Here is a 57,671-nt window from a genome sequence, read left to right on the forward strand (position 1 = left end):
ACGGTACAAGCGCACAGCGCGTTGACGTAGCTCGTCGGGGTATTTCTTCGGTGCTGCCACGGACGACTTCCTCCCCCACGGCCATCAGACCATGATCAAGAAGCTCCATGAAAGCGGGGGTGGCTCACTTCGCGAGTTGCTTGGAGATAGTGGTGCAGCACAGCCTTCGCATCGCCCAAGTCAGCCATGCCCGCCAGTCTTCCTTATGCGCCCAGCCATCATGCGAGGTGTCGCCTGCAAGATCAGCGCCCGCTGGGGCGGTCGGCATCCTGTCTGGCCGCGATCGTCCGCTGAGGTGTCGCACCATCAGCGACGTGAGCCCAGGATCGAGCGTGACCAGCGCGCCGAGCTGGTCGCCGTAGGTCACGCGACCGTTCGTGTAGGTTCCGCTTCAACGTCTGGGCCCGCCTACGGCGGGCACGTATGGATCGGGGGACGACCGAAGCAGGGCGACGACTGCTGCCTCGATGGGTTCGATGATTGGATCCTCGTGATCTGAGGTGTCCACTTCCACAACGGCGTCGAGTCCAGCTGGCGGCTCGAAGATCGACCGCTTCATCTCGCCTCGCTGGAACTGAGATTCGAGCTGCTTGTCGATAGCTGCGCCTTTGGCCGCTCTAGCGCGGAGGCGTCTGCGGATGACTGCCTCGTGGGCGACGACGTGAACAGCGAGCACTCGGGCGCCACCCGCGAGCAGCGCCTCGAGCAGCTCGTGGGACAACACCGAGGACTCCACGACGAAGCTTACGCGTGAGGTTGCGAGCAGCCGTGCTGCGTCGACCATCACGGCCTCAGCGCGGAGGCTCAGGGGACCACCGGCGATGTGGAAATCGGGATCGGGCTGAACGCCGCCGTCCTGAGTGGCGGAAGCGGACGACAGCCCGAGACCGGTCTTGATTTCGTCCCGGGTCAAAAGCGGCAGTCCGAGGCGGTGCGCCGTTGCAGAGGCAACCGTGGTCTTTCCGGCTCCAGGGGACCCGCATACGGCGACCACCACCGGCCTTTCTCTCCCGAACATCCGTCGATAGTGCCAAACGCCCAGCTGTGCTGTCGACGAGCCGTAACGTGAACGCCGGCTCGGGCGGTGCAACCAACATGTGGGCGGTTCGACAGCAACAGGCCCGGGCGAGGCCAGCGGCTGGGCGCAGACAGCTTCCCGAGGCTACGGAAGCCGAGGGGTCCCGCCGGACGAAGCGCCCAGAACGGGGTGCGATCAGGTGGTGGCCTGCTTCTTGGCACGCAGCGGGGCGAGGGCATCGCTCCAGGCGATGACCTGGTCGAGCATGGTGTTGAACGCCGGGAGGTTGTAGTCGCCTGGCTTGAAGTACCGGTGGTTCTCGAATTCGGTGGTGAACGGGAGGACGACCTGGGCGCGGACGTCGGCCATCATCAGCTCACCGGCCATCGCACGCAGGTGCTCGACGGCGCGGACCCCGCCGTGAGGGCCGTAGGAGATGAACCCCACGGCCTTGTTGTTCCACTCGGCGAACAAGTAGTCCAACGCGTTCTTCAGCACGCCGGTGGTGCTGTGGTTGTACTCCGGGGTGACGATGACGAACCCGTCGAAGGAGGACACCTTCTCGGCCCAGCGGCGGGTGTGCTCGTTCTGGTACTGCCCGAATGACGGAGGCATTTGCTCGTCGAGGTGCGGCAGCGGGAAGTCGCGCAGGTCGACAAGCTCGAACTCCGCGTCGTCACGCTTCGAGGCCAGATTGACTGCCCAGTGGGCCACCTGCTCGCCGTTCCGGTTCGGCCGGGTGCTTCCCAAGATCATCCCAATGCGGGTCATGGTCGCGGTCTCCTGAGGGCTGGGGATAGTTCGCGGAATAGATTGTACGCGTAGCGAACTGTACTCGGCGTGTACTCTAGCGGCATGTCCGCGTCCTCCCCAACCGACCCGGGTGGGAGCGCGCCGGTCGACCGCCTCGCCGCGCCGGCTGACCGCCTCGCCGCGCCGGCGGCCGGGGAGCCGTCGCGAAGCGGGGCCACGCAGGCTGGTTTCCACGTCTCGGCGGAGGCGGCGGACGACGCCTCGGCGCTGATCCAGCTCTCAGGGCTGGTGCAGGGAACGTTCGCGCGGGTAGCCGATCGCCATGATCTGACGGTGGTGCAAGGGCGGCTGCTGTGCGTTCTGGCCGAAAAGCCACGCGGCATGGCCGAACTCGCCCGCATCTTCGGGGTGGGAAAGGCGGGCCTGACCGGGCTGATAGACCGGGCGGCCCAACGTGGCCTGGTCGAGAGATCGCTGGTGCCGGGCGATCGCCGCGCGGTGCATGTGCTGCTCACCGAGGACGGACGCCGGTCGGCGGTGGCATTTCACAGCGACGTCACCAGCGAACTAAACAGTTTCTTGGCGCCGTTGACGGCAGAGGCGCGGACCGGTTTCGGCGAGACCGTCACCACCATCACGAACTCAACCGACCACACCGGCCGGAACGGCCCTCAGCGGGCGGGACGACCTCGGACGACACCCGATCCGACCGGCCCGCCGCAGGTCGTATCGAGGGGGTCAGGGATCTAAGTCCCTCAGCTCTACCGGAAAACGGGAGATCAAGGGCAGGTTTTCGGTTGATCGAGGGCTGCGTGTCCATGGTGGATCGTCCCGACCGGGCCGATGGGCGGCCTGCTGACACGCGTCCAGCTTGTCGTGCCTGTCAGGTCGCAGGCCGTTCCAACTGGGCGCGAACATGCGAGAACATGTCACCTGGCTTGTTGTTCTCCGGGAACCCCTGAAACATCACCATGCCGATGGTGTGCGGGTCGGCCCACCCGCACAGGTCCATGTAGACGCCTTCAAAGCCGCCTGCGGCGCGTTTCACCACGCCCTTGCCGCAACGGGCCTTTCCTCCCATCGGGCCTGCCGGAGTTTCCTTGATCCCGGTCAGACTGGGCCACCAGGAAAACAACTCGTCCAGTGCTTCGTCCGGCTCTGCCACCGGCCCGGCGACGCCACTGACCAGAGCGAGATGGGCGTTGTACGCCGTCGCGTACGCAACGCCGACGGTGCTTGTCGCTTGCCCCTGTAGAAGGGTCTCCAAGCCACCCGTGATCTGCTCGGCCTGCTCGTGCCGTATCCGGCTCGGCGCTTCAGGCCAATGGCCTAGCAGCCTGGCCGGCTTCTCGAGACGCACCATCATTGTGGGAGACGGCGATGGTGACGCGACGTTCGGCAATCCCGTGCAACCAGCCATCAGTAGCAGGCTGAGCGTGGCCGACGAGGCGCTTCGAACCGCACGCCCTCCGGTGTCCACTGCGCTTGTCTGACCAGACTTCACGTCCGTCCCCTTCACCGCGGCAGCGGATCGTAACCCGTGGCCGGTTTGGATGACGTACCGGTCGAGTCAGGGCTGCGCATGGTCAGGAATGCCTTTTGGGGGATCTTGCCGGTGCGGTGGATGAAACTTGCTGAACCATGATCCAGTACCGCCGTACGGGGCCGAGTTCGGTGTCCCGAACGTCTTCGAGTTCGCCACCGTGGTGCTCGATCGTCCTCGCCGAGGCGAGGTTGTCGACCTCGCAGGTGATCAGCACCCGATTCAGGCCGAGCGCCCGTGCCTCGCCGAGCATCCGGCCCAGCGCCCAGGTCGCCAAACCCCGCCGACGTGCGGACGGTCGGATGCCGTAGCCGATCTGGCCAGCGATCCGCAGCAGGTAGTCGTTGAGTTCGTGCCGCAGCGCGATCGCGCCGAGCACCTGGTCACCCTCGACGATCCAGCGGTACGTGCAATGCACCTGGCCGTCGTCCAGCGGCCCCGTCGGGTCCGCCGCGTCAGCCAGCCGGGTCACCCAGACCGCGAACCCGGCCGGCGAGCGGACCTCGTCGGAAGACCGCAGCCCGAAACCGTCCTCATGGCGGCCCGGTCCCCATTCGTCATGCGCCCTGAGCCAGGCGGCGTGCAGCCGGACGGTGGGCGCGATCAGTTCGGGCATCCGGCGACGATAGCGCTCTCGTCCCATGCCTGATCGACCCGCCGGGGCGCGCCGCAGGCGCACGGCAACTGCCCCTTCCTGTCGCCCAAGTCGGGCGGGTGATCGTCAGAGTGGAATGAGACCGGATCGGGCGGCGTACCAGCCGAGTTGCATTCGGCTGTTGGCTCCGGTCAGCTTCATCAGGCGACGGAGCCGGCGTTGCACCGTGCGTTCGCTGGTGCCGAGCCGCCCGGCGACGGCGGCTCGGCGCGGTTCGACGGCACCAAGCGACTGCAGGTGGTCTCGGCCGGGACCGGCACCTCCCAGGAGTACGCCGGGCTCGCCGTGCGGGGCAAGACCGCGCTGGTCATGCGTAGTGCCGCCATCTCGCCCGACCAGCAACTCGCCAACGCGGTCGCCGCGGGCGCGTCAGCGGTGATCGTCTACAACAACGCCGCCGAGCGTTGGGGCGTCGACCTCTGGACCCGCACACCCACCGCGATCCCGGCGATGACCCTCTCCGGCGAGCAGGGTGGGCGACTGCTCGACCTCCTGCGTCGTGACCGGGTCACGGTCGAGTTCAAGGGGGTGGCGGTCAGCCCGTACGCCTATGAACTGCTCCAGGTGGAGAAGGGCGGCCTGCCGGCGAACCAGCGGTACCAGGTCCGGCACAACGACCTGGCCACCCTGCGAACCTCCTACCACGCCTCGGCCAACGGCACCGAGGGCGGCCACTTCCGGTCCATCTGGGCACCGCGACAGGCCGTGGCGTATGGCACCTTCGACCGGCTGGTCATGCCGTTGACCCGGACCGAGTACGTCAGCGCCGGCCTGCGGACCGGACAGGTCACGCTGCTCGCACCGGTATGGCAGCTGGGCGGGTCTCAGCAGATCGAAACGGTCAAGGTGCTGAGCCCGGGGCAGCGGCTGTCCCCGCACTGGAACAAGTCCGTGGTCCGTACGGCGCTGTCAGCGGAATCGGTGGACGCGGCCTACCGCGACAACGACCTGGTGGTGGTCCAGTCTTCGGCGATGCTCGACACCGGAGCCGACCACAGGCAGCAGTCGCACCTCATCCAGACCGACAAGGTTCGCGCCTCGGTCTACCGCAACGGCGAGTACCTCGGATCCTCGAACTTCGCCGGGTTCGCCTTCCCGGCCCTGCCATTCGATCGACTACGACGTGGATGTCGACGTCAACAACCGGGCCAAGGCCGACTCCCGGTTCGACATCGACCTCACCGTCCGGCACCAGAACGGGCTGTCCGGGCCGGCAGTGCGGAACGCGAAGCTCTGGGTCTCCTACGACGACGGCGTGACCTGGAAGTCCGCCGACGTCGACCGGAAGCGGACGGGACAGTTCGAGTCCACCGTCCGGCACCCGAAGTTGGCCGCGACCAACGGGTTCGTGCCGCTGCGGGTGCAGGCCACCGACGCTGACGGCAACACCGTCGAGCAGACCGTGACCCGTGCCTACCAGCTCCGGTAACAGCTAGCGCTCACCCGAACGCTCCCATCCGGTTTGCCGGGTGGGAGCGTTCGGCGTACTGGCCCTGGGAGGCCCCCGACTGGGGGCTCCGCGACGGGTGTGGCCCGCATCGGCCCAGCGCACCTGCCCGCTGGGTCGATCTTCCGGCTTGGACGTCCCGACACTAGGATCGACATCCTTCTACCTCGTAGCCCAATCCGGAGGGAACTCCTCAATGACGGGTCTATTCGCCCGCGTCCTCACGTCGGCCTGCCTGGCACTCGCGACCGCCGGCGCCTCGGTGCTCGCGGTCGCGGGCACCACCGCTGTCGTGGCCACGCCGGCCCAGGCCGCCGGCCCCCGGCCCAACTTCCAGATGCCGGTTTCCTGCGGCGAGACCTGGAGAATGGCCACCTACTACGGCCACGACGACTACGACATCGACCTGACCTTCACCGGCGGGGCCAGCAACGGCCGGCCGATTCTCGCCTCGTACAGCGGCACCGTCACGTTCGCCGGCTGGGGGAACAGCGGCGGCTGGTATGTGATCATCGATCATGGCGGCGGTTGGCGGACCCTCTCCCTGCACATGATCGAGGCGCCGATGGTCGCTGCCGGGCAGTGGGTGTCGACCGGCCAGCAGATTGGCCGGGTCGGCAGCACCGGCAACTCCACCGGCCCGCACCTGCACTACGAGCAGGTGCGCGACGGCGTCAAGACCGAGTCGTACTTCAACGGGGTGCCCTCCGGCATCACCTCCGACGGCAGCCCGTCCACCGGCCCGCTGTACATCTCCGGCCCCACCTCGCCGGCCCGGAACTCGACCAGCCAGAACTGCGGGCAGGTCGTCTCCAACCGCCAGGTGTACGAGTCCGGCAGCCACAGCGGTTGGCAGATGCTGCCGGTCAACAGCATCACCGGCTCGGCCACCGCGTCGATGGTCATCAACGGCAACAAGCTGCTCTACACGGTCAACGGCGGCAGGGTGTACGAGGCGTCCAGCGACACCGGGTGGCGCAACCTCTGGACCGGCATCTCCGGCGTCAGCAACAACGCCCTGGCCGTGATCAGCGTCGACGGCGTGAAGTACGTCTACACCGTGGCCGGGGGAATGGTGCACGAGGCGTCCAGTGCCAATGGTTGGCAGAACCTGAACACCGGCATCGCCGGGGTCAGCGCCAACGCCCTGGCGGCGATCAACCTCAACGGCGTGAAGATCGTCTACACCGTGGTCGGCGGGATGGTGCACGAGGCGGCCAGCAACAGCGGCTGGCGGAACCTGAACACGGGTGTCTCCGGGATCAGCGCGAACGCCCTGACCGCGATCAGCGTCGACGGCGTGAAGTACGTCTACACCGTGGCCGGGGGAATGGTGCACGAGGCGTCCAGTGCCAATGGTTGGCGGAACCTCAACTCCGGCATCGCCGGGGTCAGCGCCGACGCCCTGGCGGCGATCAACTTCAACGGCGTGAAGATCGTTTACACCGTGGCCGGGGGTGTGGTGCACGAGGCGGCCAGCAACAACGGCTGGCGGAACCTCAGCTCCGGCGTCCGTGGCACGGCCGTCTCGGCGACGAGCAACAGTGGGGTCAAGATCCTCTACACCGTCTAACGGCCATCTCGGCACGCCCGGACACTCGACCCACGTGATCTTCCTCGGCTCCGTGTGGTCCGGGTGCCGCCACCGCAGGGCGGCACCCGGACCACACGGGTCAGCTACCGCAGATGCCGTACCCGTTGAGGCTCCAGGTGCCGGCGAAGCCGTCGGCGTCCTCGGTCGCCCGCACCCGCACGGTGGTGCCCGAGGTGATGTTGATGGCGTTGAGCAGCACCTGCCCGTTGCCGGCGTTGATGTCCGCCCCCGCGCTGTAGAGCGCCTTGCCGGCCGGGCAGGTCCTGAGGTGGGTGCGCTGCGGGTCGCTCGAACTCGTCCCCGTCACCACGATCCGCTCCAGCCCGGCCGGCGCGGTGGCGCAGACCGCGAACGACGTGACGCTCCAGCCGGTCGGCGAGGTGCCCTGCACCGCGACCGCCCGGACGGTCACCGACGTCAGGTCGGACGACGGCACCACCTGGTCGAGCACGACGTCACCCAGGCCGCTGTTGATCCGCCCGCCCATCCCGATGACCTTCTTCGTCCCGCAACTGGCCGTGACGAACTCCGTGCCGACCGCCCCGGTCGTCGCCACGACCTGATAGCCGGCCGGCGCGGTGGCGCACTGGGCGAGGGCCTGGAGCCCCCAGTCGGGGGTGAAGTTCGTCGGGCCCACCTCCCGCATCGTCACGAAGAAGCCGGTGCCGTTCGCCAGCGGCTCCAGCCGGTCCAGCCCGACCCGGCCGTCGGCCGTCGACCCGGCCGTGAGGAAGCCGCCGCCCCCGGTGACCACCTTGCCGGCCGGGCACGACGCGAGCGCCGACTTGTCCAGGCTGCTCTCGGCCGCCGACTGGGTGACCGTCTCCAGCCCTGCGGGGTCCGCCGAGGCCGGCACCGCCCCGCCGATCGCCCCCAGCACCGCCGCCGCCCCGACGACCGCCGTCAGCACGCCACGTCCCGTGATTGCTCGCATTGCCGATCTCCCTGTCCACCCCAGACGGCCGGTGCGCTGGCACCGGCCCGTCTCCGCCGGGCCTTCGCCGGCGGCTGGGGACAGCCTGGGCGGCCATGCTTGGCGTCCACTATCCGACGGCTTGCCGCCGGCCACCCCGCACGTGCCGTCCATAGACTTGGGCCGTCCGATCACGACTGGTGGGGAACGTCATGCGGTGGTCCGTCCTCGGTCCTGTCCAGGTCACCGCCGAGGGCCGGATTCTCGCCATCGACCGTCCCCAGCAACGCGCGGTGCTCGCGCTGCTGCTGCTCGACGCCGACCGGCTGGTCTCCACCGGGCAACTCGTGACGGCGCTCTGGGCGGACGACCCACCGGCCACCGCCCGGACCCAGGTGCAGGTCTGCGTCTCCCGGATCCGGGCGGCCCTGCGCGCCGAGGGCGCGGCCGACCTGCTGGTCACCCAGGGCGGCGGCTACCGGCTCACCGTACGCGGGACGGAGCTGGACCTGACCGAGTTCACCGCGACGGTCGAGCAGGCCCACGCCGAGGAGGCGGCCGGCCGGCCGGCGGAGGCGGCGCGGCTGCTGCGCGCCGGCCTGGCACTGTGGCGCGGCCCGGCGCTGGCCGGCGCGGCGGGTGCCTTCGTCGCCACCGCCGCCGCCGGCCTGGACGAGCAGCGGCTGGCCGCCCACGAGCGGCTCGCCGCCGTGGAACTCGGCCTCGGCCGGTGCACCGGGGTCGCGCACGCCCTGCGCCCCCTGGTCGCCGCCCACCCGCTGCGGGAGCCGCTGGTGGCCCGGTACCTGCTCGCCCTGGCCGGCTGCGGCCAGCAGGCCGCCGCGCTGCGGCTGTACGCCGAGACCCGGCGCCAACTCGTCGACGAGCTGGGCGTGGAGCCGGGTGCCGAGCTGGCCGAGGCGCACCTGCGGGTGCTGCGGGGCGAGGTGCCGGACCGGACCGTACCGTCGGGGCCCGGCCCGTCGCCCGCGCCCGACCGGCCCGCCGCCGGGCCGCCCCCGGCGCAGCTCCCCGGCGAGCCGGCCTGGTTCACCGGGCGGACGGCGGCGCTGCGCGAGCTGAACGACCTGCTGCCCGGCGATCCTGCCGGCGAGGACGGCACCCTGCGTCCCGGCGGCGGGGACGGCGGGGACGGCGGGGACGGCGCCGGCCGGGCGGTCGTGATCTCCGCGATCGCCGGCACCGCCGGAGTGGGCAAGACCACCCTCGCGATGCACTGGGCGCACCGGATCGCGCATCGCTACCCGGACGGGCAGCTCTACGTCAACCTGCGCGGGTTCGACCTCGACGGCCGGGCCGTCCCGCCGGCCGAGGCGCTGCGCGGCTTCCTGGCGGCGCTGCATGTGCCGCCCCAGCGGGTGCCCACCGACCTGCCCGGGCAGTCCGCGCTGTTCCGGAGCCTGCTCGCCGGACGGCGGGTGCTGGTGCTGCTCGACAACGCCCGCGACGACGAGCAGGTGCGACCCCTGCTGCCGGGATCACCGGGCAGCCTGGTCGTGGTGACCAGCCGCAACCGGCTCACCGGGTTGGTGGTCAGCGACGGGGCCCGTCCGGTGACCCTGGACCTGCTCGCGCCCGCGGAGTCGCGGGAGCTGCTGGGCCGTCGGCTCGGCCGCAGTCGCGCCGGCACCGAGCCGGTGGCGCTCAACGAGATCGTGCGGCGCTGCGCCGGCCTGCCGCTGGCGCTGGCCATCGTGGCCGCCCGGGCCGTCGGCCAGCCCGACGTGCCGCTGGCCGCCCTCGCCGCGGAACTGCGCGCCACCAACGCGGACCGGCTCACCGCGCTGGAGACCGGTGATCCCGCGACCGACGCCCGGGCGGTCTTCTCCTGGTCGTACCGGGCGCTGGACGCCGAGTCGGCCCGGCTGTTCCGGTTGCTCGGTCTGCACCCCGGCCCCGACGTCGCGCGGCCGGCGGTGGCCAGCCTGGCCGGCCTGCCCCCGTCCCGGGTCGGTCCGCTGCTGGTCGGGCTGGCCCGGGCGAACCTGCTCACCGAGCGTGCCCCCGGCCGGTACGCCATGCACGACCTGCTCCGCGCCTACGCCTCCGAGCTGTGTCACGAGGCCGACCCGGAGGCCGAGCGGGCCGCCGCCCGGAGCCGCCTCCTCGACCACTACCTGCACGCCACACACGCGGCCGACCACCTGCTCGACCCGTACCGGCTGGCCCGGCCGGCGACGCTGCCGGCACCGGAGCCGGGGGTGACGGTGGGCGACCGGCCTGACCATGCCTGGGCGACCGGCTGGTTCACCGCCGAACACCACGTCCTGCTGGCCGCCGTGGAACAGGCGGCGGGCACCGGGCTGGACCGGCACGCGTGGATGCTGGCCGCCGCCCTCACCACGTACCTCGACCGGCGCGGGCACTGGCCCGAGCTGACAGCCGCGCACCACACCGCCCTCGCGGCGGCCCGGCGCCGGGGCGACCTGCCCGGGCAGGCCCTGGCGCACCGGGGCCTGGCCATCGCCTGCACCTGGCTGGGCGACCACCGGGGGGCGCACCTGCACTACGGCCGTGACCTGGAGCTCTACCAGGAACTGGGCGACGACACCGGTCGGGCGCACACCCACCTCGGGGTGAGCTGGGTGCTGGCCCGGCAGGGCCGGCTCCGGGCGGCCCTCGACGAGACGCAGCGCGCGCTCGACCTCTACCGGGCCGCCAGCTACCGGGTCGGGCAGGCCAAGGCGCTCAACAACCTGGGCTGGATGCACGCCCGCCTCGGCGAACCGGGGCCGGCGCTGCGCTGCTGCCAGGCGGCCCTGCGGCTGCACGAGGAGACCGGCGACCGGCACGGTGCCGCCCTCACCTGGGACAGCCTCGGCTACGTCCACCACGGGCGCGGCGACCACGGGCAGGCCGCGGACTGCTACCGGCGGGCGCTCGCGCTGCACCGCGGGCTGGGCGACCGGTACGACGAGGCGGAGGTGCTGGACAACCTCGGCGACGCCGAGCGCGCGGCCGGCGACCTCGCCGCCGCTCGGCGGGCCTGGCGGGCGGCGTCGGCCATCTTCGACGAGCTGCGCCACCCCGACGCCGACCGGCCCCGGGCCAAGCTGGCCGCCACCGCCGGGCCGCCCCGACCGCAGTCGTACCGGCCCGCCCCACTCGTGGTCGGCCAGACCGCCCCCGGCCGCCCGGCGCCAGCCGAGCGGCACCCGTGACGTAGGGGTGCCTTCAGCCCTTCAGCGATCGGGTCATGTCGCGGTCGTCCGACCAGTAGAAGCACCGCCGGTGCGACCCATCGACGCGGCGGAGGCCGCCCCCCGGCAGGGGAGCGGCCTCCGCCGCGCTCACTCGACGCACCCGGACAGCCGGGTACGCGGATCGGACCTACGGCTTCCAGGAGCCAGCGGGCTCAAACTTGTGCCGGTACTCCATCGCGCCGTTCTGGTTGGCCACGTCGAAGGTGACGCTGCCGGTGCGCTTGCTGCCCTCCCGCAGGTTGACGCCGGAGTCGAGCAGGTCGCCGCAGCCGGCGAACGCGCCGGCGATCCCGTTCTCGGTGGTGCCGTCGTCGGCGACCCACTGGAAGTAGAACGGGTTGATCGACATGTTGCCCTTCTTCACCGTCGCGGTGACGTCCGCGATCAGGTAGAGCCCCTTGTCGGGGGCGGGCGAGTACGCCTTGCAGCCCTTGGCCGAGGTGCGGAACCGCAGCACCGTGATCTCCAGGGTGCCCTCGTCGTCGGTGATGACCAGGCTCTCGCCGGCCTTCAGGTTGAACGTCTCACCGTCCGCCGGGGTCGAGGACGAGGACGGGCGGTCGGTCGGCTGGCCGCCCGGTGCGGTGGTCCCCACCGGCCCGGGAAGCTGCCGCTCCGCCTCCTTCGCCGCCTCGTCGACGCCCTTGACGAGCGCCACCACGCCGCCGATGCAGCAGAGCAGGGCGAGCACCGCCGCGACGACCGCGATGATGATGATCGGCTTTTTGCTGCTCTTCTTCGGCTGGGCCGGGCCGAGCGGGTAGCCCGGGCCGCCCGGGGCGGCACCCGGCTGGTACGGCGGGTACGGCGATCCCGAGGTGGGCGGGTACGGCGTGCCGGACACCGGCGGGTATGCCGCGTCCGGGGCGGGCGGCGGCGGGTAGGCACCCGGCTGGTACGCCGTGTCCGGGGTGGCCGGTGGCGGATACCCACCCGGCTGGTATGCCGGATCCGGGGCGGGCGACGGCGTGAACCCGCCCTGCGGCGGCTGGTACGGGGACCCGGAGGCCGGCGGGTAGGGCGCACCGGAGACCGGCGGCGGGTACGGCGCACCGGACACCGGCGGCGGCGCGTACGGCGCACCGGACACGGGCGGCGGGGGCAGCGGCGCGGTCGGATCGGCTGGCCACTGTGGCACGGGTGCCGTCGGCGGTTCCTGGTTCGGCTGGTATGGGTCCTGCGGCCCGTAAGGGGGCTGGGGGTGGCTCACCGTACTCCTCGGCACCTGGTCACGATCGTGACGACCTGACGGTATCGCCCCCGGCAAGGCGCCGGGTGCACGTACCGTCTCAGCGGGGTAACAGGATAGCGGCGGTGCGGACCAGATCGGCGTCTACGGTGAACCGGCCGGTGATCGTCGCGGGTGGATCGGGCACCGGGGCCGCGTCCAGCCGGGCGGCGGCGATCCGGGCCGTGAACAGGCCGGAGTCCGGGTCCAGCTCGACCCGGGCGTCGTGGAAGTCGAGCCAGGTGCCGACGATCGGGTGCCAGACCTTGTAGACGGTCTCCTTGGCGCTGAACAGCACCGCCGGCCAGGAGACGCCGGCCGGCAGCCGGGCGCACTCGTCCCACTCCTCGGGCAGGCCGATCAGCCGGCGTACCCCGGCGTTGAGCTCTTTGTGCTGCTCGGCGTCCATGCCGACGGAGCGGACCTGGTCGGCGCGGGCCGCCGCCGCGGCGCAGTAGCCGTGGGTGTGTGTGATGGTGCCGACCACCCCGGCCGGCCAGACCGGGGACCGGTCCGGTGCCGACGGCAGGGCGACGGCCGGCATTCCGAGCTGGGCGAGCGCCCGCCTGGCGCAGACCCGCCCGGCGGTGAAGTCCCGCCGCCGGCTCTCCACCGCCCGCTCGCCGAGGCAGGCCCGCTCGGCGGGCAACAGCTCCCCGGCCCAGTCGTCGGGCCCGGCGACGGCCACCGCCACCTCGGGCGGCAGCAGGTCACGCATTCCCGCCTCCGGCCGCCGCGCCGCCCCCGGCCCGCCCGGCCAGCACCTGCTCGGTGGTCAGCTTTCGGATGCTCATCGGTGCCGAACGTACCGTAGGCGGGTGTCATCGGAGGGCCCCGGACGCGGCCCGACCGCTCCCCGCCGGTGGCCGCCCCCTGGGGGAGAGAGCGGCCACCGGCGGGTCGGTGCGAGGGACGGCCGGGAGGAGCGCCGGTCGAGGGCTCCGGCCGGGAGGGGCGCGGCGGTCAGGGGCGGCGCGGGCGGCGGGTCAGGGCGAAGCCGACCACGCCGGCCACGGCGGCCAGCACGCCGCCGGCCGTGGTCCAGATCCAGCGCGAGGACACCTCGGGCAGCCAGCCGGTGAGGAAGGACTCGTCGTCCTCCTCCTCGGCCGGTGCCGCCGCCGGCTCACCGGTCAGCACCGTGCCGGCCTTCGTGTTCGGCACCAGCGGCGCCTTCAGCTCCCCGTCGTCGGCCGGGGCGTCGCCGTCGCCCACGTCCGAGACCAGCAGGTCCACGTCGATCGGCAGGCCGAGGTCCGGCTCCGGCAGGTCCACCACCGAGAGCCGGACGTAGTACGTGCCGGGCAGAGGGTCGGCCGACCACGGCTCCGCCCAGGAGCGGACCTGACGCAGCGTGCAGCCGAGCGCGACGCTGGTCGCCGACGCCGTGGCGGTCGGGGCCTGTGCCCCCGCCGTGCACGCCTGCCGGCGGCGCAGGCCGTCGAAGACCTCGACGGTCCAGGTGGACGCGCCGGTGCGGCCCTTGGGGAAGCTGACCGTCCCGGTGATCTCGTGGATCTGCCCGGCGCGGGCCGGGAAGGACCAGTAGAGGTGGTCGCCGGTCGACGCGCCGACCCGGACCGGCTGCCCGGCGGCGATTCCGGTGGCGGTCAGGAACGAGGTGCCGGCCTTGGTGACCGTGGCGGCCCCGGGGGAGGGGGTGGGCGCGGCGAGTTCCTCCCGGGTCGCGGGGGGCGGCGGGCCGGCCAGCGCGGGCGCGGTCGTCAGGACCAGCGCGGCGGCGGTCGGCAGGGTCAGGGCGGCGGTGGCGGCCAGCGCCGCCCCGGACCGGATCAGCGGGGTACGCATCGTCAGTTCTCCCTCCAGGTCGCGACCCACCAGCGGGTGAGCAGGCCGGCGACGAGGCCGGTGAGCAGGCCGGCCAGGGTCAGCAGCATCAGCAGCACCCAGCCCCGGCCCAGGTCCGGCCCGCCCGGGGCGGGCGACGAGGCGACCACGTCCACGGTCAGCTCGATCGGCATGCCGGGGGTGGCCCTGGTGCCGGGACGGGGTGCGAGGGCGTTGCTGACCACCAGGCAGACGGTGGTCGGGGTGGCGCCCGAGTCGCCCGGCGCCGGGCTCGGCGTCTCCCCCTCGTCGGCGTCGTCCGAGTCGGCGGCGGCCGACCAGCGCAGGCCGGCGGAAACCACATCGGTACGGCCGCTGCCGGCGTCCACGCCGCGGACCAGTTCACGGCCGTCCGGCGCGGTGGCCCGCAGCAGCACCCCGTAGTCCGGGTTGACCGGGCGGTCCAGCGCGATGCTCACCGAGGCGCGCAGCTCCTGCCCGGGGCGCACCGGGACCCGGTACCAGCGGTGCTCGGAGAACTGCTCCCGGTCGGTGTAGACGCCGGGGGCGAGCAGCGGCGCGTCCGGGCACCGGGCGGAGCCGCCCACCACGGCCGGGGCCGCCGTGTACGTGTCCCGGGCGCGGTCGACCAGCTGCTTGATCCGGCCGGTCAGCTCGTCCGCGCTCTGCGCGGCCGTGTACGTCCCGCCGGTCGCGTTGGCGATGCAGAGTAGCTGCCGGCGCACCTTCTCGTCGGGGGCCAGGCCGAGGGTGTCCACCACCAGCTTGGTGCCCTGCGCGGCCAGCTCACGGGCCACCTCGCACGGGTCCGGCGGCGCGCAGGTGTCCTCGCCGTCGGTGATCAGCACGATCCGGCGGGCGGTGGCGCCGGTGCCCAGGTCCTGGGCGGCCGAGCGGAGCGCCAGCCCGACCGGGGTGAAGCCGGTGGGCCGGAGGGTGGCCACCGCCGCCTTGGCCTGGGTCCGGTCCACCTGACCGACCGGCACGATCTGCTGGGTGTCCTGGCAGCCGACCTTCTTGTCCTTGCCCTTGTAGGTGGCGCCGAGGACCCGGATGCCGAGCTGGGTCTCCTCCGGCAGCGCGTCCACGACCTCGTTGAACGCCTGCTGCGCCACGGAGATCCGGCTCCGCCCGTCGATGTCCCGGGCCCGCATCGAGCCGCTGACGTCGAGCACCAGCTCGACCCGGGGCGGCTCGGCGGGGGTCTCCTCGTCGGCCCAGGCGGGCGCTGGCCCGCCCAGCACGATCCCGGGACCTATCAGGACGGTCGCCGCCAGCAGTCCACCGAGGACGGATGTCGATCGTCTTCTGTTGATCACTAGGGCGAGTGTAGTGAGATCCACTCCGGATGGTCGGTCGCCCCCCGGCGGCTGCCCGCGCCCGGCCGACGGCCCGCGCGGCCAGCGCGGCGTCCTCTCCGGGTGCGGGGATCTCGCGAGGTTTTCGCCGGGTGACTGACGGTTAACTGCCAGGTGTAAACCACCAGGCCGGGGCGAGTCTCGTCAGAAATCTGACCCGAGTCCACCCGTTGTGCCGGTGGTGCCCGGTGGTTAAGCTCTACGTGCGCGCCCCAATCGCCCGCTTCCCCCGTGGCAGGCGATCGGGGCGCGCGTCTCCGTGTCCGGGCCCAGCGAGGCCTCGCGCCGGAGCCGTCGGCTATCCGATATCCGACGTCGCCTCCGGTTTCGCTCACCGGGCCACCTGCCTCGCCCCGCCATCACCGTCCGCGACAGCCGCAGCGGCCCTCACGCCGGCGGTCGACCACCGGGCGCGGTGCGCCGCCGCGAGGCCTTCGTCAGATCCAGCGGCCGTCGAGCCACATCCGGGCGGACCACTCGGCGTACGGCAGCAGCTTTCCCACGAAGATCGGATAGAAGTACGCGAAGCAGAGCGCGACCAGCAGCACGTACGCGCCGACCGCGATCCCGCCGATCAGCCGTCGGTCGGCCGCGTCGTCGCTCAGCACGGCGGGCTGGTCCCCGGCCGCCGACCGGGCCCCGGCGGGGGCCGGGGAGGCGATGGCGCCCAGCACGTAGACCACCGCCAGCACCAGGAACGGCAGGGCCGGCGCGGCGTAGAAGGAGAACATCGTCCGCCCGTCCAGGGCGAACCAGAACCAGGGCAGCAGGCCGGCCGCCGCACAGAGCAGGATCGCCCCGGCCCGCCAGTCCCGCCGGGCCGCGCCGATCCAGGCCGCCCCGAACAGGGCGGGCAGGAACGACCACCACAGCAACGGCGTGCCGAGCAGCAGGATCTCGGAGGCGCAGGTCGGCGCTCCGCAGCCGCCGTCACCGGACCAGTAGAAGGCCACCGGCCGGCCGAGCAGCAGCCACTGCCACGGCCAGGACTGGTACTTGTGTGGCTCGTCGAGCTGGGTGTGGAAGCCGTACGCGGCCTTGTGGTATTCCCACAGGTTGTTCAGCGCACCGAGGTACGGGGTGTCGCTGAGCTCTTTCACGTTCGGGTACCGGGCGGCGAGCCGGTAGTAGCCGTCGTCGGTCAGCAGCCAGCCCGACCAGGTGGCCACGTAGGTGACGACCATCAGCACCCCGGCCAGGGCAAGCCAGGGCACCTCGTCGAGCAGGGCGTCGCGCCAGGGCCGGCGCACCCCGGCGGACCGGCGGACGCCGACCTCCCAGAACAGGGCCAGCAGCGCGAAGGCCGGCAGGAAGTAGACCCCGCTCCACTTCACCGCGCAGGCGCAGCCGAGCAGCACCCCAGCCGCCAGCCGCCACCAGGGCCAGTTCCGCCAGCCGCCGGCCGGCCGGCCGGCCCGCCCCGGGGTGGTGGGGTCCAGCCCGGCCTCCAGCGCCCGGCTCCACCGCCGGCGCCGGGCGTCCCGGTCGAGGACCAGGGCGCCGAACGCGGCCAGCACGAACAGCAGCAGGAAGATGTCGAGCAGGGCGGTGCGGGAGAGCACCAGGTGGAAGCCGTCCAGGGCGAGCAGCAGGCCGGCGGCGCAGCCGAGGGTGGTGGAGCGGAACAGCCGGCGGCCGATGCGGACCAGCAGCAGCACCGACACGATGCCGGCGATCGCGGCGCCGAAGCGCCAGCCGAACTCCGGAGCGGTGGTCATCAGGTGCCCCGGCACGGAGATGTTGTGCTCGGCGTCGGAGTAGCCGAAGGCCCACTCGCCGAGCCCGATCAGCCACTTGCCCAGCGGCGGGTGCACCACGTACGACGGGCCGTTGTCCTTGTAGTTCCACTCGACGCCCTTGTCGACCAGCCCCCAGCCGTCGCGGGCGTAGTAGATCTCGTCGAAGATCTTGCCCTTCGGGCCGCTGAGGCCGACCAGGCGCAGGATCGCCGCGATCGCCACCACGACGGCGGTGGCCAGCCACGAGTTGACGTCCAGCCGGGCGTCGACGGTCGCCAGCCGCCGCCGCACGATCGCGGCGACGCCCCCACCGCCGCTGGTGGGGGGAGGTGCGGATTCCTCGGTCGCGGCGCCGGCCCCGGCGTGCTCCGATTCCGCCCGGCCCGCGCTCGCGCTCTGCGCTGTCGACGCACTCGTCACGAGGCGATCGTAGGCTGCGGAGGTGCCCGGTGGCGCCCGTCGTCCTCGATACCGGAACAACTGTCGATGAAGGAGTAGGTCTCGTGGGTGAAATGTCCGAAGTTGGCCGCCTGGTCCTCCTCGGCGCGCCGCTCGGCAACCCAGCCGACGCGTCCGCCCGGTTCCGCGAGGTGCTCGCCGCCGCCGACGTGGTCGCCGCCGAGGACACCCGGCGGCTCACCCGGCTGGCCCGGGACCTCGACATCACCGTGCCCGGCCGGATCGTCTCCTACTTCGAGGGCAACGAGGAGCGCCGCACCCCCGAGCTGGTCGAGGTGCTCCGCGAGGGGTACGTCGTCGCCCTGGTCACCGACGGCGGGATGCCCAGCGTCTCCGACCCCGGGTACCGGCTGGTCCGGGCCGCGCTCGACGCCGGTGTGCCGGTGACCGCCGCCCCCGGGCCGAGCGCCGTCACCACCGCGCTGGCCCTGTCCGGGCTGCCCAGCGACCGGTTCTGCTTCGAGGGCTTCCTGCCCCGCACGCCCGGCGCCCGGCGCTCCCGGCTGCGCGCCCTGGCCGCCGAGGAGCGGACCCTGGTGATCTTCGAGGCCCCGCACCGGATCGCCGGCGCGCTCGCCGACCTGGCCGCCGCGTTCGGCGCCGACCGGCCGGCGGCGCTCTGCCGCGAGCTGACCAAGACGTACGAGGAGGTGGTCCGCCGGCCGCTCGGCGAACTGGCCACCTGGGCCGCCGACAGCGGGCCGCGCGGCGAGATCACCCTGGTGGTGGCCGGTGCCGAGCCGGCCGCCGCCGAGCGACCGGACGACGCGACGCTGCGCGCCGCCGTGGCCGAACGGGAGGCCGCCGGCCTGTCCCGGCGAGACGCGATCAGCGAGGTCGCCACCGGGTACGGCCTGCGCCGCCGCGACGTCTACGCGGTCGTGCACGCCTGAGGTGTCCTGACGGTCGCCCCCCCGCCGCCCCGGCCGGCGGGGCGTCACCAGGCGTCGACAAGGAAGCCGGCCGTGATCACGAGCGGGCCGGCCACGGCGGCGGCCACCGCCCAGCGGCGGGCCCGCCGGTCGGCGAACAGGGTGGCACCGGTGCACCGGGCGATCGCCCCGCCGCACGCCAACACCAGCAGCAGCCCGAGCAGCCAGCTCAGGTGGCGGCCGACCCCGGTGTCGGCGTACGCCGCGTCGGACGCCGGACCGGTCATCGCGGCCGGCAGGACGGAGCCGGTGGCGCTGCGCTCGGTGGGCACCCCGCTGATCCGCACCCCGAACGTGACGAACCGGCCGTCGTCGGCGGTGAAGATCCCCCGGCAGCGCTGGGTCAGCCCGCCTCCGGTGCACTCGCCGATCACCACGGTGCCGGCGACGCGGTGCCCGACGGCCAGCCAGAACGGGCCCGCGCTCACCCAGGCGAAGAAGGCGGCGAGCAGGCTCAGCGCCAGCAGCGCGGAGAGCCCCTGCCAGGGCTCCGGCGGCCGGGCGGGGCGGTCGGCCCGCCGCCGTCGGGCCCGGGCACCGGCCGCCCGGTCGCCGTCGCCGCGCCGCCACCGGCCGTGTCCCTCCCCCAGCGGCGTGCCGTCCCAGTGCACCTCCTCGATCGGCGCCCAGAACAGCCCGTCGTCGGACCCCGACGGGTCGCCGACGGCGGTTCCCGGGCGGGGCCGGCCGCCCGGCTGCCGGACCGGGACCCGGCGCGGCACGGCGCCGACCGGTGCCCCGGTGGTCGGCTCCACCTCCACCGGCCGGCCGGGGCCGCCGGTGGCCTGCCCGGGCACGACGCCCGAACCGGCCGTCCCGGACGCGGCGGTCGACCCGGCCAGCAGCGCGCCCGGCCCGGGCGGCGGGTCGTCGTCGCGGGCCGACCCGGCGGGCGGCTCCTCGTGCTCTGGGGCGGCTCGTCTGGCGGTCACGGGCTTCATTGGACACCGGTCGGGGTGGGTGTCCAGGCAGCTCAGCCCGCGTGTCGACGACAAATCGGGCAACGGTCGCCCCCCCGGCGCCGTCCGGTCGCCGAGGCCCCCTCGACCTGCCCTCGTACGCGCCGGGCCGGGCCGGGCCGACGCGGCGTCGGCCGCCCGGGTGGCCCGTTGGTTCGCGGGGCACCCGACGAGGTCACTAGGCTTGCTGGTCATGAGTCACGTTCTCGCGGCGGTAGCCTGGCCCTACGCCAACGGCCCGCGCCACATCGGCCACGTCTCCGGTTTCGGCGTTCCCTCCGACGTCTTCGCCCGGTACATGCGGATGGCCGGCCACGACGTGCTCATGGTGTCCGGCACCGACGAGCACGGCACCCCGATCCAGGTGCAGGCCGACGCCGAGGGGGTCACCCCGCGCGCGCTGGCCGACCGGTACAACCGGGTGATCGCCGAGGACCTGCGGGCGCTCGGGCTGTCGTACGACCTGTTCACCCGCACCACCACCCGTAACCACTACGCCGTGGTGCAGGAGCTGTTCGCGGGGATGCACCGCAACGGCTACATCGTTCCGAAGGTCACCGTCGGCGCGATCTCCCCGTCCACCGGCCGGACCCTGCCCGACCGGTACATCGAGGGCACCTGCCCGATCTGCGGGTACGACAGCGCCCGCGGCGACCAGTGCGACAACTGCGGCAACCAGCTCGACCCGGTCGACCTGATCAACCCGAAGTCCAAGATCAACGGTGAGACGCCGGAGTTCATCGAGACCGAGCACTTCTTCCTCGACCTGCCGGCCCTGGCCGACGCCCTGCGGCAGTGGCTGGACAGCCGGGAGGGCTGGCGGCCCAACGTGCTGCGGTTCTCGAAGAACCTGCTCGACGACCTCCAGCCGAGGGCGATCACCCGGGACCTGGACTGGGGGGTGCCGATCCCCCTCGACGGCTGGCGGGACCGGTCGGACAAGCGGATCTACGTCTGGTTCGACGCGGTCATCGGCTACCTGTCCGCGTCCATCGAGTGGGCCCGCCGCACCGGCGACCCGGAGGCGTGGCGGAAGTTCTGGAACCCGAAGGGCGCCGAGGGCGGCACCGACGGTGACGTGCAGAGCCACTACTTCATGGGCAAGGACAACATCGTCTTCCACTCGGTGATCTGGCCGGCGCTGCTCGACGGCTACTCGGGCGAGGGCGCGCGCGACGGCGAGCCGGGCCGGCTGGGCCGGCTCAACCTGCCCACCGAGGTGGTCTCCAGCGAGTACCTGACGATGGAGGGGCGCAAGTTCTCCTCCTCCCGCAAGGTGGTCATCTACGTCCGGGACTTCCTGGAGCGGTACGACGCCGACGCGCTGCGCTACTTCATCGCCGTCGCCGGCCCGGAGAGCAACGACACCGACTTCACCTGGGCCGAGTTCCTCCGCCGCAACAACGACGAGCTGGTCGCCGGCTGGGGCAACCTGGTCAACCGGTCCGTCTCGATGGCGGCGAAGAACTTCGGGGTGATCCCGCCGGTCGACCCGGCGGGGCTCACCGAGGCCGACGAGGCGCTGCTCGCCACCGCCCGGGCCGGCTTCGAGACCGTCGGCGACCTGATCGGCCGGCACCGGCAGAAGCAGGCCATCGGCGAGGCGATGCGGGTCGTCGCCGAGGCCAACAAGTACCTCTCCGACCAGGCCCCGTGGAAGCTCAAGGACGAGGCGGACAAGCCCCGGATGGGCACCATCCTGCACGTCGCCCTCCAGGTGGTCAGCGACGCGAACACGCTGCTGACCCCGTTCCTGCCGCACTCCGCGCAGAAGATCCACGAGCTGCTCGGCGGCACCGGCGTGCACGCGCCGATGCCCGTGCTGGAGGAGGTCGACGACCTCGACGGCGGGCCCGCGTACCCGGTGCTGACCGGGGACTACACGGTCGGGACGCGCTGGGAGTCCGTACCGCTGGAGGCGGGCCGGCCGCTCGCGGCGCCGAAGCCGGTCTTCCGCAAGCTCGACCCGTCGATCGTCGACGAGGAACTGGCCCGGCTCGCCGGCTGACCACCGAGCCGGTCCGACCCACCGAGCCGGTCCGACCCACCGCCGGTCCGACCCACCGCGCTGGTTCGACCCGCTGCGCCGACGCGGTCCCCGCCCCCGGGGACCGCGCCGGCGGTACGGCCGTCGGGCGGCCTCAGCGTTGGCTCATCGCCGGGGCCACCACGAACTCCAGGATCGCGCGGTTGACCTCGTCGCTGTTGGTCCACGGGATGCCGTGCGGTGCTCCCTTGAGCGTGGTCAGCCGGCTGTCGGGCAGCATCGACTGCAACCGCTGCCCGGTCGCCGCGTACGGCAGCACCCGGTCCTGGTCGCCCTGCACGATCAGCACCGGCACGTCGATCCGGGGCAGGTCCGGCCGGAAGTCGGTCAGCCAGGCGTCCACGCACTGGTACGTGCCGATCGCCGAGGCCCGCGTGCCGATGTCCCAGTGCGCCCGGTACGCCTCCTCGCTGACTGATTTGCCCTTGTTGTCCGCATAGTTGAAGAAGTTGTCGCAGAAGCTGGTGAGGAACGCGAACCGGTCGGCGAGGATCGCCTGCTGGAACCCGTCGAACAGGCTCCGGTCCACCCCCTCCGGGTTGTCGGCGGTCTTCAGCAGGAACGGCGCGAGCGGGGCGAGCAGCACCGCCCGGTCCACCCGGCCCGACCCGTACGTGCCGAGGTAGCGAACCACCTCCCCGGTGCCCATCGAGTGCCCGATCAGGATCGTGTTGCTCAGGTCCAGCTCGGTCATCAACACGTCCAGGTCGGCCGCGAACGTGTCGTAGTCGTACCCGGCGGCCGGCTGGCTGGAGTTCCCGAAGCCCCGCCGGTCGTACGTGATCGTGCGGTAGCCGGCGGCGAGCAGGGCGCTGGTCTGCTTCTCCCAGGTCGCCCCGTTGAACGGGAACCCGTGGATCAGCACCACCGGCTGCCCGGCGCCGTGGTCCTCGTAGTACAGGTCGATGGGCGCGGAGTTCTCCGCGCCGACGGTCATGAAGGGCATGTCGTCTCCCGGAGCGGGGTCGGGGCCGTCGGACGCCCGGCGCATTCCCGGCCCTCCCGCCGTTATGCCCGCCCACCACCGCTCCGGGCCGACCGGCGGTGTGTGATGCTGACGGCGATGACAGAGCCGACTGAGTCCCGCCGCCAGCGGGCCACCCGCCGGGCCGGGGAGTTCCCGCCCGCGCCCGAGCCGTTGCCCCGCCCCGTGCCGGACAGCCACACCCACCTGGACATCACCGTCACCGAGGCCGGCGCCCCGGCCGGCGGGGCGGGCGGGAACGCCGCCGCCGACGACCCGGTCGCAGCGGCCGTCGCGGTGGCCGCCGAGGCCGGCGTGGACCGGCTCGTCCAGGTCGGCGTGGACGTGGCGTCCTCCGCGTGGAGCGCCGACGCGGCCGACCGCTACCCGGCGGTGCTGGCCACCGTCGCCCTGCACCCCAACGAGGCGCCCCGGCTGGCAGACCTCGACGAGGCGCTGCGGCAGATCGAGGCGCTCGCGGCCCGGGACCGGGTGCGCGGGATCGGCGAGACCGGGATGGACTTCTTCCGCACCGGCGACGAGGGCCGGGCCGCGCAGGAGGAGAGCTTCCGGGCGCACGTCGCCATTGCCAAGCGGTACGGCAAGGCCCTGGTCGTCCATGACCGGGACGCGCACGCCGACGTGCTGCGGATCCTCGACGACGAGGGCGCCCCGGACACCGTCGTGCTGCACTGCTTCTCCGGCGACGCCGGGTTCGCCGCCGACTGCGTGCGCCGCGGCTACCTGCTCAGCTTCGCGGGCACCGTCACCTTCGGCAGCGCCGTCGCGCTGCGCGAGGCCGCCGCCCTCACCCCGCTCGACCAGCTCCTGGTGGAGACCGACGCGCCGTACCTCACCCCCACCCCGCACCGGGGGCGGCCCAACGCGTCGTACCTGATCCCGCTCACCGTGCGGGCGCTGGCCGCGACCACCGGCGCGGACCTCGACGAGCTGTGCGCGGCGCTGTCGGCCAACGGCGAGCGCGCGTTCGGCCCGTGGTGACCGGCCTGCTCGGCCCGGCGGAGATCCGGGAACTCGCCGCCCGCCTCGGCGTGCACCCGACCAAGAAGCTCGGCCAGAACTTCGTGCACGACCCGAACACCGTCCGCCGGATCGTCACCGTCGCCGGCCTGGCCCCGGACGACGTCGCCCTGGAGGTCGGCCCCGGCCTCGGCTCACTCACCCTGGCCCTGCTGCCGGTGGCCGCGCACACCCACGCCGTGGAGCTCGACGCGACGCTGGCCGCCGCGCTGCCGGAGACCGCCGCCCGGTTCGCCGGGCCGGCCGCCGCCCGGCTGACCGTGCACCACGCCGACGCCCTGCGGATCGGCGCCGCCGAGCTGGCCGACCCCGCGCCGACCGCGCTGGTGGCGAACCTGCCGTACAACGTGGCGGTGCCGGTGGTGCTGCACCTGCTGGCCGAGCTGCCCAGCCTCCGGCACGGCCTGGTGATGGTGCAGAAGGAGGTCGCCGACCGCCTCGTCGCCGGCCCCGGCTCGAAGGTCTACGGCATCCCGTCGGTCAAGCTCGCCTGGTACGCCCGCTCCCGCGCCGCCGGTAAGGTGCCGCCCAACGTGTTCTGGCCGGTGCCCAACGTCGACTCCGGCCTGGTCGCCTTCACCCGCCGCGAGCCGCCCCGCCCCGACGTGCCCCGGAAGCAGGTCTTCGCCGTCGTCGACGCCGCGTTCGCCCAGCGCCGCAAGACCCTGCGGGCCGCCCTGGCCGGCTGGGCCGGCGGCGCGGACCGGGCCGCCGCGGCGCTCACCGCCGCCGGTGTCGACCCCGGCGCGCGCGGCGAGTCGCTCACCGTCGAGCAGTTCGCCGCCATCGCCGCGTCGGCCCCGACCGCCCCGTCGGCCGAGCAGTAGGCTGGCGCGGTGACCGAGGCCTGGGGACCGGACGACGATGACGACCAGCAGCGGCGCGGGGCCAGCGGCCCGGTCCGGGTTCGGGTGCCCGCCAAGGTCAACCTGCACCTCGGGGTGGGCCCGCTGCGCCGGGACGGCTACCACGAGCTGAACACCGTCTACCACGCCATCTCGATCTACGACGAGCTCACCGCCCGCCGCGGCGACACCCTCACCCTGACGATGGAGGGGGAGGGCACCGGCGAGCTGGCCCTGGACGACACCAACCTGGCCATCCGGGCGGCCCGCGCCCTCGCCGGGTACGCGGGCGTCCCGCCGCACGTCCGGCTGCACCTGCGCAAGCAGATCCCGCTGGCCGGTGGGCTGGCCGGCGGCAGCGCCGACGCCGCCGCCGCGCTGGTCGCCTGCGATGCCCTCTGGGGCACCGGGCTGTCCCGCGACGAGCTGGCCGGGATCGCCGCCGACCTCGGCTCCGACGTGCCGTTCCTGATCTACGGCGGCACCGCGCTCGGCACCGGCCGGGGCGAGGCGGTCAGCCCCGTGCTGGCCCGCGCCAACTCCTGGCACTGGGTGGTGGCCATCGCCGACGGCGGGCTGTCCACCCCCGCCGCGTATGCGGAACTCGACCGGCTCCGCGAGGCCGGGGCCGCCGGCCCGCCGCTGGGCAGCACCGACGGGCTGCTCGCCGCGCTGCGTCAGCGGGACCCTCGGGTGCTCGCCGCCAGCCTCGGCAACGATCTTCAGGACGCCGCGCTCGCCATGCGCCCCTCCCTGGCCGGCACCCTGAAGGCCGGCGAGGCAGCCGGGGCGCTCGCCAGCATCGTCTCCGGCTCCGGGCCGACCTGCGTGTTCCTCGCCGCGAACGCCGACGACGCCGACCGGATCGCCGCCGAGCTGGCGACCGCCGGGGTGTGCCGCCAGGCGCGCACCGCGCACGGCCCCGTGCCGGGCGCGCGGATCGGCTGAGCCGGCAGTACGCCCCCGGGCGGGTTGAGCCGGAGTACGCCCGCCGGGCGGGCTGAGCCGGGAATACGCCCGCCGGGTGGGGCTGAGGCGTACGCCCGCCGGGGCGGCCCGGAGTGTCCGCGTACCCTTGGAGGCCAGGCGTCCCCAGGTGCCCGCCGGCACCGGGACGCCTTCATCATGAAAGGTGGGTTCGTGGCCAACATCGTCAACCTGGACCGGGTGTCCAAGGGGTACGGCGCCGCCGGGCCGCTGCTCACCGACGTCTCGCTCGGCCTCGACGACGCCGACCGGATCGGCGTGGTCGGCCTCAACGGCGCCGGCAAGTCCACCCTGCTGCGGTTGCTCACGAAGCAGGAGGAACCGGACGACGGCCGGGTTACCCACCGTCGCGACCTGCGCGTCCTCTGGCTGCCGCAGGCCCTGACGCTCGCCCCCGAGGCCACCGTCCGGGACGTGGTGCTCGGCACCGCCTGGCTCGGCGAGAGCATGGGCGCCGAGCACGAGTGGGCCGGCGACGCCGGTGTCCGCGGCATCCTCGACGGCCTCGGCATGCCCCACCTCGGCCTCGACCAGCCCGTCGGCCCGATGTCCGGCGGCGAGCGCCGCCGGGTCGCCCTCGCCGCCCTGCTGGTCCGCGACTCCGACCTGCTCATCCTCGACGAGCCCACCAACCACCTCGACGTCGGCGGCGTCGACTGGCTGGCGAAGCACCTGGTCGGCCGCAAGGGCGCCCTCGTCGTGGTCACCCACGACCGGTGGTTCCTCGACGCGGTCTGCACCGACACCTGGGAGGTCGCCGACCAGACCGTCCGGGCGTACGAGGGCGGCTTCGCCGCCTGGACCCTGGCCCGCGTCGAGCGGGAACGGGTCGCCGCCGCCACCGAGGCCCGCCGGCAGAACCTGCTCCGCAAGGAGATCGCCTGGCTGCGTCGGGGCCCGCCCGCCCGGACCTCCAAGCCGCAGTTCCGGATCGACGCCGCCAACGCGCTGATCGCCGACGTGCCGCCGGCGCGCGACACCATGTCGCTGCAACGGATGGCCACCGCCCGGCTCGGCAAGCAGGTGTACGACCTGGAGGGCGTCCGGCTGCACGCCGGCCCCAAGGAGATCCTGCACGACGCCACCTGGCACGTCGGCCCCGGTGACCGGATCGCCATCCTCGGCCGCAACGGCGCCGGCAAGACCACCCTGCTGCGGATGCTGGCCGGCATCACCCGCCCCGACGGCGGACGGTTCGCCACCGGCTCCACCGTCCGGCCCGCGTTCCTCTCCCAGGAGCTGGCCGAGCTGCCCGGCCACCTGCGCGTCCTCGAAGCCGTCGAGGAGGTCGCCCGCCGGGTGCAGCTCGGCGACCGGGAGGTCTCCGCCGCCCAACTCGCCGAGGTCTTCGGCTTCGACGACCGCCGGCTCTGGACCCCGGTCAGCGACCTCTCGGGCGGGGAGCGCCGCCGGCTCCAGATGCTCCGGCTGCTCGCCGGCGAGCCCAACGTGCTGCTCTTCGACGAGCCCACCAACGACCTGGACACCGACACCCTCGCCGCGCTGGAGGACCTGCTCGACTCCTGGCCCGGCACCGTCATCGTGGCCAGCCACGACCGGTACCTCATCGAGCGGGTCACCGAATCGGCGTACGGGATGTTCGGCGACGGCCGGCTCGTGCACCTGCCCGGCGGCGTCGACGAGTACCTGGCGCGGGCCGCGAACCAGCCGCTGGCCGCAGTCGGCGGCGCACCCACCGCCACGGCGGACGCCACCCCGGGGGCCGGCGGCATGTCCGCAGCCGAGGCCCGGCAGGCGAAGAAGGACCTCACCCGGCTGGAACGCCAGATCGGCAAGCTGGACCAGAGGGAGGCGGCGCTGCTCGACCAGCTCGCCGCGAACGCCACCGACTACGCCAAGGTCGCCGAGCTGGACGCCCAACTCAAGGACATGCGGGCCGAACGGGAGCAGGTCGAGGAGACCTGGCTGGCCCTCGCCGAGCAGGTCCCCGGGAACTGAGCCGGCCGGCTTTCGGAAGGCGAGCCGGCCTCGGGTGGGGGGTGTGCGGCGTCACAGCCCGCCGTGCGGGACAATCAGGTGACCCCTCACCCGCACGGTCTTGGAGACTCAGACATGGCCCACACCCCCGTCAACCACCCCGCGCGGCCGATCTACCGGGCGATCGGCGGGCTCGTTGGTCTGTACTTCGTGGTCTTCGGAGTGCTCGGCATCATCGCCAGCGCCGGCAACGACTTCCTCGCCCAGGATGACACGAAGGTGCTCGGCCAGGGGACCAATCTCGGATTCTCGCTGCTCAGCATCCTGCTCGGCGTCGCGATCGTGGCCGGCACCGTGATCGGCCGCAACCTCGACGTCGCGATCAACCAGTGGCTGGCGTACGCGCTCATGGTCCTCGGCCTGGCCGAGCTGGCCTTCCTGCACACCGACGCCAACATCTTCAACTTCACCATCTTCACCGACATCGTGGTGCTGACCCTCTCGCTGGTGCTGCTGATGGTCGGCATGTACGGCAAGATCGGCACCGAGGAGGAGACCGAGGCCTGGCAGAAGGCCCGGCTCGTCCTCTGAGGCTCGTCGGCGGGCCCTGGTCGCCGCTGCTGGGATCGGCTGGTTCCGGTCCCGCCGCGGCGGTTCGGCCCGTATCCGGCGCTCGCGCGGGCGACAATCCTTTCGGACGGACACATCCGGACGGAGGGGTCATGGCGCACTTTCCGGTCAACCACCCGGCGCGGGCGCTCTACCGCGTCCTCGCCGGGGTCATCGGGCTCTACATCCTGGTCTTCGGCGTCTGGGGAGTGGCCTCGACCTGGGGCGAAGGGCTGTTCGACCGGGGCAGCACCTGGGCACTGGGCCTCCGCACCAACCTCGCGTTCTCGCTGGTCTCGGTGATCTTCGGGGCCGTGCTGATGGTCGGGGCGTCCCGGCGGAGCAACCTCGGCCACTACATGAACCTGACCGCCGGGGTGGTCTTCCTGGTCACCGGCGTGTTGATGATGTCCGTCCTGCAGACCTCGGCGAACTTCCTCAACTTCTCGATGTCCACCGTCATCGTGTCGCTGCTGTTCGGGCTGGTGCTCCTCGCCACCGGCCTCTACGACAAGGTCGGCCCGCCCGAGCACGCCGAGGCCGAACGCCGGCACCGCCGCGCCGCCGTCCCCGGCGGTCGCTGAACCCGGCCGTTCCGGGCCCCGGTCACCGGCCCTTCGCCGTGATCAGGGTCGGCTTCGCGTCCAGGTGTGACAAGCCGTTCCAGGCCAGGTTGACCAGGTGCGCGGCCACCGTCTCCTTACGCGGCTTGCGCACCTCCAGCCACCAGCGCCCCGTCAGTGCCACCATCCCGACGAGGGCCTGCGAGTAGAGCTCGGCCAGCTTCGGGTCGTACCCCCGGGTCTTGAACTCGGCGCCGAGGATGTGCTCGACCTGGTGCGCGACGTCGTTCATCACGCTGCTGAAGTTGCCCGTCGCGGACATCACCGGCGACTCCCGGACCAGCACCCGGAACCCGCTGGTCTCCTCCTCGATGTACCCGAGCAGGGCCATCGCCGCCTGCTCCAGCAGCTCCCGCGGATGGCCGGCGGTCAGGGCCGTGGTGATCCGGTCCAGCAGGGCCCGGACCTCCCGGTCCACCACCACCGCGTAGAGCCCCTCCTTGCCGCCGAAGTGCTCGTAGATCACCGGCTTGGAGACCTTGGCCCGGGCCGCCACCTCCTCGATCGAGGTCGCGTCGAAGCCGCGCTCGGCGAACAGCTGCCGGCCGGTCGAGATCAACTGCTCACGCCGTTGGGCCGCCGACATTCGCACCCGCGAGGGCGGCTTGCCCGCCGCCGGAACCGCGCGCCGCCGACCACCTGTGCCCTCGCCGACCGGACCGTCCACCATGTCGTCACCTCGCCGGCGCTCGGGGACGCCCTGTCGTGGGATGCCGCTGCCTCCGCTGTTCACGCCGCCGACCCGTCCGATTCCGGGCCGGTGCCGCCGCGCCGTCCGACCGTACCCGTGCCGGGGGTCCCGGCGCTGGCCGGCACGGTGGGACCCCGTTCGGGCCTGACCAGCCTGGCCGCGATCCGCTCCGGCTTCGGCCAGCGCGCCGTCCTGCGGGCCGCATGGGACAGTTCCGTGCGTGGATGCCTTCTTGCCGCGCGACGCGTCACCGGGCTGCCGGGCCGGCCGCTCTGGAGGGCCGAAGGGATCATGAGGGGAACGGGCGATGGCGTCGAGGGTTCGGGACGCTAAGGTGTAGGGGTCTGCCAGCTGTTTCGTTTGTCCGTTTAGACCGTCCCGGGTCGTCTAATGGCAGGACGTCAGGTTTTGGTCCTGATTATAGGGGTTCGAATCCTCTCCCGGGAGCTTCCGCTGTACCGCCGCCATTGCGTGGTTAGCATGGCCGCGAGACTGTCACCGTCCCGACGGGAGCTACGTCGTGCCCCAGCTCCACCTCCGTACCGTCGTCGTGCTCGCCGCCGGGGAGGGCAAGCGGATGAAGTCGGCGCTGCCCAAGGTGCTGCATCCCCTGCTCGGCCGGACCCTGCTCGGCCACGTGCTGACCGCAGCCGCGCCTCTCGTGGCCGATCGGACCGTCGTGGTGGTCGGGCACGGCGCGGACCAGGTCCGCGCGCATCTCGCCGAGGTCGCCCCGGAGGCCACCCCGGTGCTCCAGGCCGAGCAGCTCGGCACCGGTCACGCGGTCCGGATCGGGCTGGACGCGGCGCCGGACGCGGCCGGGACCGTGGTGGTGATCAACGGCGACGTGCCGCTGCTCCGCCCCGAGACCGTCGCCGCGCTGGTCGACGCGCATGAGGGCGCGGGGGCCGCGGCCACGGTGCTGGCCGCCGAGGTGCCCGACCCGGCCGGTCTGGGGCGCATCGTCCGGGACTCGGCGGGTCGGCTGGAGCAGATCGTCGAGGAGCGCGACGCCACCCCCGCCCAGCGCGCGCTGCGCGAGATCAACGCCGGCATCTACGCGTTCGACGCGGCGCGGCTGCGCGCCGCGCTGGGCAAGCTCTCCGCCGACAACGACCAGGGCGAGGAGTACCTCACCGACGTCTTCGGCCTGCTCGTCTCCGCTGGCGAGCCGGTGGCGGTGCACGTGGCCGCCGACCACGTCGAGACGCTGGGCTGCAACGACCGGGTCGAGCTGGCGGCGCTGCGCCGGCTGCTGCGCGACCGGGTGAACGAGGGCTGGATGCGCACCGGGGTCAGCATCCTGGACCCGGCGACGACCTGGATCGACGTGACGGTCGCGGTGGACCGGGACGCGGTGATCGACCAGAACACCCAGCTGCGCGGCGGGACCGTGGTCGGCGCGGAGGCCGTGGTCGGCCCGGACGTGACGCTGATCGACACGGTGATCGGCCCGGGGGCGACCGTGCTGCGCAGCCACGCCGTCGGGGCCGAGGTCGGCCCGGGGGCCAGCGTCGGGCCGTACGCGTACCTGCGACCGGCGGCGAAGCTGGCCGAGCGGGCCAAGGTCGGCACGTTCGTCGAGGTGAAGAACTCCGAGGTCGGCGCGGGCGCGAAGGTGCCGCACCTGTCGTACGTCGGTGACGCGACGATCGGGGCGAAGGCCAACATCGGGGCGGCGACGATCTTCGTGAACTACGACGGGGTCAACAAGCACCGCACCACGGTCGGGGAGGCGGCGTTCATCGGCTGCGACACCAGCCTGATCGCCCCGGTGGAGGTCGGCCCGGGTGCGTACGTCGCGGCGGGCAGCGCGGTCAGCCAGGACGTGCCGCCGGGCGCGCTCGGGGTGACCCGGGCGCCGCAGCGCAACATCGAGGGCTGGGTGGCCCGCAGGCGGCCCGGCACCGCCTCGGCGGAGGCCGCCGAGCGCGCCCGCCAGGCTGCGGCGGAAGCGGCGGAGGATGCGCCGGAGGCCTGAGGGCCGCAAGGGAAGGTGAGGCAATCCACGGGGGTGCCGAGGCGGTTCGACGGCCGTCAGGCGGGGGAGATACTGCAACCGCATAGTCCCGGCCATACCGCAGCCGGGACCACCGACCAACGGGAGCAGACGAGCCCATGGGCAGCATCGTCGCCGAAAACCGCAAGAGCCTGATGCTCTTCTCCGGACGTGGCTTTCCGGAGTTGGCCAAGGAGATCGGCGAGGTGCTAGGCGTCGCGCCGACGCCCGCCGACGCGTACGACTTCGCGAACGGGGAGATCTTCGTACGGTTCAAGGACTCGGTGCGCGGTTCGGACGCCTTCGTGGTGCAGTCCGTGACGCACGGGGTCAACACCTGGGTCATGGAGACCCTGATCATGATCGACGCGCTGAAGCGCGGTTCGGCCAAGCGGATCACCGTGGTCCTGCCGTTCTACCCGTACTCGCGGCAGGACAAGAAGCACCGGGGCCGGGAGCCGATCTCCGCGCGGCTGGTGGCGGACCTGCTGAAGACCGCGGGCGCGAACCGGATCCTCACGGTGGATCTGCACACCGCGCAGATCCAGGGCTTCTTCGACGGCCCGGTGGATCACCTGTTCGCGATGGACATCCTGGCCGAGTACGTGGAGCGCAAGTACGCGGGTCGGCCGATGACGGTGGTGGCGCCGGACTCGGGCCGGGTTCGGGTGGCGGAGCGGTGGACGGACCGGCTGGGCGGCTGCCCGCTGGCGTTCATCCACAAGACCCGGGATCCGCTCAAGCCGAACCAGGTGGTGGCGAACCGGGTGGTCGGCGACGTGGAGGGCCGGGTCTGCCTGATCGTCGACGACATGATCGACACCGGCGGCACGATCACCAAGGCCGCCGAGATCCTCCGGACGGCCGGGGCGGCGGAGATCGTCGTGGCGTCCACCCACGCGCTGCTGTCCGACCCGGCGACCGAGCGGCTGAAGAACAGCCCGATCACCGAGGTCGTGGTGACCAACACGCTGCCGCTGCCGCCCGAGAAGCAGCTCGACAAGATCACCGTGCTGTCGATCGCGCCCCTGCTCGCCCGGGCGATCCGGGAGGTCTTCGACGACGGGTCGGTGACCACCCTGTTCGGCGGCCTGAGCTGACGGCGACCCGCACGCCGGCCGTCGTCCCGAGGCCGGCGTGCGGGTAACGGCCCGGGTGCCGACCCGGTGCCCGACCGGGCATCGGGCAGGTGCCCCGGGCGCCCGGACAACCGGTGCCCGCTGGGCGTTTTTGCTCCTGCGGACGGCGGAGGCGGGGACTGCCGTCCGGGGCGTAATCAACTCGGGTAGACTACTGCGGTTGCCACGGCGAGGGTGCCCGGCGGGCCGCTGAAAAGCGCCGCACGGATGCACCGTCATCGACGCGGTGCTCCGGGCAGTCGTTCATGACGCATGAGCCCCAGCGAGCCCCTCGCCCCAGCACCGCCAGTCGACAAGCCGCCGCAGCGAAAGTATCAGGAGTTTTCCCGTGTCCGAGGTAAAGATCAGCGCCGAGCCCCGTACCGAGTTCGGCAAGGGTGGTGCCCGTCGTACCCGCCGGGCCGGCCTGGTGCCCGCCGTGCTTTACGGCCACGGCGAGAAGCCCAAGCACATCGCGCTGCCCGTGCGTGAGTTCGCCGCCGCGATCCGCAAGGGCGGCGCCAACCAGCTCTTCGCGATCGAGGTCAGCGACGGCACCCAGGTGCTGGCGCTGCCGAAGGCGATCCAGCGGGACCCGATCCGGGACACCTACGAGCACGTCGACCTGCTGCTGGTCCGCCGCGGCGAGAAGGTCACCGTCGAGGTCCCGGTCCAGCTGACCGGCGAGGCCGCGAAGGACACGCTGATCGTGCACGACCACGACACCCTCTCGGTGACCGCCGACGCCACCAAGGTGCCGGACCACCTGGAGGCGTCGATCGAGGGCCTGGAGGCCGGCACCCAGGTCACCGCCGCCGACGTGGAGCTGCCGACCGGCGTCGAGCTGGCCGCCGACCCGGAGTCCACGGTCGCCTCGGTGACCGCCGCGCCGACCGCCGAGCAGCTCGAAGCCACCCTCCCCGAGGTCGAGGAGGCCACCGCCGAGGCCGAGGCCGAGGCCGGCGAGGAGACCGCCGAGGGCGCCGAGACCCCGGCCGCCGAGGGCGAGCAGGCCCCGGTCGAGGCGAAGACCGAGGCCTGATCGGTCCCCGTTCCGTGCGACAGGCGCTCCCGTGGTCGGGGGCGCCTGTCGGCGTATCGGGGTGGTCGTCGGGTCGCACGGCCGTGGTGGGCGGCGCTGAGAGCGGGAGGGGCGTGGCGTGACGGACGAGGTGGGGCCGTGGCTGGTGGTCGGCCTGGGCAACCCCGGTCGGGAGTACGCGGGCAACCGGCACAACGTCGGCTTCATGGTGGTCGACCTGCTGGCCGCCCGGGTGGGCGGCAGGTTCAGCCGGCACAAGCGGGCGGTGGCGGAGGTCGCCGAGGGGCGGCTCGGGTTCGGCGGCCCGAAGCTGGTGCTGGCGAAGCCGCTGACCTACATGAACCTCTCCGGCGGGCCGGTGGCCGGGCTGGCGCAGTTCCACAAGGTGCCGCCGGGCCGGGTGATCGCGGTCCATGACGAGCTGGACATCGACTACGGGCAGGTGCGGGTGAAGTGCGGCGGCGGCGAGGGCGGGCACAACGGCCTGCGCTCGATGTCGAAGTCGCTCGGCACGAAGGACTACGTCCGGGTGCGGTTCGGCATCGGCCGTCCGCCGGGTCGGCAGGACCCGGCGGACTACGTGCTGTCGGACTTCCCCGCCGCCGAGCGCAAGGAGCTGGAGTTCCTGGTCGACCGGGCGGCGGACGTGGTCGAGTCGGTGGTAACCCGGGGTGTGGAGCCGACCCAGAACCTGTATCACGGGGCCTGACCAGGCGGGGCGTACGCGGGCCGCCGTGGCGTGGCCGGTAGTCTGCGCCTTCCGGGCGAACCGCAGCCGGCGGCCCGGTCGCCGGCGAGGCGACGGGAGCGATTTGTGGGCAGTCCTCCGATGATCGACGGCGCGGCCGTCGGCGCGGTCGGGTTGCCGACGCGACACCGGGTGCGGGGCACAAACCATCCGCCGGCGTACCCGCCGATGGTGCTGGACCCGGCGACCGCTGGTGGTGGGCGGGTCATCCGGTTGGCGGCCGGTCGTAGTCGTCCGCCGGTTTTTCTGACCGATCTGGCGGAGGATGTCGACGCCCATCTCGTTCCGATGGGCTCGGCGGGTGCGAAGATCGCCGCGGTGGTGACCGGCGAGGTCGACGCGTACAGCCACGCCGACGGCCAGTACGAGTGGGACTCGGCCGCCCCGGTAGCTGTGGCGACGGCCACCGGACTGCATGCTTCCCGGATCGACGGTTCTGCGCTGAGATACAACGAGGCTGATCCGCGCCTGCCCGATCTGCTGGTCTGCCGCAAGGATCTCGCCAGCCGATTGCTTGCAGCGTCGCAGAGGCAGTCCGGGTAGCCTGAGCGTTCTTCTTTACGTGTCCGACCGGAAAGGTCTGGAATCCCATGAGCGGATCCGAGCGAATCGAGGCCGTGTCATGACCGCCCCCGCCGCGTACCAGGTCTCGCACCTCGACGCGCTGGAGGCGGAGAGCGTCTTCGTGATGCGCGAGGTGGTCGCGGAGATGGAGCGGCCGGTGCTGCTGTTCTCCGGTGGCAAGGACTCGATCGTGATGTTGCGGTTGGCGCAGAAGGCGTTCGCTCCGGGGAACATCCCGTTCCCGGTGATGCACGTCGACACGGGGCACAACTTCCCGGAGGTCCTGGAGTACCGGGATCGCCGGGTGGCGGAACTGGGCCTGCAGTTGATCGTGGCGAGCGTGCCGGAGGCGTTGGCGCGGGGGTCTGTGCGGGAGGCGGCGGACGGGACGCGGAACCGGATCCAGACACCGGTGTTGTTGGACGCGGTGGAGAAGCACCGGTTCGACGCGTTGTTCGGTGGGGCGCGGCGGGACGAGGAGAAGGCGCGGGCGAAGGAGCGGGTGTTCTCGTTCCGGGACGAGTTCGGGCAGTGGGATCCGAAGAACCAGCGTCCGGAGCTGTGGTCGTTGTACAACGGCCGGCATCACCCGGGGGAGTCGATCCGGGTGTTCCCGCTGTCGAACTGGACCGAGTTGGACGTGTGGCACTACATCGCGCGGGAGCGGATCCCGTTGCCGTCGATCTACTACGCGCACGAGCGTGAAGTGGTGGAGCGGGACGGGATGCTCTACGCGGTGAACGAGTTCTTCCACCCCCGGGCGGGTGAGGAGCGGTTCAAGGCCCAGGTGCGCTACCGGACGGTGGGCGACGCCTCCTGCACGGCGGCGGTGCGCTCCGATGCGGATTCGGTGGAGCTGGTGATCGAGGAGGTGGCCGCGACGCGGATCACCGAGCGGGGCGCGACCCGGGGTGACGATCGGGTCAGTGAGGCCGCCATGGAGGACCGTAAGCGGGAGGGCTACTTCTGATGAGCACCGAAACTGTCGCCGCCGAGGTCGATCTCGGGGCGCGGCCGATGGACCTGCTGCGGTTCGCGACGGCGGGGAGCGTCGACGACGGCAAGTCGACGTTGATCGGCCGGCTGTTGTACGACACGAAGTCGTTGTTCACCGACCAGCTCGCCGCCGTCGAAGCCGTCAGCGCGGCGCGGGGGGACGAGTACACCAACCTCGCGTTGCTCACCGACGGCCTGCGGGCGGAGCGGGAGCAGGGCATCACGATCGATGTGGCGTACCGGTACTTCGCCACGCCGCGGCGGAAGTTCATCATCGCCGACACTCCGGGGCACATCCAGTACACCCGCAACATGGTCACCGGAGCATCCACCGCCGACCTGGCGCTGATCCTGGTCGACGCGCGCAAGGGCCTGGTGGAGCAGTCACGCCGGCACGCGTTCCTGTGTTCGCTGCTGCGGGTGCCGCACCTGGTGCTGTGTGTGAACAAGATGGACCTGGTCGATTTCTCGCAGGAGGTGTTCGAGCGGATCGCGGACGAGTTCACGGCATTCGCGGCGAAGCTGGACGTGCCCGACCTGACGGTGGTGCCGGTGTCGGCCCTGCGGGGGGACAACATCGTGTCCCGGTCGGAGAACATGCCGTGGTACGACGGCCCGTCGTTGCTGCATCATCTGGAGCGGGTGCACATCGCCTCGGACCGGAACCTGCAGGATGTGCGGTTCCCGGTGCAGTACGTGATCCGGCCGCAGTCCACGACGGTGACGGACTACCGGGGGTACGCCGGTCAGGTGGCCTCGGGGGTGTTGAAGCCGGGGGACGAGGTGATGGTGCTGCCGTCGGGGTTCACCAGCCGCATCGCGGCGGTGGAGACGGCGGACGGGCCGGTGGAGGAGGCGTTCCCGCCGATGTCGGTCACGGTCCGCCTCGAAGACGAGATCGACATCTCCCGCGGTGACATGATCTGCCGGCCGAACAACGCCCCGGCGGTGGCGCAGGACATCGAGGCGATGGTCTGCTGGATGGACGAGACCCGCCCGTTGCAGGTCGGCGGCAAGTACGCGATCAAGCACACCACCCGCTCGGCGCGGGCGATCGTGCGGGGTCTGCACTACCGACTCGACATCAACTCGCTGCACCGCGACGAGACCGCCGCCGAGCTGAGGCTCAACGAGATCGGCCGGGTCCGGCTGCGGACGACGGTGCCGCTGCTGGCCGACGAGTACCGCCGCAACCGCACCACCGGCGGCTTCGTCATCATCGACGAGACCACCAACCGCACCGTCGGCGCCGGCATGATCGTCGAAACCGCCTAACCCAGCCGCACTCCTCCCCACCCCTCGAACGCTTCGCAATTTCACGGAAAGAGTGGCCATCCGGGCTTGGATGGCCACTCTTTCCGTGAAATTGCAGGGCAGAGCGCGCGGGGCGCGCGGGGCGCGTGGGTGGGGTGGGTGGGGGCGCGGTGGGGTGGGTGGGGGTTAGGGGTGGGGGGTGGGGGTGGACAGGTGGGAGGTGGGGGTGGGGAAGTTGCGGGCGGCGTAGGCGGTGGTGATGGTGGCGGTCGTCGGGTCGGCGCGGTCGGCGTCGATCAGGGCGAGGACGCAGCCGCCGAAGCCGCCGCCGGTCATCCGTGCGCCGTACGCCCCGGCCGCGAGGGCCGCCTCGACCGCCGTGTCGATCTCCGGCACGGTGATCTCGAAGTCGTCCCGCATCGAGGCGTGCGAGGCGGTCAGCAGCGGGCCGATGTCGCTGATCCGGCCGGCGCGCAGCAGTTCGACGGTGTCGAGCACCCGCTGGTTCTCGGTCACCACGTGTCGGACCCGGCGGCGGGTCTCGTCGTCGTCGAGCCGGGCGAGGGCCTCGCCCAGCCCGGCGGCGGGGACGTCGCGCAGCGCGGCCACCCCGAGCAGCTTCGCCGCCCGCTCGCAGGCGGCGCGGCGGGAGGCGTACTCGCCGCCGGCGTGCCGGTGCGGGGCCCGGCTGTCGATCACCAGCACGGCCAGGCCGGCGGCGGCCAGGTCGAACGGGATGTGTTCGACGGACTCGGTGCGGCAGTCGAGGAACAGCGCGTGGCCGGGGCGGCAGCGGATCACGGCGGACTGGTCCATGATCCCGGTGGGCACGCCGACGTAGGCGTTCTCGGCCCGCTGGGCGAGCCGGGGTCGCCGCTCGGCCGGCAGGTCCACCCCGCCGAGGTCGACCAGGGCGGCCAGCACGGCGGCCTCCAGCGCCGCCGAGGAGGACAGCCCGGAGCCGACCGGCACGTCTGAGGCGATGGCGAGCCGCGCGCCGGGCACGTGGTGGCCGGCGTCCCGCAGCGCCCAGACCACCCCGGCCACGTACGCGCCCCAGCCGGTGACCCGGCCGGGCGCGGCGATCTCGTCGGCGCCGAACTCGACCGGGGCGTCGGACAGCTCCGACCAGACCGTCCACCGCCCGCTGTCCTGCGGCGCGGCGGCGACGACGGTACGCAGCGGCAGCGTGAACGGCAGCACGAAGCCGTCGTTGTAGTCGGTGTGCTCGCCGATCAGGTTGGCCCGGCCGGGAGCCGCCCAGCGGCCGGCGGGCGGTTCGCCGTACCGGTGCAGGAATCCGGCGGTGGCGCGGTCGGCGACGTCGCCGGTGGGGCCGGGACGGGCGGGGTCGGTCAAGGAAGTTCCAGGACGTGCGTGCGGTAGAAGGCCCAGGCGTCGCCGACCATGTCGTGCAGGGTGGGCTTCTCGGGCACCCAGCCCAGCTCCTCGCGGGCCAGCGCGGAGGAGGCGACCAGTTCGGCCGGGTCGCCCTCGCGGCGCGGTGCCACCTCGACCGGCAGCGGCCGGCCGGTGACCTCGCGGACCACGTCGATGACCTGCCGGTTGGTGAACCCGGCGCCGTTGCCCAGGTTGTAGATCCGGTGCCGGCCGGGCACGGCGGCGGTGAGCGCCAGCAGGTGGGCGCGGGCCAGGTCCTCGACGTGGATGTAGTCGCGCACGCAGGTGCCGTCGACGGTGGGGTAGTCGTCGCCGAAGAGCTGGAGCTTCTCCCGCCGGCCGGAGGCCACGTCCAGGGCGATCGGGATGAGGTGGGTCTCCGGGTCGTGCCGCTCGCCGAGGGCGAGGTCGCCGCGCAGGTACGCCCCGGTGACGTTGAAGTAGCGCAGCGAGACGGCGGCCAGGTCGTGCCCGATCGCCTCGGAGGTGAGCGCCATGTCGACGGCGAGCTTGGTGGCGCCGTACGTGTTGGTGGGGGCCTTGACGGCCGTCTCCGGGATGGGCAGCTCGACCGGGTTGCCGTAGACGGCGGCGGTGGAGGAGAAGACCATCCTCGGCACGCCGGCGGCCCGGACCGCGTCGATCAGGGCGAGCGAGCCAACGGTGTTGTTGTGCCAGTACAGCTCCGGCTTGACCATCGACTCGCCGGCGGCGATCAGGGCGGCGAGGTGCAGCACCCCGTCGAAGCCCGCCCCCGGGGTGAGCACCCGGGCCGCGTCGTGGATCGGCGCGTCGACCCAGGTGGCCTCCGGGGCGAGCGCCTCCCGGTGCCCGGTGCGCAGGTCGTCGAGGACGACCACCTCGTGGCCGGCGTCGAGCAGCAGCCGGGTGACCACGCTGCCGATGTAGCCGGCGCCGCCGGTGACGAGCAGTTTCACGTCGAGTCCTCCTGCCTGGCCGCGCCTCGCGTGGCCGTTCGTGATCACCCTACGGCGGCTCGCTGTGGCCGCACGCCCTGTCACCGAGCCTTCGGGGCTCTACCATCTACAGGCATGCGGGAAGCGGGCGGTCCCGGGCTCCGACGACGATCGCCGGGGCGGGTCCGGCGCGTTCCGGGGCCGCTGGCCCGGGCGGTCGCCCGGCTCGTGGTCCGGGCCGCCGACGGTGCCACCCGGATGGTCACCGACCTGCTCGGGGCCAGCCCCGCGGCCGGCCGGGAACGGATCAGCGAGGCGGAGCTGCGCGACCTGGTCGCCGCCAACACCGTCCTCGACCCGGACGAGCGGCGGATCATCGACGAGGTGCTGGTGGCCGGCGCGAGCCTGGTCCGTGAGGTGATGATGCCCCGCACCGAGGTGGTCTTCCTCTCCGCCGGGCTGAGCCTGGCCGAGGCGGAGCGGCTGGTCCGGGCGGAGACGCACACCCGCTACCCGGTGGTCGACGGCACCCACGACGACGTGGTCGGCTTCGTCCACCTGCGCGATGTGCTGCTGCGCCCCGAATTCGACCCGAACACCACCGTCGGCGAGCTGACCCGGGAGGTCAAGCGGCTGCCCGGCAGCAAGCGGGTGCTGGCCGCGCTGACCGAGATGCGCCGCGAGGGCCACCACCTGGCGGTGGTGGTCGACGAGTACGGCGGCACCGCCGGCATCGTCACGTGCGAGGACCTGATCGAGGAACTGGTCGGGGAGATCCACGACGAGCACGACGACACCCCCGAGCCGGCGCTGGCCGGGCTGCCCGCCGTGGTGGACGGCCGGCTCAACCTCGCCCACTTCGCCGAGCGCACCGGGGTGCGGCTGCCCGCCGGCCCGTACGAGACGGTGGGCGGGTACGTGATGGCGGCGCTCGGCCGGCTGCCGATCGACGGCGACGAGGTGCCGGTGCCCCTGGCCCCGGGCAACGGCGGTGCCCCCGACGTCCCGCCCGGCGGGTGGCTGCTGCGGGTGCTCACGCTGGAGGGGCGCCGGGTGGCCCGGCTCGCGGTCTCCGCGGTGCGCCTGCCCGAGCCGCGACGCGGGGCCGCCGCCACGATGTCGGCGGCCGAGAGCCGACCCGCCGGCCCGTCATGACGTACGCCGGTGAGTGCTGACAGAATTGCCGGCATGTTCCCGCCGGTGCGCTTCGAGTAGCCGGCGCGACGGTGCGGGTGGACGGGCCGGTGGCCGGAGGGGTGGCGCAGAGCGTGGATCGCAGTGGCGGGGCGCCGGTGGTCGGCGACACCATCCAGCTCGGGATCGCGGTGGACATCCCGGAGCCGTGGGGTGGGGCGCTCACCCGGCGCCGGGTCGAGGCCGGCGACCCCCTGGTGGTCCCGGCGCATGTGACGCTGCTCGGGCCCACCGAGATTCCGGTGGCGGCGCTGCCTGCGGTCGAGCGGCACCTCGCCGCGGTGGCCGTCGCCCACCTGCCGTTCACGCTGCACCTGCGCGGCACCGGCACGTTCCGCCCGGTCACCCAGGTGGTCTTCGTGGCGGTGGCCGCCGGGATCAGCGAGTGCGAGCTGCTGGCCGCAGCGATCAGCGCCGCGCCCGAGCTGCACCGGGAGGCCCGCTTCCCGTACCACCCGCATGTCACGGTGGCGCAGGACGTCGCGCCGGAGGCGCTGGACAGGGCGTACGAGGACCTGGCCGACTTCTCGGCGATGTTCGAGGTGGGCTCGTTCACCCTCTTCTCCCACAGTGGGCAGGCTCGGTGGCAGCCGCGCCGGGACTTCCTGCTCGGCGTCTGAACCGGCGGACCGTCGACGTGTCGGTGGCCGATCGGCGAGGATGACGGCGTGAACGTGATCGGGCGGATCGAGGCCGGCATCGACCGGCGGGTCAGCGCCGCGCGGCGCCGGTCACGGACGTTCGACCACCTGTGGCGGGCCGGGGCGCTCTACGGCGAGGTGCTCGCCGCGCGGCTGGCGGCGGCCATCGCGTACTACGGCTTCTTCGCGGTCTTCGCGCTCGCCCTGGTCGCGTACTCGATCTTCGGGGCGATCCTGGAGGACAACGACGAGATCAGCACCTCGGCCGCCGGGTTCCTCCGGGAGAATCTGCCCTTCCTGGACCCGGTGCAGATCGCCCAGAGCAGCGGCACCGTCGGCGTGGTCGGCCTGGTCATCCTGGCCTTCACCGGGATCGGCTGGGTGGAGGCGATCCGCTCGTCGCAGCGGCTGATATACGGGCTCAACCAGCAGCCCGGCAACCTGGTGGTGCGTCGGCTGGTCGACCTGGGCGTGCTGGTGCTGGTGTTCGTGATGCTCGGTGTCTCGGTGGCCGCCGTGGACACGCTGGAGTCGCTGCTGCGGTTGCTGCTGAGCAGCACCGGCTCGGTGGGGCTGACGGTGGTGAGCGCGGCGCTCAGCGTGCTGGTCAACGCGGTGCTGGCGACGGCGCTGCTGGTGGCGGTGCCCCGGCTTCGGATGAGCCGGCGCCGGCTGCGCCCGGTGGTGTTCGTGGTCGCGGTCGGGATCACGCTGCTGAACACGGTCGGGCGGTACTACGTGATGCGCACCGAGCGGAACCCGGCGTACACGGTGGTGGCCGGGGCGGTCGGCGTGCTGCTCTATCTCTACCTGCTCAACCAGCTCGTCCTGTTCGGCGCGGCCCTCGCCGCGACCAGCCCGTACGGCCGGGTGGTGGACCTGGCCGAGGGGCCGGTGCCGGCGGACATCGACGCCGACACCGACCCGGGTGCGCCCGGGGGAGCGAGCTGACCTGCGGATCGTCGTGGACCCGCACCGGATCGACGCTGAATAGCCGGCAATTCGGGCAAAAGCCACCCGCGTGAACGTGAGAATCCACCATGATGAGCGCGTGGGCGCTCTCGTGACGTTGGATCTGCCGGAAGACTCGCCGATGCTCGGCCTGCCGTGGATCATCACCTTCGGGCCGCTCGGCGACGCCGACGAGTGGGAACCGGTGGTCTGCGGCCCGTACGAGCGACCGCACGCGCTGGCCCTCGCCGAGTCGGTGGTGGCCGAGGAACAGCTCATGGCGGTGGTCGAGCCCCTGCTGCCGGCGCTGTCGCCGGACGAGATCCGCAGCGAGATCGCCGCCGCCCAGATCGCCGCGCAGGACGAGGACAACCGGATCGAGGCGGCCGACCTCTACGGCGACTTCGAGGACGTCATCGACGACGAGCTGGAGGCAGCGGCCGAGGCGGACGACCGGACCGGGCCGCTGCCGGCGCCGGACGAGGCCGAGCTGCGGGCCGGCTTCGCCCGGATCGCCAAGCTGCTCACCGAGAAGGGCGGCTGACCGGGCGGCCGGCCGGCGCTCCCGTCGCCTGACGGTGACGGGGAACACTTCCGCCGTGCCGCGATCCGGCGTGGCGCGGGTCGGTCCCGCGACCCAGATGGACGCCGGTGCCCCGCGGAGCGGACTCCGCGGGGCACCGGCGGCACCTCACCCCCCACCACAAGGGGTCGACTACCCAGTCGCCCGTCGGCGCGGGGCACAACGGACGACCAGGGGCTCGGTGAGAGTCTACCCAGGTCAGCGCCGGTCGAACCACGCGGCGGCGTCCACCGGCAGGACGTGCCCGACGCCCTGTTCGGTGAGCTCCGCGCTGGCGGCGACCGGCCGGCCGTAGCCGTCGACCAGGACCTCGGCGTCGCTGAGGTTGACCACGCAGGTCAGCTCGGCCTCGCGGGCGGCCCGACGGAAGGCCAGCACCCCCGGGCCGGTGGTCTCCAGCCAGGTCACCTCGCCGGCGTCCGGGCCGAGTGCGGGGTGGGAGTGCCGGATCCCCAGCGCGGCGCGGTAGAGCTCCAGCGTCGAGCCGGGCACCCCGGCCTGGGCGGCGACGGAGAGGGCGGCCCAGGTGGCCGGGGCCGGCAGCCAGCTCGGCTCGCTGCCCTCGGGGCCGAAGCCGTACGGGGCCAGCTCGCCGCTCCACGGAATCGGCACCCGGCAGCCGTCCCGGCTCTCGCCGGTGCGCAGGAACGACGGGTCCTGGCGCAGCTCGTCCGGCAGGTCGAGCACCTCCGGCAGGCCCAGCTCCTCGCCCTGGTAGAGGTACGCGCAGCCGGGCAGGGCGAGCATCAGCAGGCTGGCGGCCCGGGCCCGGCGCAGCCCGACCTCGCCGTCGCCGTACCGGGTGACGTGCCGCTGCTTGTCGTGGTTGGACAGCACCCAGGTGGTCGGCGCGCCGACGATCGTCGCCTCGGCCAGGGCGGTGTCGATCACCTTGCGGAACGAGTCGGCCGACCAGGTGGCGTCGAGGAAGTCGAAGCTGAAGGCCTGGTGCAGCTCGTCCGGGCCGATGTAGCGGGCCAGCCGCTGGGGCGTCTCGGCCCATGCCTCGGCGACCGCCATCCGGCCGCCGGGGTAGCTGTCCAGGATCGGCCGCCAGGCCCGGTAGATCTCGTGCACCTCGTCCTGGTCGAAGTAGGGCAGCCGGCCCTTGCCGAGCAGCTCCGACTGGCGCCGGCCGGTGGTCATGCTGTTGAAGCCGACGTCCGGCAGCCCCTCGGCCTTGATCATGCCGTGGGCCACGTCGATGCGGAACCCGTCCACGCCCCGGTCGAGCCAGAACCGCAGGACGTCCTCGAACTCGGCGCGGACCTCGGGGTGGCGCCAGTCGAGGTCCGGCTGGGCCGGGTCGAACAGGTGCAGGTACCACTGGCCGTCGGGCACCCGGGTCCAGGCGGGGCCGCCGAAGATGCTCTCCCAGTCGTTCGGCGGCAGCTCGCCGTCGGTGCCCCTGCCCTCGGCGAAGAGGTAGCGGGCCCGCTCGGCGGAACCGGGGGCGGCGGCGAGCGCGGCGGCGAACCACGGGTGCGCGCTGGAGGTGTGGTTGGGCACCAGATCGACGATGATCCGCAGGCCCAGGGCGTGCGCGTCGGTGATCATCGCGTCGAAGTCGGTGAGGGTGCCGAAGATCGGGTCGACGTCGCGGTAGTCGGCCACGTCGTAGCCGCCGTCGACCATCGGCGAGGTGTAGAAGGGGGTGAGCCAGAGCGCGTCGACCCCGAGGTCACGCAGGTACGGCAGGCGTTCGCGGACACCCCGCAGGTCGCCGACGCCGTCGCCGTTCGAGTCGGCGAAGCTGCGGACGTAGACCTGGTAGACGACCGCGGAGCGCCACCAGTCGTCGTCGGAGGTCAGCGGCGTGGGGTTGCTGTCGGTCATCGGTGGCGATCCCCGTTCTGCCGCGCGGGACGGCGTGGTGCGGCGTGGCACGGCGGTGTGCCACCCGGGTGTCAGAGCAGAATGCCGCCCGGCTACTGCAAGAGTCAAGCAGGGCTTGCGCAAGAATTGACGCCGCTGGTGGCGGGAGTGGCCCGGGGAGGGCTCAGGCGGGGACGGGGAGGGCCGGAGGCGTCGGTCGCTGCCGGGCCTGGCCGCCCGTCGCCGGACCGCTGGCGACCTGGCGCACGACGGCGGTGGAGCCCCGCACCACCAGCTCGGGCCGGAACAGGTACTCCGAGTGCGGCGCGGCGTGCCCGTTGATCTCGTCGACCAGGGCCCGGACGGCGGCCACGGCCATCGCGGCCACCGGCTGCCGCATCGTGGTCAGCGGCGGGTCGGTGAAGGCCATCAGGGGCGAGTCGTCGTACCCGACCACCGACAGGTCGCCCGGCACGGACAGGCCGCGCTGCCGGGCCGCCCGGACCGCGCCGAGCGCCATCAGGTCGGAGCCGCAGACCAGGCCGGTCACCCCGCGCTCCAGCAGCCGCCCGGCCGCCGCCTCGCCGCCCTCAACCCCGAACAGGGTCAGCTCGGCCAGCTCGTCCAGCCCGGCGTCGGGCAGGCCCGCCAGGCGCTGCATGGCGGCCCGCCAGCCCGCCACCCGGCGCTGCACCGGGACGAACCGATCCGGGCCGGTGATCAAGCCGATCCGACGGTGCCCGAGGGCGACCAGGTGGGCCACGGCCAGCTCGGTGGCCTCCCGGTCGTCGCAGGAGACGAAGGGCGCGGCGATGCCCGGCACGTGCCCGTTGATCATGACGACCGGCAGCGGCCGGGCGATCAGCGCCCGGTAGCGGTCGTGGTTGGCCGCGGTGTCGGCGTGCAGCCCGGAGACGAAGACGATGCCGGACACCTGGCGGTCGAGCAGCATCTCGACGTACTCGTCCTCGGTGACCCCGCCGGGGGTCTGGGTGCACAGCACCGGGGTGAACCCGCTCTGCGCCAGGGTCGACTCGATCACCTGGGCGAAGGCGGGGAAGATCGGGTTGTCCAGCTCCGGCACGACCAGGCCGACCAGGCCGGCGCTGCGCTTGCGCAGCCGGGCCGGGCGCTCGTAGCCGAGGACGTCGAGGGCGGTCAGGACGGCCTGCCGGGTCTCGGGGGCCACGCCGGGGCGGTCGTTGAGCACCCGCGACACCGTGGCCTCGCTGACTTCGGCCTGTTGGGCGATGTCGGACAGTCGAGCGCGCATGGGCGCACTTTAACCCACAGGCAAGTTCTTGCGTACGCGCTTGCAAGGTCTTCCATTTGCTGCAACGTCTTGCTAACGTCCCCGCAACAAACGGGAGTAGCGGCGCAGTAACCGGGCGTCGGGCAGCAAGAAATTACAAGGTTCCCAACGGCGGGCCGCCCTTCCCCCCGGCGCATCCGCCATGACGACAGGAGTACCGATGCGCATCCGTACCGCGGGTGTGGTCGCCGTCCTCGGCCTGGCGCTGGCCGCCACCGGCTGCGGCGGTGGCGACGACGACAGCAGCGCGCCGGCCGCGAAGGAGTCCGCCAAAGCCCCCGTCGGCGGCAAGCTGGTGATCTGGGCCGACGACAAGCGCACCGCCGCCCTCAAGCCGTTCGCCGAGAAGTTCGGCCAGGAGAACGGCGTCACGGTCGAGGTGCAGGCCGTCTCCAAGGACCTGCAGACCAACTTCGTGACCGCCTCGCAGCAGGGCAGCGGCCCGGACGTCGTGGTCGGCGCGCACGACTGGATCGGCAACCTCGTCCAGAACGGCGCCATCGACCCCGTGCAGCTCGCCGCCGAGCAGAAGAGTGGCTTCAACGAGACCGCCGTCAAGGCAGTCACGTTCAACGGCCAGCTCTACGGCGTGCCCTACGCCATGGAGAACCTGGCGCTGATCCGCAACACCGAGCTGGCCCCCGAGGCGCCGAAGACCATCGAGGACCTGGTCGCCGCAGGCAAAAAGCTCAAGGCCGAAAAGAAGGCCAGCGAGATCCTCTGCCTCCAGTCCGGCCAGAACGGCGACGCCTACCACGTCTACCCGCTCTACACCTCCGGTGGCGGATACCTCTTCGGCACGGCCGCCAACGGCGACTACGACCCGAAGGACCTGGGCGTGGGCAAGCCGGAGTCGATCGAGGCGTTCAAGAAGATCGCCAAGCTCGGTGAGAAGGGCGACGGCGCGCTGAAGCGCTCGATCACCGCCGAGAACTCGATCGCCAACTTCACCAGCAAGAAGTGCGCCTACCTGGTCTCCGGCCCGTGGGCCGTCGCGGACGCCAAGAAGGCCAACATCTCCTACGACATCACCCCGGTCCCCGGCTTCGCCGGTGGCAAGGAGGCCCAGCCGTTCGTCGGCGTCCAGGCGTTCTACGTGGCCGCGAAGGGCAAGAACAAGGCCCTCGCCCAGGAGTTCGTGGCCAACCACGTCACCACCCCCGAGCTGGCCGTGGCGCTCTACAACGCCGAGGCCCGCCCGCCGGCGCTGACCGCCGCCCTCGACCAGGTCAAGGGCACCGACCCGGACCTGGCCAAGTTCCAGGAGGCCGGCAAGAACGGCCAGGTGCTCCCGGCGATCCCGGCCATGGCCACCATCTGGGACCCGTTCGGCAAGGCCGAGGCCGCCATCATCGGCGGCGCCGACCCGGCCAAGACGATCACCGCGGCCGGCAAGACCATCTCCGGCCAGATCAAGTAATGAGCACGTCGCTGTCCGGCCCGGGGGCTGCCACGCAGTCCCCGGGCCGGGAGCCCGCCGGCCCCGGGCTGCCGGGCAAGTCCCGCACCGCGCGACACCGCGCGCCGACCACCATGACCGGTCTGCTCGTCAAGGTGGTCCTGCTCGGCCTGACCGCCGGGATCGCGATCTGGGCGGCCTTCCCGCTCGTCGAGGCGGAGAAGTGGGTCGGGCTGGCCCCGCTGGCCGCCACCACCGCCGGGCTCTTCTACCTCTACCTGACCAGCCGGCACATCCCGGCGAAGTACCTGGTCCCCGGCACGCTCTTCCTGATCGCGTTCCAGGTGGTCCCGGTGCTCTACACGGCGAGCACCGCCTTCACGAACTTCGGCGACGGCCACCGCGGCACCAAGGAAGACGCCGTCGTCGCCATCCAGACCGCCTCGGTCAAGCAGGTGCCCGGCTCCACCGAGTACGCCCTCTCCGTGGCCACCCAGGGCGACCCGGCGACCGGCCCGCTCGTCTTCCTGGTCAGCGACCCGGGCACCGGCGTCGTCTCGGCCGGCGACGCAGGCGGGCTGCGCCAGCTCGCCCCGGCCGACGTCACCGTGGCCGCCGGCGGCAAGGTCACCGCCGCCGACGGCTACACCGTGCTCAACTTCGGCCAGGCCAGCGCCCGCAGCCAGGAGATCACCGACCTGGTCGTGCCGACCTCCGGCGGCGCGCTGCGCTCCGCCGGCCTGTCCCGCGCCTACGAGGGCAAGGCGATCCGGGGGTACGACGCCGGTTGCGACTGCGTCAAGGACATCGATACCGGCAAGACCTGGACGGCGGACGAGGAGGCCGGCGCCTTCGTCGCCCCCGACGGCGAGCGGCTGGCCCAGGGCTGGAAGGTCACCGTCGGGCTGAAGAACTTCTCCCGGGTGCTCACCGACCCAGCCATCTCCGGGCCGTTCTTCGGCACACTGCTGTGGAACCTCGCCTTCGCCGTCGGCTCCACCGGCGGCACGTTCATCCTGGGCATGTTCATCGCCCTGGCGCTGCACTCGCCCCGGATGCGGGGCACCAACATCTACCGGGTCCTGCTGATCCTGCCGTACGCCATGCCGTCCTTCGCGATGCTGCTGGTCTGGCGGGACATGTTCAACACCGACTTCGGGCTGATCAACAACCTGTTCGGGCTCGGGGTGGACTGGTTCGGCCAGGAGTGGTCGGCCCGGATCGCGGTGATCCTGGTGCAGCTCTGGCTCGGCTACCCGTACATGTTCCTGGTCGCCACGGGCGCGCTCCAGGCCATCCCGAAGGAGCTGACCGAGGCGTCCTCGGTCGACGGCGCGTCGCCCTGGCAGTCGTTCCGGGCGGTCACCCTGCCGCTGCTGCTGGTGGCGCTCTCCCCGCTGCTGATCGCGTCGTTCGCGTACAACTTCAACAACTTCAACGCGATCTACCTGACCACCGAGGGCGGCCCGTTCCCGGCGGACAACCCGAGCGCGGGAGCGACGGACCTGCTGATCACGTACACGTACCGGCTGGCCTTCGGGGCGCAGGGCGCCCAGTTCGGCCTGGCGGCCGCGGTGTCGATCTTCATCTTCACCATCGTCGCGGTGGTGTCGGCGGTGAGCTTCCGGCGCACCCGTAAGCAGGAGGAGGTGTACTCGTGACCTCGCTCAGCGGCACTCCGGTCGGGGGCGGCGCGACCAGCACCGCCCCGGCCGTCAACCGCAACGCGGGCCGGCGTCGCAACCGGTGGTTCGCCCAGGTCGGCTGGCGTCACCTGGTCGCCGTGTCGGCGGTCGCGTTCAGCCTCTTCCCGATCCTGTTCGTGCTGTCGGCCGCGCTCAACCCGCTCGGCACGCTCTCCTCGACGGAGTTGCTGCCGACCGGGGCGTCCCTGGAGAACTTCACCAACCTGTTCGACCGTACGGCGTTCGGGTGGTGGTTCTTCAACTCGCTGCTCATCGCCGGGGTGGCCTCGTTCGCGTCGGTCTTCCTGTCGGCGCTGGCGGCGTACGCCTTCTCCCGGATGCGGTTCTCCGGTCGGCGGGTCGGGCTGCTGTCGCTCCTGCTGATCCAGATGTTCCCGCAGTTCCTGGCGATCGTGGCGATCTTCCTGCTCTTCACGACGATCACCGACCTGTGGCCGGCGATCGGCTTCAACACCCCGTGGGGCCTGCTGCTGCTCTACCTGGGCGGCGCGCTGGGCGTGAACACCTGGCTGATGAAGGGCTTCTTCGACACGCTCCCCCGGGAGCTGGACGAGTCGGCCACGGTGGACGGTGCCACGCACGCCCAGGTCTTCTTCCGGATCATGCTGCCGCTGGTGGCGCCGATCCTGGCGGTGACCGGCCTGCTCGCCTTCATCGGCACCATCAACGAGTTCCTGATGGCGAACGTCTTCCTGACCAACAGCGAGTCGAAGACCCTCGCGGTCGGCATGTTCGGCCTGGTGGCCGGCGAACGCAACAACAACTTCGGGATCTTCGCGGCGGGCACCCTGCTCACCGCGATCCCCACGGTGCTGGTCTTCCAGATGGTCCAGCGCTACATCGTCTCCGGCCTCACCGCCGGAGCCGTCAAGGGATGAATCGGATGGGTGGCCGCCCTCCGGCGGAGGACGGGGTCAGCGTGCCGGCTCCGCCAGCCGCCTGATCCCACCCGATCTCCCGTTCGCTGCGGCAAGGGCGTCGGCGTCCGACGTACACCGGAGCAGTCACGGATCGACCGCCGCGGTCGGGGAACCGGCCGCGGCGGGAGACCCATTCCTCTCCCCGTCCGACCGACGCGAAAGGCATTGCCATGTCCCTGTTGCCGCACCACGACGGATCCGCCCCGCCCCTGTTGCCGCACCACGACGGATCCGCCCTGTACGTCCCCGAACAGGAACCCGCGCTCGGCGACACCGTCGACGTCTTCGTGCGGGTGCCGGCCGGCGCCAACGTCCGGCAGGTGCACGTGCGGACCACCGGTGACGGCGAGCCCCGGTTCGCCGAGGCGGCCGTCGACCGCACCGACGGCGGCGACGTCTGGTGGCGGGTCCCCGTCGAGGCCCGCAACCCGGTCAGCAACTACCGGTTCATGCTCACCGGCAGCCGCGGCTACCGCTGGCTGAACGCGGCCGGCGTGGTGTCCCACGACGTGCCCGACAACGGCGACTTCAAGCTGGTCACCCACGCCCCGCCGCCCGCCTGGGCCCGGGACGCGGTGATCTACCAGGTCTTCCCGGACCGGTTCGCCCGCTCCGCCGCCGCCGACGGACGGGACCTGCCGGACTGGGCCATCCCGTGCGACTGGGACACCCCCGTGATCGGCCGTGGCCCGGAGACCCCCCGCCAGTTCTACGGCGGCGACCTGGACGGCGTCACCGAGCGGCTGGACCACCTGGACCGCCTCGGGGTGAACACCGTCTACCTGACCCCGATCTTCCCGGCCCGCTCCAACCACCGCTACGACGCGGCCAGCTTCGACACCGTCGACCCGCTGCTCGGCGGTGACGCCGCGCTGGCCCGCCTCGCCGACGCCGTACGCGCCCGGGGCTGGCGGCTGCTCGGCGACATCACCAGCAACCACACCGGCGACGCGCACGAGTGGTTCACCCGGGCCGCCTCCGACGTGTCCGCGCCCGAGCGGGAGCTGTACTACTTCGACGAGGCGACCGGCTGCGGCCGGGAGCCGTCGTACGAGTCCTGGAACGGGGTCAGGTCGCTGCCGAAGCTGAACTGGGGCAGCGCCGAGCTGCGCAGGCGCTTCGCCACCGCCGACGACTCGCTGCTGCGCCGCTGGCTGCGGCCGCCGTACGGGCTGGACGGCTGGCGGGTGGACGTGGCGAACATGACCGGCCGGCGGGGTGCCGACGCGTACACCCACGAGGTGGCGGCGCTGCTGCGCGAGGTGGTGGCCGACACCCGGGCCGACGGGCTGCTGATGGCCGAGCACGGCCACGACCACACCGGCGACCTGGACCGGGGCGGCTGGCACGGCACGATGAACTACGTCGGCTTCACCGACCCGGTCTGGTCCTGGCTGCGGCACGGCGACGACCCGGTGCCGAACTTCCTCGGCACCCCGGGCGGGGTCCGGCGGCGGGACGCGGACGCGGTGCTCGCGACGATGAACACCTATCGTTCGCTGATCTCCTGGCGGTCCTACACCCACTCGTGGCAGCTGCTCGGCTCGCACGACTCGGCCCGGATCCGCACCGTGGTCGGGGACGCGGCCCGGCAGGAGGTGGCCGCCGGCCTGCTCGCCACCATGCCCGGCACCCCGGTGATCTTCGCCGGGGACGAGCTGGGGCTGACCGGAGCCAACGGCGAGGGCTCGCGTACCCCGATGCCGTGGCACCGGCCCGAGAGCTGGGACGCCTCGACGTTCGCCGCGTACCGCGCCCTGATCGCGCTGCGCCGCGCGGAGCCCGCGCTGCGCCACGGCGGCCTGCGCTGGCTGCACGCCGACGCGGACACGCTGGTCTTCCTGCGCGAGGCCCCGACCGGGGCGGTGCTGGTGCTGGCCCGCCGCGCCGCCGGTGACCCGATCCGCCTGACCGGCCTGCGGCCGGCGGAGAACCTCCACGGCGGCGCCCCCGCCCTACGCCCCGACCCGGACGGCACGACCACCCTCCCGTCCGACGGCCCCACCTTCCAAACCTGGCGCCTAACCTGACCCACCCCTACCACCCCTACCCACCCCGCCCTGCCTTACCCCGCCCGCCCCGCCCGCCCGCCCCGCCCCAGCTGCGGCGATCTTGCACTCACGGCCCCGACAAAACGGGTATTCAACCCAGATCCAGGGCCCAAAGTGCAAGATCGTGGTGGGGGTGGGGTGGGGTGGGAGGGAGCGGGCGCCTGCGAGGTAGGTGGCGCGGTCCGGGCGGTCGGGGAGTAGGTGCTGGAGGAACCAGCCCTCGACGGCGCGGGCGCCGTCCGGCCCGTCGCCGTCCTGGCCGGGTACGCGCTGGTCGGGCTCGTGCTGGTGCTGGTCGCCCGTCGCCCGGCCGTCGGCGCAGCGCCCGACGGCGGGGGCGGTCACGGACACGCGTTGATTCGCCCCGCTACTACGATCCGTCGTTGATGGGGGAGGATAGTGCGCGTGGAAGCTCTGAGACTGATTCTTCTCTACGTCCATCTGATCGGGTTCGCCCTGCTGCTCGGCGGCACGATCGCCCAGTACGTCAGCGGTCGACTGCGGATCAACGCGGCCATGCTGTGGGGGTCGGTCATCGGCCTGTTGACCGGAATCGGCCTGTCCGCCCCGTTGCGCGACGGCGACGAACCGGCCCCCGCGAAACTTGTTACCAAGTTGGTGCTCGCGCTGCTGATCTTTGTCATGGTCTTCTTCTCCCGGAAGCGGGAGTCGATCAACCGTGGCCATTTCCTCGCCATCGCAGGCCTGACCCTGGTCAACGCGGCGGTGGCAGTCTTCTGGCGGTAGCGACCTGACCAGGGGGCCGGCTGTGGGAAACGGACGTTCGCGACACCGAACCGGTCCACTGTCAGCGCGACTAGTGATCTGCCGCACCCCAAAGGGTCACGTAGGGGTAACAGGCGCTCAACAGTCGTGCACGATTGTCGGTCGGTGGGTGGGCGCGGCGTACGCTCCCGTCCGTAACGTGGGACGCCGGCGGCGTAGCGCAGGCCGGCTCAAGGGCTGCCACCGCGCAGAGCGGTGTGCAATGGGAAGGAGACGTCTTGCGCTCTGTGCGTGGGATGCGGATCGCCTCCGCCTTCGTGGCGGGTGGGCTCGTGCTGGGCGCCGCCGCGTGTGGTGAGGCCCCCGAGGACGACAAGGACGCCGGGAGCACCGGCGCCAAGAAATACAGCGCCTGCATGGTGACCGACGTCGGCGGCATCGACGACAAGTCGTTCAACACCTCCGCCTGGAAGGGCCTGGAGGAGGCCAACAAGGTCAACAGCAACATCGACAAGAAGTACGTCGCGTCGAAGGCCGAGGCGGACTACGAGGTCAACCTGACCGGGTACGTCAACCAGAAGTGCGATTTCATCCTGGCCGTCGGCGGTCTCATGACCGACGCCACCAAGAAGATCGCCCAGGCGAACCCGAACCAGCAGTTCGGCATCGTCGACTCGAACCCGGGTGTGGCCAACATCTACCCGATGCAGTTCGACACCGCGCAGGCCGCGTTCCAGGCCGGCTACCTGGCCGCCGGGATGAGCAAGAGCGGCAAGGTCGGCACCTACGGCGGCCTGCCGATCCCGCCGGTGACCATCTTCATGGACGGCTTCGCCGACGGCGTGGCGCACTACAACAAGGCCAAGAGCAAGAACGTCCAGGTGCTGGGCTGGGACAAGGCGACCCAGAAGGGTTCCTTCACCAACGACTTCAGCAAGCAGGACGAGGGCAAGAAGGTCTCCGACACCCTGGTCGCCCAGGGCGCGGACATCATCATGCCGGTCGCCGGCGGCGCGGGCCTCGGCACCACCGCGGCGGCCCAGGCCTCCGGCGGCAAGTACTCGGTCATCTGGGTCGACGCCGACGGCTGCGAGAGCACCCCGAACTGCTCGGCGCTGCTGACCACCGTGGTCAAGAACATCGCCGACTCCGTCAAGGAGGCCGTGCTCAAGGCCGCCGGTGGCGAGAAGCTCCAGGCCACCCCGGGCTTCGTGGGCAACCTGGCCAACAACGGCGTCTCGCTCGCCCCGTACCACGACTTCGACAGCAAGGTCCCGGCGGACCTCAAGGCCGAGGTCGAGAAGCTCAAGGCGGACATCGCCGCCGGCACCATCACGGTCACCTCGAAGGCCCAGCCGGCCAAGTGACCGCTCCGTCGGCCACCGCGGTGCGATCATCGACCGCGGTGGCCGGCGGGCTCCACGTCTGACGACCGGCCGCCTCGACGTACGCGGGGAGCACCCCCGCGGAGCCGGGGCGGCCGGTCCGCGCCACCCGACGCCCGGCCCCGCGGCGGACCCGCCGCACCATCGCTCGCACTCCAGGAGGTTGCGCTGAAACTCGAACTGCGCGGCATCACCAAACGGTTCGGTGATCTGGTCGCCAACGACCACATCGACCTGACGGTTGAGCCTGGAGAGATTCACGCCCTGCTCGGCGAGAACGGCGCCGGCAAGTCGACCCTGATGAACGTGCTCTACGGGCTCTACCAGCCCGACGAGGGCGAGATCCTGGTCGACGGGAAGCCGCTGAAGCTGAGGGGCCCGTCGGACGCGATCGCGGCCGGGATCGGCATGGTGCACCAGCACTTCATGCTGGTGCCGGTCTTCACCGTCGCCGAGAACGTCATGCTCGGCGCCGAGCAGGTCAAAGGCGGCATCGCCGGGATCCTGGACCGGCGGCGTGCCCGGCGCGAGGTCGCCGAGGTCTCCGAGCGGTACAACCTGCGGGTCGACCCGGACGCGGTGATCGAGGACCTGCCGGTCGGCATCCAACAGCGGGTGGAGATCGTAAAGGCCCTCACCCGCGACGTCGACCTGCTGATCCTCGACGAGCCGACCGCCGTGCTCACCCCGCAGGAGACCGAGGAACTGCTCACGGTCATGCGGTCGCTCAAGGCCGCCGGCAAGTCGATCGTCTTCATCACCCACAAGCTCGGCGAGGTCAAGGCCATCGCCGACCGGATCACCGTGATCCGGCGCGGGAAGACCGTGGGCACCGCCTCGCCGACCGCGAGCCGGGACGAACTGGCCGCCAAGATGGTGGGCCGCAGCGTCCGGCTGACCGTGGAGAAGCCGCCGGCCACCCCGGGCCGGCCGATCCTGGAGGTCGCCGGCCTGGTCGTCGACGACGACCGGCAGATCCGCGCCGTCGACGGGGTCGACCTGACGGTGCGCGCGGGCGAGGTGCTCGGCGTGGCGGGCGTGCAGGGCAACGGCCAGACCGAGCTGATCGAGGCCATCATGGGCCTGCGTCCGGTCCTCGCCGGCACGGTCACCCTGGACGGCCAGCCGGTGCACGGCTGGTCGACCAAGAAGGTGCTGCGCGCCGGGGTCGGTTACGTCCCCGAGGACCGCAGCGTCGACGGCCTGGTCAAGGAGTTCTCCGTCGCCGAGAACCTGGTGCTGGACATCTACGACCGCCCGCCGTTCGGCAAGGGGCTGTCGTTGAAGCCGGACGCCATCGCGAAGTCGGCGCAGGAGCGGATCGAGCAGTTCGACGTCCGTACCCCGTCGGCCGACGCGGCCGTCGGGACCCTCTCCGGCGGCAACCAGCAGAAGGTGATCGTGGCCCGGGAGCTGTCCCGGCCGCTGAAGCTCTTCATCGCCGCCCAGCCCACCCGCGGCGTCGACGTCGGCTCCATCGAGTTCATCCACTCCCGGGTCATTCGGGAGCGGGACGAGGGCACCGCCGTCATGGTCGTCTCCAGCGAGCTGGACGAGGTGATCAACCTGGCCGACCGGATCGCGGTGATGTACCGGGGCCGGGTCATCGGCATCGTCGGCCCGGACACCCCCCGCGAGGAGATCGGCCTGCTGATGGCCGGCATCACCCCCGACGCGGCCACCGAAGCCGCCGCCCCGGCCGCCGACGCGGCGACCCCGGCCCCCGAGGGCCCCGGTAGCGAGGACGAGGCATGAACAACCCCAACCCGGTGTCGGGCTCATCCGACAGGGACCCGGTGTCGGGCTCTCCCGACAGGGACCCGGTGTCGGGCTCTCCCGACAAGGACCCGGCGACCGAGGCGGCGCGGGTCGCTGCCGGCGGTGCGAACCGGGCCGCCGCGGTCACCGCCCCGAAGCGGCCGGAGCCGGAGGCCCGCCCCTCGCTGGGCCGGCTGTTCCTGGACAACCTCTGGGCGGCCAACACGGTCACCGTCACGGTGCTCGCGGTGCTGCTGGCAATGTTCGTGGGCGCCGTGCTGATCATCGTGTCGGACCCGGACGTGCTGGCCACCTACGGCTACATCACCGCCCGCCCGCTCGACGCCCTGAACGCGAGCTGGACGGTGGTCAGCGAGGCGTACGCGAACCTGTTCAAGGGGGCGATCTTCGACCCCGAGGCGTCCGGGTTCACCGCGGTGCTCAGCCCGATCTCCGAGACGCTGACCTACACCGCGCCGCTGGTCTTCACCGGCCTGTCGGTGGCGCTGGCCTTCAGGGGCGGCCTGTTCAACATCGGCGCGCAGGGCCAGGCCACCATCGGCGTCATCCTCGCCGCGCTGGCCGGCTTCCTGCTGCCGCTGCCGCCGGTGCTGCACCTGATCGTCGCGCTGCTCGCCGGCGCGGTCGGCGGCGCGCTCTGGGGCTTCATCCCCGGCATCCTGAAGGCTCGCGCCGGCGCCCATGAGGTGATCAACACGATCATGCTCAACTACGTCGCGGTGTACTTCCTGTCCTGGATCATCATTCAGAGCGGCGTGCAGAACCCCGACCGGGCCGACGCGATCAGCAAGCCCGTCGACTCCTCCGCCCAGTTCCCCCGGCTGCTCGGCGGCGACCTGCGGGTGCACGCCGGCATCCTGCTGGCCGTGCTGGCCACCTGGTTCGTCGCCTGGCTGCTCAACCGCTCCACCTTCGGCTTCGAGCTGCGCGCGGTCGGCGCGAACCCGGACGCCGCCCGCACCGCCGGCATCAGCGTCGCGAAGACGTACGTGCTGATGATGGCGATCGCCGGCCTGCTCGCCGGGCTCGGCGGCAGCCAGATGGTGCTCGGCTCGACGGCGAACGCGCTCACTCCGCTGGTGGTCGCCCAGATCGGGTTCGACGGCATCCTGGTGGCCCTGCTGGGACGGGTCAAGCCGTGGGGCGTGCTGCTGGCCGCGCTGCTGTTCGGCGCGCTCCAGGCCGGCGGCAACCGGATGCAGTCGTACTCGGGGATCTCGCTGGAGCTGGTCACCGTGCTTCAGGCGCTGATCGTCATCTTCATCGCCGCGCCGGCCCTGGTGAAGGCGATCTTCCAGCTCCGGGCCGCCCGTGCCGCCCGGTTGCAGACGAGCCTGGCGAAGGGCTGGTAACACATGTCAACCATGGCTGTTCCGGACGTCGCCGTGGCCCAGGTCGACGAGGGCTTCTGGACCCGTACCCGCAAGATCGGCGCGGTGCTGCTGGCGCTCGGCGTGCTCGCGGCGGTGCTCTTCGGGGCGCTCGCCACCGACCAGCAGGCCCGCTTCACCCTCAGCGAGACCGAGGGCGGCGCTGCGCTGGAGATCCACGGCACCGTCGGCGCGATCCTGTTCGGCGTCATCGCCGCGGCGGCCGGCGCGGCGCTGATGGCCGGGGTGCCGAAGCGCTGGTTCACCGTGCTGCTCGGCGTCGGGCTGGTCGCCTTCGTGCTGTCGTTCCTGTGCTGGCAGGTCTCCGCCGCCCCGGAGGGGCGGAACTTCATGCCCCTGGTCAACATCGTGCGCGGCACCTTCATCCTGGCTCTGCCGCTGATCTTCGGCGCGCTGGCCGGGG

Annotated in this window: 49 protein-coding genes, 1 tRNA gene and 2 pseudogenes (1 of these 52 running past the window's edge); 34 read left to right on the top strand and 18 right to left on the bottom strand. The window is 72.4% G+C overall.

Features of this window, described 5'->3' with window-relative positions:
* Positions 1-124: 124 nt before the first annotated feature.
* The 3 genes from GVV04_RS09695 to GVV04_RS09705 form a co-directional block, all read right to left on the bottom strand.
* Positions 125-367: a hypothetical protein gene (locus GVV04_RS09695; protein ID WP_161686831.1), complete on the bottom strand. Its 243-nt coding sequence runs from the start codon at positions 365-367 to the stop codon at positions 125-127.
* A gap of 24 nt (positions 368-391) precedes the next feature.
* A complete protein-coding gene (locus GVV04_RS09700; RefSeq protein ID WP_161686833.1) occupies positions 392-1,018 on the bottom strand; it encodes an AAA family ATPase in 627 nt (208 codons plus the stop codon).
* Between the two features lie 195 nt (positions 1,019-1,213).
* Positions 1,214-1,789 carry an NADPH-dependent FMN reductase gene (locus tag GVV04_RS09705; RefSeq protein WP_161686835.1) on the bottom strand — a complete coding sequence of 192 codons (576 nt, stop codon included), beginning with the start codon at positions 1,787-1,789 and terminating at the stop codon, positions 1,214-1,216.
* 84 nt (positions 1,790-1,873) lie between these two features.
* On the opposite strand from GVV04_RS09705, the gene GVV04_RS09710 reads away from it, so the two are divergent.
* Positions 1,874-2,521, top strand: coding sequence for a MarR family winged helix-turn-helix transcriptional regulator (locus GVV04_RS09710; protein WP_161686837.1), 648 nt, complete (start codon positions 1,874-1,876; stop codon positions 2,519-2,521).
* Between the two features lie 133 nt (positions 2,522-2,654).
* On the opposite strand, the gene GVV04_RS09715 is transcribed toward GVV04_RS09710, so the two are convergent.
* Together GVV04_RS09715 and GVV04_RS09720 are read right to left on the bottom strand one after the other, a co-directional pair.
* On the bottom strand, positions 2,655-3,131 hold the full coding sequence (locus GVV04_RS09715; RefSeq protein WP_161686839.1) for a hypothetical protein: 477 nt from the start codon (positions 3,129-3,131) through the stop codon (positions 2,655-2,657).
* 226 nt (positions 3,132-3,357) lie between these two features.
* Complete coding sequence (locus tag GVV04_RS09720; protein ID WP_328822296.1) at positions 3,358-3,993, bottom strand: GNAT family N-acetyltransferase; 636 nt, start codon at positions 3,991-3,993, stop codon at positions 3,358-3,360.
* 135 nt (positions 3,994-4,128) lie between these two features.
* Between GVV04_RS09720 and GVV04_RS09725 the strand changes: the two genes are divergently transcribed.
* A complete protein-coding gene (locus GVV04_RS09725) occupies positions 4,129-5,349 on the top strand; it encodes a PA domain-containing protein (RefSeq protein ID WP_161686841.1) in 1,221 nt (406 codons plus the stop codon).
* 263 nt (positions 5,350-5,612) lie between these two features.
* On the top strand, positions 5,613-6,989 hold the full coding sequence (locus tag GVV04_RS32175; protein ID WP_201753270.1) for a M23 family metallopeptidase: 1,377 nt from the start codon (positions 5,613-5,615) through the stop codon (positions 6,987-6,989).
* Positions 6,990-7,089: 100 nt separating this feature from the next.
* Here the strand turns inward: GVV04_RS32175 and GVV04_RS09735 are convergent, their stop codons facing one another.
* Entirely contained in the window at positions 7,090-7,944 is an 855-nt protein-coding gene (locus GVV04_RS09735) for a hypothetical protein (RefSeq protein ID WP_161686843.1), read from the bottom strand.
* A 191-nt stretch (positions 7,945-8,135) separates the two neighbouring features.
* Here GVV04_RS09735 and GVV04_RS09740 point away from each other — a divergent pair, with 191 nt between their 5' ends.
* Positions 8,136-11,105: an AfsR/SARP family transcriptional regulator gene (locus GVV04_RS09740; protein ID WP_161686845.1), complete on the top strand. Its 2,970-nt coding sequence runs from the start codon at positions 8,136-8,138 to the stop codon at positions 11,103-11,105.
* Between the two features lie 169 nt (positions 11,106-11,274).
* On the opposite strand, the gene GVV04_RS33925 is transcribed toward GVV04_RS09740, so the two are convergent.
* The 5 genes from GVV04_RS33925 to GVV04_RS09765 all read right to left on the bottom strand — a co-directional run bounded on the left by GVV04_RS33925 (position 11,275) and on the right by GVV04_RS09765 (position 17,701).
* Entirely contained in the window at positions 11,275-12,285 is a 1,011-nt protein-coding gene (locus tag GVV04_RS33925; RefSeq protein ID WP_328822297.1) for a DUF4352 domain-containing protein, read from the bottom strand.
* Between the two features lie 151 nt (positions 12,286-12,436).
* The gene (locus GVV04_RS09750; protein WP_161686850.1) at positions 12,437-13,093 is read right to left on the bottom strand and encodes a 4'-phosphopantetheinyl transferase family protein; all 657 of its coding nucleotides are present in this window, start codon (positions 13,091-13,093) and stop codon (positions 12,437-12,439) included.
* Positions 13,094-13,338: 245 nt separating this feature from the next.
* Positions 13,339-14,184 carry a peptidase gene (locus tag GVV04_RS09755; protein ID WP_161686853.1) on the bottom strand — a complete coding sequence of 282 codons (846 nt, stop codon included), beginning with the start codon at positions 14,182-14,184 and terminating at the stop codon, positions 13,339-13,341.
* A 2-nt stretch (positions 14,185-14,186) separates the two neighbouring features.
* Positions 14,187-15,503: a VWA domain-containing protein gene (locus GVV04_RS09760; RefSeq protein WP_161686855.1), complete on the bottom strand. Its 1,317-nt coding sequence runs from the start codon at positions 15,501-15,503 to the stop codon at positions 14,187-14,189.
* A 476-nt stretch (positions 15,504-15,979) separates the two neighbouring features.
* Positions 15,980-17,701 carry a dolichyl-phosphate-mannose--protein mannosyltransferase gene (locus GVV04_RS09765; RefSeq protein ID WP_161686857.1) on the bottom strand — a complete coding sequence of 574 codons (1,722 nt, stop codon included), beginning with the start codon at positions 17,699-17,701 and terminating at the stop codon, positions 15,980-15,982.
* A gap of 92 nt (positions 17,702-17,793) precedes the next feature.
* On the opposite strand from GVV04_RS09765, the gene rsmI reads away from it, so the two are divergent.
* Positions 17,794-18,633, top strand: a complete 840-nt coding sequence (gene rsmI / locus GVV04_RS09770; RefSeq protein WP_201753273.1) for a 16S rRNA (cytidine(1402)-2'-O)-methyltransferase — start codon at positions 17,794-17,796, stop codon at positions 18,631-18,633.
* Positions 18,634-18,677: 44 nt separating this feature from the next.
* Here the strand turns inward: rsmI and GVV04_RS09775 are convergent, their stop codons facing one another.
* Positions 18,678-19,613, bottom strand: a complete 936-nt coding sequence (locus GVV04_RS09775) for a hypothetical protein (protein WP_201753274.1) — start codon at positions 19,611-19,613, stop codon at positions 18,678-18,680.
* A gap of 211 nt (positions 19,614-19,824) precedes the next feature.
* Between GVV04_RS09775 and metG the strand changes: the two genes are divergently transcribed.
* Positions 19,825-21,639 (top strand): methionine--tRNA ligase, encoded by a 1,815-nt coding sequence (gene metG, locus GVV04_RS09780; protein ID WP_161686861.1) that lies wholly within the window; start codon positions 19,825-19,827, stop codon positions 21,637-21,639.
* A 133-nt stretch (positions 21,640-21,772) separates the two neighbouring features.
* Here the strand turns inward: metG and GVV04_RS09785 are convergent, their stop codons facing one another.
* Positions 21,773-22,624 carry an alpha/beta fold hydrolase gene (locus GVV04_RS09785; RefSeq protein ID WP_161686863.1) on the bottom strand — a complete coding sequence of 284 codons (852 nt, stop codon included), beginning with the start codon at positions 22,622-22,624 and terminating at the stop codon, positions 21,773-21,775.
* Between the two features lie 105 nt (positions 22,625-22,729).
* Here GVV04_RS09785 and GVV04_RS09790 point away from each other — a divergent pair, with 105 nt between their 5' ends.
* From GVV04_RS09790 to GVV04_RS09815, 6 genes are all read left to right on the top strand, one after another.
* Positions 22,730-23,644 (top strand): TatD family hydrolase, encoded by a 915-nt coding sequence (locus GVV04_RS09790; protein ID WP_161686865.1) that lies wholly within the window; start codon positions 22,730-22,732, stop codon positions 23,642-23,644.
* The gene (rsmA, locus tag GVV04_RS09795) at positions 23,641-24,510 is read left to right on the top strand and encodes a 16S rRNA (adenine(1518)-N(6)/adenine(1519)-N(6))-dimethyltransferase RsmA (RefSeq protein WP_161688293.1); all 870 of its coding nucleotides are present in this window, start codon (positions 23,641-23,643) and stop codon (positions 24,508-24,510) included. The genes GVV04_RS09790 and rsmA overlap by 4 nt, the downstream gene beginning before the upstream one ends.
* 9 nt (positions 24,511-24,519) lie before the next feature.
* Positions 24,520-25,476, top strand: a complete 957-nt coding sequence (locus GVV04_RS09800) for a 4-(cytidine 5'-diphospho)-2-C-methyl-D-erythritol kinase (RefSeq protein ID WP_161686867.1) — start codon at positions 24,520-24,522, stop codon at positions 25,474-25,476.
* A 192-nt stretch (positions 25,477-25,668) separates the two neighbouring features.
* The gene (locus GVV04_RS09805; RefSeq protein WP_161686869.1) at positions 25,669-27,474 is read left to right on the top strand and encodes an ABC-F family ATP-binding cassette domain-containing protein; all 1,806 of its coding nucleotides are present in this window, start codon (positions 25,669-25,671) and stop codon (positions 27,472-27,474) included.
* A 114-nt stretch (positions 27,475-27,588) separates the two neighbouring features.
* Positions 27,589-28,044 (top strand): DUF4383 domain-containing protein, encoded by a 456-nt coding sequence (locus GVV04_RS09810; RefSeq protein WP_161686871.1) that lies wholly within the window; start codon positions 27,589-27,591, stop codon positions 28,042-28,044.
* 131 nt (positions 28,045-28,175) lie between these two features.
* Positions 28,176-28,646, top strand: a complete 471-nt coding sequence (locus GVV04_RS09815) for a DUF4383 domain-containing protein (RefSeq protein ID WP_161686873.1) — start codon at positions 28,176-28,178, stop codon at positions 28,644-28,646.
* 22 nt (positions 28,647-28,668) lie between these two features.
* On the opposite strand, the gene GVV04_RS09820 is transcribed toward GVV04_RS09815, so the two are convergent.
* The gene (locus GVV04_RS09820; protein WP_161686875.1) at positions 28,669-29,355 is read right to left on the bottom strand and encodes a TetR/AcrR family transcriptional regulator; all 687 of its coding nucleotides are present in this window, start codon (positions 29,353-29,355) and stop codon (positions 28,669-28,671) included.
* Positions 29,356-29,752: 397 nt separating this feature from the next.
* Here GVV04_RS09820 and GVV04_RS09825 point away from each other — a divergent pair.
* From GVV04_RS09825 to cysN, 8 genes and pseudogenes are all read left to right on the top strand, one after another.
* A tRNA-Gln gene (locus GVV04_RS09825) sits at positions 29,753-29,823 on the top strand.
* A gap of 130 nt (positions 29,824-29,953) precedes the next feature.
* Positions 29,954-31,443: pseudogene (glmU, locus tag GVV04_RS09830) on the top strand (bifunctional UDP-N-acetylglucosamine diphosphorylase/glucosamine-1-phosphate N-acetyltransferase GlmU).
* Between the two features lie 51 nt (positions 31,444-31,494).
* Positions 31,495-32,475 (top strand): ribose-phosphate diphosphokinase, encoded by a 981-nt coding sequence (locus GVV04_RS09835; RefSeq protein WP_161686877.1) that lies wholly within the window; start codon positions 31,495-31,497, stop codon positions 32,473-32,475.
* Positions 32,476-32,842: 367 nt separating this feature from the next.
* Positions 32,843-33,535 carry a 50S ribosomal protein L25/general stress protein Ctc gene (locus tag GVV04_RS09840; protein WP_161686878.1) on the top strand — a complete coding sequence of 231 codons (693 nt, stop codon included), beginning with the start codon at positions 32,843-32,845 and terminating at the stop codon, positions 33,533-33,535.
* A gap of 118 nt (positions 33,536-33,653) precedes the next feature.
* A complete protein-coding gene (gene pth / locus GVV04_RS09845) occupies positions 33,654-34,244 on the top strand; it encodes an aminoacyl-tRNA hydrolase (protein ID WP_161686880.1) in 591 nt (196 codons plus the stop codon).
* A 135-nt stretch (positions 34,245-34,379) separates the two neighbouring features.
* A pseudogene (locus tag GVV04_RS09850) lies at positions 34,380-34,826 on the top strand (inositol monophosphatase family protein); the annotation flags it as partial.
* A 79-nt stretch (positions 34,827-34,905) separates the two neighbouring features.
* Positions 34,906-35,817 carry a sulfate adenylyltransferase subunit CysD gene (cysD, locus tag GVV04_RS09855; protein ID WP_161686882.1) on the top strand — a complete coding sequence of 304 codons (912 nt, stop codon included), beginning with the start codon at positions 34,906-34,908 and terminating at the stop codon, positions 35,815-35,817.
* A complete protein-coding gene (gene cysN, locus GVV04_RS09860) occupies positions 35,817-37,118 on the top strand; it encodes a sulfate adenylyltransferase subunit CysN (protein WP_161686884.1) in 1,302 nt (433 codons plus the stop codon). The genes cysD and cysN overlap by 1 nt, the downstream gene beginning before the upstream one ends.
* A gap of 165 nt (positions 37,119-37,283) precedes the next feature.
* On the opposite strand, the gene galK is transcribed toward cysN, so the two are convergent.
* Together galK and galE are read right to left on the bottom strand one after the other, a co-directional pair.
* A complete protein-coding gene (gene galK, locus GVV04_RS09865) occupies positions 37,284-38,456 on the bottom strand; it encodes a galactokinase (protein ID WP_161686886.1) in 1,173 nt (390 codons plus the stop codon).
* Positions 38,453-39,436, bottom strand: a complete 984-nt coding sequence (galE, locus tag GVV04_RS09870) for a UDP-glucose 4-epimerase GalE (protein ID WP_161686888.1) — start codon at positions 39,434-39,436, stop codon at positions 38,453-38,455. Before galE ends, galK begins: the two co-directional genes overlap by 4 nt.
* A gap of 114 nt (positions 39,437-39,550) precedes the next feature.
* On the opposite strand from galE, the gene GVV04_RS09875 reads away from it, so the two are divergent.
* The 4 genes from GVV04_RS09875 (at position 39,551) to GVV04_RS09890 (ending at position 42,745) form a co-directional block, all read left to right on the top strand.
* Positions 39,551-40,570, top strand: a complete 1,020-nt coding sequence (locus tag GVV04_RS09875; protein WP_161686890.1) for a hemolysin family protein — start codon at positions 39,551-39,553, stop codon at positions 40,568-40,570.
* A gap of 77 nt (positions 40,571-40,647) precedes the next feature.
* Positions 40,648-41,229, top strand: a complete 582-nt coding sequence (locus GVV04_RS09880; protein WP_161686892.1) for a 2'-5' RNA ligase family protein — start codon at positions 40,648-40,650, stop codon at positions 41,227-41,229.
* A 48-nt stretch (positions 41,230-41,277) separates the two neighbouring features.
* Positions 41,278-42,201: a YhjD/YihY/BrkB family envelope integrity protein gene (locus tag GVV04_RS09885; RefSeq protein WP_161686894.1), complete on the top strand. Its 924-nt coding sequence runs from the start codon at positions 41,278-41,280 to the stop codon at positions 42,199-42,201.
* A 100-nt stretch (positions 42,202-42,301) separates the two neighbouring features.
* A complete protein-coding gene (locus tag GVV04_RS09890; RefSeq protein ID WP_161686896.1) occupies positions 42,302-42,745 on the top strand; it encodes a hypothetical protein in 444 nt (147 codons plus the stop codon).
* 237 nt (positions 42,746-42,982) lie between these two features.
* Here the strand turns inward: GVV04_RS09890 and GVV04_RS09895 are convergent, their stop codons facing one another.
* Together GVV04_RS09895 and GVV04_RS09900 are read right to left on the bottom strand one after the other, a co-directional pair.
* Positions 42,983-44,620 (bottom strand): glycoside hydrolase family 13 protein, encoded by a 1,638-nt coding sequence (locus GVV04_RS09895; RefSeq protein WP_161686898.1) that lies wholly within the window; start codon positions 44,618-44,620, stop codon positions 42,983-42,985.
* Positions 44,621-44,783: 163 nt separating this feature from the next.
* Complete coding sequence (locus tag GVV04_RS09900) at positions 44,784-45,872, bottom strand: LacI family DNA-binding transcriptional regulator (RefSeq protein WP_161686900.1); 1,089 nt, start codon at positions 45,870-45,872, stop codon at positions 44,784-44,786.
* 199 nt (positions 45,873-46,071) lie between these two features.
* Here GVV04_RS09900 and GVV04_RS09905 point away from each other — a divergent pair, with 199 nt between their 5' ends.
* From GVV04_RS09905 to GVV04_RS09950, 10 genes are all read left to right on the top strand, one after another.
* Entirely contained in the window at positions 46,072-47,331 is a 1,260-nt protein-coding gene (locus GVV04_RS09905; protein WP_161686902.1) for a sugar ABC transporter substrate-binding protein, read from the top strand.
* Positions 47,331-48,971: an ABC transporter permease subunit gene (locus GVV04_RS09910; RefSeq protein WP_161686904.1), complete on the top strand. Its 1,641-nt coding sequence runs from the start codon at positions 47,331-47,333 to the stop codon at positions 48,969-48,971. Before GVV04_RS09905 ends, GVV04_RS09910 begins: the two co-directional genes overlap by 1 nt.
* Before the next feature lie 113 nt (positions 48,972-49,084).
* The gene (locus GVV04_RS09915) at positions 49,085-49,894 is read left to right on the top strand and encodes a sugar ABC transporter permease (protein ID WP_201753333.1); all 810 of its coding nucleotides are present in this window, start codon (positions 49,085-49,087) and stop codon (positions 49,892-49,894) included.
* A gap of 212 nt (positions 49,895-50,106) precedes the next feature.
* Positions 50,107-51,966 carry a glycoside hydrolase family 13 protein gene (locus GVV04_RS09920; protein ID WP_161686908.1) on the top strand — a complete coding sequence of 620 codons (1,860 nt, stop codon included), beginning with the start codon at positions 50,107-50,109 and terminating at the stop codon, positions 51,964-51,966.
* Between the two features lie 222 nt (positions 51,967-52,188).
* Positions 52,189-52,374 (top strand): hypothetical protein, encoded by a 186-nt coding sequence (locus GVV04_RS09925; RefSeq protein WP_161686910.1) that lies wholly within the window; start codon positions 52,189-52,191, stop codon positions 52,372-52,374.
* Between the two features lie 18 nt (positions 52,375-52,392).
* On the top strand, positions 52,393-52,734 hold the full coding sequence (locus tag GVV04_RS09930; RefSeq protein ID WP_161686912.1) for a hypothetical protein: 342 nt from the start codon (positions 52,393-52,395) through the stop codon (positions 52,732-52,734).
* Between the two features lie 275 nt (positions 52,735-53,009).
* Entirely contained in the window at positions 53,010-54,080 is a 1,071-nt protein-coding gene (locus GVV04_RS09935) for a BMP family lipoprotein (protein ID WP_161688297.1), read from the top strand.
* A gap of 246 nt (positions 54,081-54,326) precedes the next feature.
* Positions 54,327-55,853: an ABC transporter ATP-binding protein gene (locus GVV04_RS09940; protein ID WP_328822376.1), complete on the top strand. Its 1,527-nt coding sequence runs from the start codon at positions 54,327-54,329 to the stop codon at positions 55,851-55,853.
* Between the two features lie 68 nt (positions 55,854-55,921).
* Entirely contained in the window at positions 55,922-57,229 is a 1,308-nt protein-coding gene (locus tag GVV04_RS09945) for an ABC transporter permease (RefSeq protein ID WP_161686914.1), read from the top strand.
* 3 nt (positions 57,230-57,232) lie between these two features.
* Positions 57,233-57,671, top strand: partial view of an ABC transporter permease gene (locus tag GVV04_RS09950; protein ID WP_161686917.1) — the beginning only. 842 nt of this gene lie beyond the right edge of the window; 439 of the gene's 1,281 nt are visible here — the first part of the coding sequence; it begins with the start codon at positions 57,233-57,235; its stop codon lies beyond the right edge, outside the window.

It is taken from the genome of Micromonospora rubida, assembly GCF_009908295.1.
Lineage (GTDB): Bacteria > Actinomycetota > Actinomycetes > Mycobacteriales > Micromonosporaceae > Micromonospora > Micromonospora rubida.

Coding starts and splice junctions, on each gene's coding strand:
- metG (WP_161686861.1), top strand. CDS start 19,825: ATGAGTCACGTTCTCGCGGCGGTAGCCTGGCCCTACGCCAACGGCCCG.
- GVV04_RS09820 (WP_161686875.1), bottom strand. CDS start 29,355: ATGGTGGACGGTCCGGTCGGCGAGGGCACAGGTGGTCGGCGGCGCGCG.
- GVV04_RS09785 (WP_161686863.1), bottom strand. CDS start 22,624: ATGCCCTTCATGACCGTCGGCGCGGAGAACTCCGCGCCCATCGACCTG.
- GVV04_RS09755 (WP_161686853.1), bottom strand. CDS start 14,184: ATGCGTACCCCGCTGATCCGGTCCGGGGCGGCGCTGGCCGCCACCGCC.
- GVV04_RS09875 (WP_161686890.1), top strand. CDS start 39,551: ATGCGGGAAGCGGGCGGTCCCGGGCTCCGACGACGATCGCCGGGGCGG.
- GVV04_RS09910 (WP_161686904.1), top strand. CDS start 47,331: ATGAGCACGTCGCTGTCCGGCCCGGGGGCTGCCACGCAGTCCCCGGGC.
- GVV04_RS09900 (WP_161686900.1), bottom strand. CDS start 45,872: ATGCGCGCTCGACTGTCCGACATCGCCCAACAGGCCGAAGTCAGCGAG.
- GVV04_RS09700 (WP_161686833.1), bottom strand. CDS start 1,018: ATGTTCGGGAGAGAAAGGCCGGTGGTGGTCGCCGTATGCGGGTCCCCT.
- GVV04_RS32175 (WP_201753270.1), top strand. CDS start 5,613: ATGACGGGTCTATTCGCCCGCGTCCTCACGTCGGCCTGCCTGGCACTC.
- GVV04_RS09810 (WP_161686871.1), top strand. CDS start 27,589: ATGGCCCACACCCCCGTCAACCACCCCGCGCGGCCGATCTACCGGGCG.
- GVV04_RS09835 (WP_161686877.1), top strand. CDS start 31,495: ATGGGCAGCATCGTCGCCGAAAACCGCAAGAGCCTGATGCTCTTCTCC.
- cysN (WP_161686884.1), top strand. CDS start 35,817: ATGAGCACCGAAACTGTCGCCGCCGAGGTCGATCTCGGGGCGCGGCCG.
- GVV04_RS09920 (WP_161686908.1), top strand. CDS start 50,107: ATGTCCCTGTTGCCGCACCACGACGGATCCGCCCCGCCCCTGTTGCCG.
- cysD (WP_161686882.1), top strand. CDS start 34,906: ATGACCGCCCCCGCCGCGTACCAGGTCTCGCACCTCGACGCGCTGGAG.
- GVV04_RS09750 (WP_161686850.1), bottom strand. CDS start 13,093: ATGCGTGACCTGCTGCCGCCCGAGGTGGCGGTGGCCGTCGCCGGGCCC.
- rsmI (WP_201753273.1), top strand. CDS start 17,794: ATGTCCGAAGTTGGCCGCCTGGTCCTCCTCGGCGCGCCGCTCGGCAAC.
- GVV04_RS09935 (WP_161688297.1), top strand. CDS start 53,010: ATGCGGATCGCCTCCGCCTTCGTGGCGGGTGGGCTCGTGCTGGGCGCC.
- GVV04_RS09815 (WP_161686873.1), top strand. CDS start 28,176: ATGGCGCACTTTCCGGTCAACCACCCGGCGCGGGCGCTCTACCGCGTC.
- GVV04_RS09775 (WP_201753274.1), bottom strand. CDS start 19,613: ATGAAGCCCGTGACCGCCAGACGAGCCGCCCCAGAGCACGAGGAGCCG.
- GVV04_RS09735 (WP_161686843.1), bottom strand. CDS start 7,944: ATGCGAGCAATCACGGGACGTGGCGTGCTGACGGCGGTCGTCGGGGCG.
- GVV04_RS09790 (WP_161686865.1), top strand. CDS start 22,730: ATGCTGACGGCGATGACAGAGCCGACTGAGTCCCGCCGCCAGCGGGCC.
- GVV04_RS09905 (WP_161686902.1), top strand. CDS start 46,072: ATGCGCATCCGTACCGCGGGTGTGGTCGCCGTCCTCGGCCTGGCGCTG.
- GVV04_RS09710 (WP_161686837.1), top strand. CDS start 1,874: ATGTCCGCGTCCTCCCCAACCGACCCGGGTGGGAGCGCGCCGGTCGAC.
- GVV04_RS09895 (WP_161686898.1), bottom strand. CDS start 44,620: ATGACCGACAGCAACCCCACGCCGCTGACCTCCGACGACGACTGGTGG.
- GVV04_RS09705 (WP_161686835.1), bottom strand. CDS start 1,789: ATGACCCGCATTGGGATGATCTTGGGAAGCACCCGGCCGAACCGGAAC.
- GVV04_RS09740 (WP_161686845.1), top strand. CDS start 8,136: ATGCGGTGGTCCGTCCTCGGTCCTGTCCAGGTCACCGCCGAGGGCCGG.